Origin of the sequence: Flavobacterium taihuense (assembly GCF_019351435.1) — a bacterium.
Classification (GTDB): Bacteria; Bacteroidota; Bacteroidia; order Flavobacteriales; family Flavobacteriaceae; genus Flavobacterium; species Flavobacterium taihuense.
Genome location: NZ_JAHWYN010000001.1, coordinates 61,456 through 119,126, shown reverse-complemented (window position 1 = coordinate 119,126; position 57,671 = coordinate 61,456). Strand labels below are relative to the sequence as shown.

Annotated in this window: 55 protein-coding genes and 1 tRNA gene (2 of these 56 only partly in view); 14 read left to right on the top strand and 42 right to left on the bottom strand. The window is 32.3% G+C overall.

Annotated elements, in window-relative coordinates; translation table 11 throughout:
• From atpA to KZH69_RS00440, 13 genes are all read right to left on the bottom strand, one after another.
• Positions 1 to 545, bottom strand: the start of a protein-coding gene (atpA, locus tag KZH69_RS00500; RefSeq protein ID WP_219315498.1) for a F0F1 ATP synthase subunit alpha. It extends 1,033 nt beyond the left edge of the window; 545 of the gene's 1,578 nt are visible here — the first part of the coding sequence; the start codon lies at positions 543 to 545; its stop codon lies off the left edge, out of view.
• Positions 546 to 583: 38 nt separating this feature from the next.
• On the bottom strand, positions 584 to 1,117 hold the full coding sequence (atpH, locus tag KZH69_RS00495) for an ATP synthase F1 subunit delta (protein ID WP_219315497.1): 534 nt from the start codon (positions 1,115 to 1,117) through the stop codon (positions 584 to 586).
• A gap of 2 nt (positions 1,118 to 1,119) precedes the next feature.
• Entirely contained in the window at positions 1,120 to 1,620 is a 501-nt protein-coding gene (locus tag KZH69_RS00490; RefSeq protein WP_219315496.1) for a F0F1 ATP synthase subunit B, read from the bottom strand.
• Between the two features lie 128 nt (positions 1,621 to 1,748).
• Positions 1,749 to 1,940 (bottom strand): ATP synthase F0 subunit C, encoded by a 192-nt coding sequence (gene atpE / locus KZH69_RS00485; protein ID WP_185965906.1) that lies wholly within the window; start codon positions 1,938 to 1,940, stop codon positions 1,749 to 1,751.
• 102 nt (positions 1,941 to 2,042) lie between these two features.
• The gene (gene atpB, locus KZH69_RS00480; RefSeq protein WP_219315495.1) at positions 2,043 to 3,197 is read right to left on the bottom strand and encodes a F0F1 ATP synthase subunit A; all 1,155 of its coding nucleotides are present in this window, start codon (positions 3,195 to 3,197) and stop codon (positions 2,043 to 2,045) included.
• 526 nt (positions 3,198 to 3,723) lie between these two features.
• Positions 3,724 to 3,957, bottom strand: coding sequence for an AtpZ/AtpI family protein (locus KZH69_RS00475; protein ID WP_369410623.1), 234 nt, complete (start codon positions 3,955 to 3,957; stop codon positions 3,724 to 3,726).
• Positions 3,944 to 4,330 (bottom strand): bactofilin family protein, encoded by a 387-nt coding sequence (locus tag KZH69_RS00470; protein ID WP_219315493.1) that lies wholly within the window; start codon positions 4,328 to 4,330, stop codon positions 3,944 to 3,946. Before KZH69_RS00470 ends, KZH69_RS00475 begins: the two co-directional genes overlap by 14 nt.
• 2 nt (positions 4,331 to 4,332) lie before the next feature.
• Positions 4,333 to 6,954 (bottom strand): type IX secretion system periplasmic lipoprotein PorW/SprE, encoded by a 2,622-nt coding sequence (porW, locus tag KZH69_RS00465; protein WP_219315492.1) that lies wholly within the window; start codon positions 6,952 to 6,954, stop codon positions 4,333 to 4,335.
• An 87-nt stretch (positions 6,955 to 7,041) separates the two neighbouring features.
• Positions 7,042 to 7,737, bottom strand: coding sequence for an ABC transporter ATP-binding protein (locus tag KZH69_RS00460; protein ID WP_219315491.1), 696 nt, complete (start codon positions 7,735 to 7,737; stop codon positions 7,042 to 7,044).
• 63 nt (positions 7,738 to 7,800) lie between these two features.
• The gene (locus KZH69_RS00455) at positions 7,801 to 9,264 is read right to left on the bottom strand and encodes a DUF5687 family protein (RefSeq protein WP_219315490.1); all 1,464 of its coding nucleotides are present in this window, start codon (positions 9,262 to 9,264) and stop codon (positions 7,801 to 7,803) included.
• Between the two features lie 59 nt (positions 9,265 to 9,323).
• Positions 9,324 to 10,013, bottom strand: coding sequence for a hypothetical protein (locus KZH69_RS00450; protein WP_219315489.1), 690 nt, complete (start codon positions 10,011 to 10,013; stop codon positions 9,324 to 9,326).
• 3 nt (positions 10,014 to 10,016) lie between these two features.
• On the bottom strand, positions 10,017 to 10,688 hold the full coding sequence (locus KZH69_RS00445) for a hypothetical protein (protein WP_219315488.1): 672 nt from the start codon (positions 10,686 to 10,688) through the stop codon (positions 10,017 to 10,019).
• A gap of 12 nt (positions 10,689 to 10,700) precedes the next feature.
• Positions 10,701 to 11,036 (bottom strand): PadR family transcriptional regulator, encoded by a 336-nt coding sequence (locus KZH69_RS00440; protein ID WP_219315487.1) that lies wholly within the window; start codon positions 11,034 to 11,036, stop codon positions 10,701 to 10,703.
• 151 nt (positions 11,037 to 11,187) lie between these two features.
• Between KZH69_RS00440 and KZH69_RS00435 the strand changes: the two genes are divergently transcribed.
• Positions 11,188 to 12,240, top strand: coding sequence for a ferredoxin--NADP reductase (locus tag KZH69_RS00435; RefSeq protein ID WP_219315486.1), 1,053 nt, complete (start codon positions 11,188 to 11,190; stop codon positions 12,238 to 12,240).
• Positions 12,241 to 12,286: 46 nt separating this feature from the next.
• Here KZH69_RS00435 and KZH69_RS00430 read toward each other — a convergent pair whose 3' ends face one another.
• Both KZH69_RS00430 and KZH69_RS00425 read right to left on the bottom strand, forming a co-directional pair.
• Complete coding sequence (locus KZH69_RS00430) at positions 12,287 to 13,297, bottom strand: glycosyltransferase family 9 protein (RefSeq protein ID WP_219315485.1); 1,011 nt, start codon at positions 13,295 to 13,297, stop codon at positions 12,287 to 12,289.
• A 46-nt stretch (positions 13,298 to 13,343) separates the two neighbouring features.
• Positions 13,344 to 13,949 (bottom strand): DUF4254 domain-containing protein, encoded by a 606-nt coding sequence (locus tag KZH69_RS00425; protein ID WP_219315484.1) that lies wholly within the window; start codon positions 13,947 to 13,949, stop codon positions 13,344 to 13,346.
• A 90-nt stretch (positions 13,950 to 14,039) separates the two neighbouring features.
• On the opposite strand from KZH69_RS00425, the gene upp reads away from it, so the two are divergent.
• Positions 14,040 to 14,693: a uracil phosphoribosyltransferase gene (gene upp, locus KZH69_RS00420; protein WP_219315483.1), complete on the top strand. Its 654-nt coding sequence runs from the start codon at positions 14,040 to 14,042 to the stop codon at positions 14,691 to 14,693.
• On the opposite strand, the gene KZH69_RS00415 is transcribed toward upp, so the two are convergent.
• Complete coding sequence (locus KZH69_RS00415) at positions 14,688 to 15,617, bottom strand: DUF6427 family protein (protein ID WP_219315482.1); 930 nt, start codon at positions 15,615 to 15,617, stop codon at positions 14,688 to 14,690. The genes upp and KZH69_RS00415 overlap by 6 nt on opposite strands.
• A 144-nt stretch (positions 15,618 to 15,761) precedes the next feature.
• Here KZH69_RS00415 and KZH69_RS00410 point away from each other — a divergent pair, with 144 nt between their 5' ends.
• Positions 15,762 to 15,995: a DUF6341 family protein gene (locus KZH69_RS00410; RefSeq protein ID WP_219315481.1), complete on the top strand. Its 234-nt coding sequence runs from the start codon at positions 15,762 to 15,764 to the stop codon at positions 15,993 to 15,995.
• A gap of 65 nt (positions 15,996 to 16,060) precedes the next feature.
• On the opposite strand, the gene purD is transcribed toward KZH69_RS00410, so the two are convergent.
• Positions 16,061 to 17,335, bottom strand: a complete 1,275-nt coding sequence (purD, locus tag KZH69_RS00405; RefSeq protein WP_219315480.1) for a phosphoribosylamine--glycine ligase — start codon at positions 17,333 to 17,335, stop codon at positions 16,061 to 16,063.
• A 152-nt stretch (positions 17,336 to 17,487) separates the two neighbouring features.
• On the opposite strand from purD, the gene KZH69_RS00400 reads away from it, so the two are divergent.
• Positions 17,488 to 18,798 (top strand): phenylacetate--CoA ligase family protein, encoded by a 1,311-nt coding sequence (locus KZH69_RS00400; RefSeq protein ID WP_219315745.1) that lies wholly within the window; start codon positions 17,488 to 17,490, stop codon positions 18,796 to 18,798.
• Between the two features lie 41 nt (positions 18,799 to 18,839).
• Complete coding sequence (locus KZH69_RS00395) at positions 18,840 to 19,310, top strand: ORF6N domain-containing protein (protein ID WP_255557609.1); 471 nt, start codon at positions 18,840 to 18,842, stop codon at positions 19,308 to 19,310.
• 80 nt (positions 19,311 to 19,390) lie between these two features.
• Here KZH69_RS00395 and KZH69_RS00390 read toward each other — a convergent pair whose 3' ends face one another.
• From KZH69_RS00390 to KZH69_RS00380, 3 genes are read right to left on the bottom strand one after another with little or no spacing between them, the layout of a single operon-like run.
• Positions 19,391 to 20,161: a glycosyltransferase family 2 protein gene (locus tag KZH69_RS00390; protein WP_219315479.1), complete on the bottom strand. Its 771-nt coding sequence runs from the start codon at positions 20,159 to 20,161 to the stop codon at positions 19,391 to 19,393.
• Between the two features lies 1 nt (position 20,162).
• Positions 20,163 to 21,509 (bottom strand): exopolysaccharide biosynthesis polyprenyl glycosylphosphotransferase, encoded by a 1,347-nt coding sequence (locus KZH69_RS00385; RefSeq protein WP_219315478.1) that lies wholly within the window; start codon positions 21,507 to 21,509, stop codon positions 20,163 to 20,165.
• Positions 21,506 to 22,492 carry a UDP-glucuronic acid decarboxylase family protein gene (locus tag KZH69_RS00380; RefSeq protein WP_219315477.1) on the bottom strand — a complete coding sequence of 329 codons (987 nt, stop codon included), beginning with the start codon at positions 22,490 to 22,492 and terminating at the stop codon, positions 21,506 to 21,508. The genes KZH69_RS00385 and KZH69_RS00380 overlap by 4 nt, the downstream gene beginning before the upstream one ends.
• Positions 22,493 to 22,722: 230 nt before the next feature.
• Here KZH69_RS00380 and KZH69_RS00375 point away from each other — a divergent pair, with 230 nt between their 5' ends.
• Positions 22,723 to 23,460, top strand: coding sequence for an FkbM family methyltransferase (locus KZH69_RS00375; RefSeq protein WP_219315476.1), 738 nt, complete (start codon positions 22,723 to 22,725; stop codon positions 23,458 to 23,460).
• On the opposite strand, the gene KZH69_RS00370 is transcribed toward KZH69_RS00375, so the two are convergent.
• From KZH69_RS00370 to KZH69_RS00325, 10 genes are all read right to left on the bottom strand, one after another.
• The gene (locus KZH69_RS00370) at positions 23,453 to 24,670 is read right to left on the bottom strand and encodes a WcaI family glycosyltransferase (RefSeq protein ID WP_219315475.1); all 1,218 of its coding nucleotides are present in this window, start codon (positions 24,668 to 24,670) and stop codon (positions 23,453 to 23,455) included. The two genes, KZH69_RS00375 and KZH69_RS00370, sit on opposite strands and share 8 nt — an antisense overlap.
• 9 nt (positions 24,671 to 24,679) lie before the next feature.
• Positions 24,680 to 25,768 (bottom strand): glycosyltransferase family 4 protein, encoded by a 1,089-nt coding sequence (locus KZH69_RS00365; RefSeq protein WP_219315474.1) that lies wholly within the window; start codon positions 25,766 to 25,768, stop codon positions 24,680 to 24,682.
• Positions 25,758 to 26,987, bottom strand: coding sequence for an O-antigen ligase family protein (locus KZH69_RS00360; RefSeq protein WP_219315473.1), 1,230 nt, complete (start codon positions 26,985 to 26,987; stop codon positions 25,758 to 25,760). Before KZH69_RS00360 ends, KZH69_RS00365 begins: the two co-directional genes overlap by 11 nt.
• Positions 26,984 to 28,258, bottom strand: coding sequence for a hypothetical protein (locus KZH69_RS00355; protein WP_219315472.1), 1,275 nt, complete (start codon positions 28,256 to 28,258; stop codon positions 26,984 to 26,986). Before KZH69_RS00355 ends, KZH69_RS00360 begins: the two co-directional genes overlap by 4 nt.
• A 12-nt stretch (positions 28,259 to 28,270) precedes the next feature.
• Positions 28,271 to 28,696, bottom strand: coding sequence for a hypothetical protein (locus tag KZH69_RS00350; protein WP_219315471.1), 426 nt, complete (start codon positions 28,694 to 28,696; stop codon positions 28,271 to 28,273).
• A gap of 47 nt (positions 28,697 to 28,743) precedes the next feature.
• Positions 28,744 to 29,988, bottom strand: coding sequence for an oligosaccharide flippase family protein (locus KZH69_RS00345; RefSeq protein WP_219315470.1), 1,245 nt, complete (start codon positions 29,986 to 29,988; stop codon positions 28,744 to 28,746).
• A 169-nt stretch (positions 29,989 to 30,157) separates the two neighbouring features.
• Complete coding sequence (locus KZH69_RS00340; protein ID WP_219315469.1) at positions 30,158 to 31,150, bottom strand: hypothetical protein; 993 nt, start codon at positions 31,148 to 31,150, stop codon at positions 30,158 to 30,160.
• Between the two features lie 8 nt (positions 31,151 to 31,158).
• Positions 31,159 to 32,838, bottom strand: coding sequence for a DUF6909 family protein (locus KZH69_RS00335; protein ID WP_219315468.1), 1,680 nt, complete (start codon positions 32,836 to 32,838; stop codon positions 31,159 to 31,161).
• 35 nt (positions 32,839 to 32,873) lie between these two features.
• On the bottom strand, positions 32,874 to 34,361 hold the full coding sequence (locus KZH69_RS00330) for a GH3 auxin-responsive promoter family protein (protein ID WP_219315467.1): 1,488 nt from the start codon (positions 34,359 to 34,361) through the stop codon (positions 32,874 to 32,876).
• A 57-nt stretch (positions 34,362 to 34,418) separates the two neighbouring features.
• Positions 34,419 to 34,814, bottom strand: coding sequence for a peptidase (locus tag KZH69_RS00325; RefSeq protein ID WP_439649408.1), 396 nt, complete (start codon positions 34,812 to 34,814; stop codon positions 34,419 to 34,421).
• Positions 34,815 to 35,142: 328 nt separating this feature from the next.
• On the opposite strand from KZH69_RS00325, the gene tatA reads away from it, so the two are divergent.
• Positions 35,143 to 35,316, top strand: coding sequence for a twin-arginine translocase TatA/TatE family subunit (tatA, locus tag KZH69_RS00320; protein ID WP_111408361.1), 174 nt, complete (start codon positions 35,143 to 35,145; stop codon positions 35,314 to 35,316).
• 126 nt (positions 35,317 to 35,442) lie between these two features.
• Here tatA and KZH69_RS00315 read toward each other — a convergent pair whose 3' ends face one another.
• The 5 genes from KZH69_RS00315 to KZH69_RS00295 all read right to left on the bottom strand — a co-directional run bounded on the left by KZH69_RS00315 (position 35,443) and on the right by KZH69_RS00295 (position 41,239).
• Positions 35,443 to 36,249: an ABC transporter ATP-binding protein gene (locus KZH69_RS00315; protein ID WP_219315465.1), complete on the bottom strand. Its 807-nt coding sequence runs from the start codon at positions 36,247 to 36,249 to the stop codon at positions 35,443 to 35,445.
• 18 nt (positions 36,250 to 36,267) lie between these two features.
• Positions 36,268 to 37,155 carry a nitrate ABC transporter permease gene (gene ntrB / locus KZH69_RS00310; protein ID WP_219315464.1) on the bottom strand — a complete coding sequence of 296 codons (888 nt, stop codon included), beginning with the start codon at positions 37,153 to 37,155 and terminating at the stop codon, positions 36,268 to 36,270.
• Between the two features lie 352 nt (positions 37,156 to 37,507).
• Positions 37,508 to 38,743 carry a CmpA/NrtA family ABC transporter substrate-binding protein gene (locus KZH69_RS00305; RefSeq protein ID WP_219315463.1) on the bottom strand — a complete coding sequence of 412 codons (1,236 nt, stop codon included), beginning with the start codon at positions 38,741 to 38,743 and terminating at the stop codon, positions 37,508 to 37,510.
• A 28-nt stretch (positions 38,744 to 38,771) separates the two neighbouring features.
• Entirely contained in the window at positions 38,772 to 40,217 is a 1,446-nt protein-coding gene (locus tag KZH69_RS00300; RefSeq protein WP_219315462.1) for an alginate export family protein, read from the bottom strand.
• A gap of 317 nt (positions 40,218 to 40,534) precedes the next feature.
• Positions 40,535 to 41,239, bottom strand: a complete 705-nt coding sequence (locus KZH69_RS00295; RefSeq protein WP_219315461.1) for a Crp/Fnr family transcriptional regulator — start codon at positions 41,237 to 41,239, stop codon at positions 40,535 to 40,537.
• A 706-nt stretch (positions 41,240 to 41,945) separates the two neighbouring features.
• On the opposite strand from KZH69_RS00295, the gene KZH69_RS00290 reads away from it, so the two are divergent.
• Complete coding sequence (locus tag KZH69_RS00290) at positions 41,946 to 42,554, top strand: porin family protein (protein ID WP_219315460.1); 609 nt, start codon at positions 41,946 to 41,948, stop codon at positions 42,552 to 42,554.
• A 57-nt stretch (positions 42,555 to 42,611) separates the two neighbouring features.
• On the opposite strand, the gene KZH69_RS00285 is transcribed toward KZH69_RS00290, so the two are convergent.
• The 3 genes from KZH69_RS00285 to KZH69_RS00275 are packed head-to-tail and all read right to left on the bottom strand — an operon-like array spanning position 42,612 to position 48,562.
• Entirely contained in the window at positions 42,612 to 44,735 is a 2,124-nt protein-coding gene (locus KZH69_RS00285; RefSeq protein WP_219315459.1) for a Tex family protein, read from the bottom strand.
• Positions 44,736 to 44,795: 60 nt separating this feature from the next.
• Positions 44,796 to 46,700, bottom strand: coding sequence for a DUF3858 domain-containing protein (locus tag KZH69_RS00280; protein ID WP_219315458.1), 1,905 nt, complete (start codon positions 46,698 to 46,700; stop codon positions 44,796 to 44,798).
• A complete protein-coding gene (locus KZH69_RS00275; protein WP_219315457.1) occupies positions 46,700 to 48,562 on the bottom strand; it encodes a DUF3858 domain-containing protein in 1,863 nt (620 codons plus the stop codon). Before KZH69_RS00275 ends, KZH69_RS00280 begins: the two co-directional genes overlap by 1 nt.
• Before the next feature lie 225 nt (positions 48,563 to 48,787).
• On the opposite strand from KZH69_RS00275, the gene KZH69_RS00270 reads away from it, so the two are divergent.
• Positions 48,788 to 49,081, top strand: coding sequence for a DUF1294 domain-containing protein (locus KZH69_RS00270; RefSeq protein WP_369410622.1), 294 nt, complete (start codon positions 48,788 to 48,790; stop codon positions 49,079 to 49,081).
• A 67-nt stretch (positions 49,082 to 49,148) separates the two neighbouring features.
• On the opposite strand, the gene rpiB is transcribed toward KZH69_RS00270, so the two are convergent.
• Complete coding sequence (gene rpiB / locus KZH69_RS00265) at positions 49,149 to 49,580, bottom strand: ribose 5-phosphate isomerase B (RefSeq protein WP_219315455.1); 432 nt, start codon at positions 49,578 to 49,580, stop codon at positions 49,149 to 49,151.
• Between the two features lie 992 nt (positions 49,581 to 50,572).
• On the opposite strand from rpiB, the gene KZH69_RS00260 reads away from it, so the two are divergent.
• On the top strand, positions 50,573 to 52,030 hold the full coding sequence (locus KZH69_RS00260) for a T9SS type A sorting domain-containing protein (protein ID WP_219315454.1): 1,458 nt from the start codon (positions 50,573 to 50,575) through the stop codon (positions 52,028 to 52,030).
• Positions 52,031 to 52,112: 82 nt separating this feature from the next.
• Here KZH69_RS00260 and KZH69_RS00255 read toward each other — a convergent pair whose 3' ends face one another.
• Positions 52,113 to 52,346, bottom strand: a complete 234-nt coding sequence (locus KZH69_RS00255; RefSeq protein ID WP_219315453.1) for a putative signal transducing protein — start codon at positions 52,344 to 52,346, stop codon at positions 52,113 to 52,115.
• A gap of 107 nt (positions 52,347 to 52,453) precedes the next feature.
• Between KZH69_RS00255 and rnr the strand changes: the two genes are divergently transcribed.
• From rnr to KZH69_RS00240, 3 genes are read left to right on the top strand one after another with little or no spacing between them, the layout of a single operon-like run.
• The gene (rnr, locus tag KZH69_RS00250; protein ID WP_219315452.1) at positions 52,454 to 54,634 is read left to right on the top strand and encodes a ribonuclease R; all 2,181 of its coding nucleotides are present in this window, start codon (positions 52,454 to 52,456) and stop codon (positions 54,632 to 54,634) included.
• Between the two features lie 39 nt (positions 54,635 to 54,673).
• Positions 54,674 to 55,339 (top strand): head GIN domain-containing protein, encoded by a 666-nt coding sequence (locus KZH69_RS00245; protein WP_219315451.1) that lies wholly within the window; start codon positions 54,674 to 54,676, stop codon positions 55,337 to 55,339.
• Positions 55,340 to 55,373: 34 nt separating this feature from the next.
• Positions 55,374 to 56,051, top strand: coding sequence for a LysE family translocator (locus KZH69_RS00240; RefSeq protein ID WP_219315450.1), 678 nt, complete (start codon positions 55,374 to 55,376; stop codon positions 56,049 to 56,051).
• Between the two features lie 242 nt (positions 56,052 to 56,293).
• Here the strand turns inward: KZH69_RS00240 and KZH69_RS00235 are convergent.
• Positions 56,294 to 56,364, bottom strand: a tRNA-Cys gene (locus KZH69_RS00235).
• Positions 56,365 to 56,448: 84 nt separating this feature from the next.
• A complete protein-coding gene (gene folB, locus KZH69_RS00230; protein WP_219315449.1) occupies positions 56,449 to 56,817 on the bottom strand; it encodes a dihydroneopterin aldolase in 369 nt (122 codons plus the stop codon).
• A 240-nt stretch (positions 56,818 to 57,057) separates the two neighbouring features.
• Here folB and KZH69_RS00225 point away from each other — a divergent pair, with 240 nt between their 5' ends.
• Positions 57,058 to 57,671, top strand: partial view of a glutamine--tRNA ligase/YqeY domain fusion protein gene (locus tag KZH69_RS00225; RefSeq protein WP_219315448.1) — the start only. 1,483 nt of this gene lie beyond the right edge of the window; only the first 614 of its 2,097 coding nucleotides appear in the window; its start codon is at positions 57,058 to 57,060; the stop codon falls past the right edge of the window.

Below are 57,671 nucleotides of genomic sequence, written 5' to 3'. Positions count from 1 at the left end.
ATACAAACAGTTGATTTACCTGTTTGACGGTCACCAATAACCAACTCACGTTGACCACGTCCAACTGGGATCATAGCATCAACCGCTTTTACACCTGTTTGCAATGGTTCAGTTACTGGTTGACGGAAGATAACTCCAGGAGCTTTTCTTTCCAAAGGCATTTCGAATAATTCACCACCAATTGGTCCTTTTCCATCAATAGGAAAACCAAGAGTGTTCACTACACGTCCTACCATTCCTTCTCCTGTTTTAAGGGAAGCAATACGTTGTGTTCTTTTTGCAGTAGATCCTTCTTTGATTCCTGTTGAAGGTCCTAATAATACAACCCCAACATTATCTTGTTCAAGATTCAAAACGATAGCCTCTAATCCGTTTTCGAATTCAACTAATTCACCGTATTGAACATTTGAAAGCCCATAAATAAGAGCAATACCATCTCCAACTTGAAGCACTGTTCCTACTTCCTCTAGCGTAGCACCAGATTCAAAACCTTCTACTTGCTTTCTTAATATTGCTGATATTTCAGCAGGTTTAATTTCCGCCATCTTAATTTATAATTTAGACACTTAAATGTGTAATAAAACTAATTACTTAACTCTCTCTTTAATATTTGTAATCTGTTGGCAACAGAAGCGTTATACTGCTGATCACCTATTCTTAATATAAATCCTCCAATGATAGCAGGATCTACAATATTTTCAATCGTGATTTTTTTATCAGAAAGTGTTGCTATTTTAGCCAAAACTTTAGCTTCAAGTGCAGCATCCATAACAACGGCTGTAGTTACTTTTGCTACTTCAACATTATTCATGATATCAAATAATTTGCTATACTCCGCAGCAATGACATCTAGAATTTCAAATCTTTTGTTTTCAAATAACAAATGAAGCAAACCCTTAGTTACATTATCAACAGAAGCAAAAACTTCTAAAAGTGCTTTCTCTTTCACTTCTACTTTAATGGTTGGGTTTTGAATAAAAGTATTCAATTCCATATTACCTTTAATTGTTGAAGCAATAGATTTCATGTCATTATTCACAGCTTCAGACACTCCCTTTGAATTGGATAAATCTAAAATTGCGGTTGCATAACGAATTGCTGCTCTAGTACTTGCCATGATTAGTTCAATTTTACATCACCTAACAATTTCTCAACCAATTTAGTTTGAGCTTCTTTGTTAGATAGTTCATCTTTTAATATTTTTTCAGCAATGCTAAGAGATAATGTAGAAACATGTAATTTCAATTCAGCCATAGCTGCATTTTTTTCGCTTTCAATTGCAGCCTTAGCTTGATCGATCATTTTTTGACCTTGAGCTTGAGCTTCAGTTTTAGCATCGTCAACCATTTTATCTTTCATTTCACGAGCTTCTTTTAGCATGGTGTCACGCTCTAATCTTGCTTCTTGTAAAATACGTTGGTTGTCTGCTTGCAAGTTTTGCATTTCTTTTCTCGCGTTTTCAGCAGAAAGCAAAGCATTTTTAATTCCTTCTTCTCTATCATTTACAGCATCAAGAATAGGTTTCCAAGCGAATTTTTTCAATAAGATTATTAACCCAACAAATATTAATACCTGCCAGAAGAACAAACCTAACTCAAACTGATTTATTAACTTTTCCATTTTTTATAAATTGTAAATTGTAAATTGTATTTTAAAAAATAAAATTTAATCTGTTTAATATAATTTCAACATTTAATTAAAACAATAGCTACAACCAACCGTTGTAACTATTGCTTTTTTAGTTTTAATTAAGATGCGAATAACGCAGCAAAACCAATACCTTCAATAAGTGCAGCTGCAATAAGCATTGCAGTTTGGATTTTTCCAGAAGCTTCTGGTTGACGAGCAATAGCGTCCATTGCTGAACCACCAATTCTACCAATACCTAAACCTGCTCCAATAACGATCAATCCTGCTCCTACGATTTGTGGAATTTCCATAATATATATAATTAAAAATTAAACATTCAATTTTAATTTTAGAGTGTAGATTTTAGAATGTAAATTTTGAAAATCTACCAACTGCAATCTAAAATCTAAATTTTAGTGATGAGCTTCCTCATGATGATGTTCTTCTACAGCTGAACCGAAGTACAATGCAGATAACATCGTGAATATATACGCTTGTAAAAAGGCAACCAATATTTCAAGTATAGAAAGCGCGAATGACAATCCAAATGACAAACTACTTCCTAACCAGCTTTTAAAGATAAACATTAAACCAATAATACTCATCAATACGATGTGTCCTGCAAAAATATTTGCATACAAACGTATCATCAATGAAAATGGCTTAATAAAAACCCCTAACAACTCAATTGGTGCTAAAACAAGACGCATTACCTTTGGCACACCTGGCATCCAAAAGATATGTCCCCAATAGTTTTTATTGGCAGTAAAGTTTGTAATTAAAAAAGTAAGTATTGCTAATGAAAAAGTAATCGTAAGATTTCCGGTGACATTAATACCGAAAGGCATCAAACCAAAAATATTTAAAAACAATACAAAGAAAAATATAGTCAATAAATAACTCATGTATTTCTTATAGTGTTTCTCACCAATATTTGGTATTGCAATTTCGTCGCGTACATATAATACTATTGGTTCAAAAATACGACCAATACCAGAAGCGATTCCGTTATTTTTAGCGTATGATTTTGCTAAACTTGTAAAAACAACAAACATCAAAATCGCAGCTAATAGTATCGAGAAAACTGTTTTTGTAATTGATAAATCTAGAGGACGAACGTTTGTCGGGAAACCCGTTTTTTCATCTTCTGTGATTGTTCCAGCAGCATCCGTTTTATAAATTTTTCCGTCGTGGTGGTTTATTTTGTAGAAATTTCCGTTTGATTCAGCAACAGCTTCTCCGTGTTCGAATTTTGAAGAAGAGAAAATTTGAAAACCATTATCCCAAATAATTATAGGTAATGAAAAACCATAATGAACTCCAGTTTCATCGTCTTGTGCAAATGAGAATTCATGAGAATCTAAAACGTGGTGTTTTATAAATGCTTTTACTTTAGATTTCACATCTGTTGGTTCAGCATGTGCTTCGTGGCTTGCTTCTGCACCCTCATGTGCTACTACAGTTTGAACAATTGTAGTGTCCTTTTCAGGATTTGCCATACTAATAAAAGGAAGACATATAACGAAAGTCGCTATAATAAATCTAAGTGCTTTGTTGGAAATCACCATATCTCTTAAATATCTTATTTTTTAACGATTCTAAAATTTGGTGCAAAGGTACATTTTTTATTAATACCCAAAAGCATATAAAAGTATTTTTTTGTGAATTTGATTTACTAAGGTATTGATTATTGTTTTTCGTTCACTAAGCGTATTGTGAAAAGTGTCTCAATTGCTAAAAAGACAATAAACAATATAAAAAAGTTTATTCTTTCTGTAGGATCATTAGGTTTTGGGATTTGTAATAATGGTCTTAAAATCAGATAACAAAAAACCATCTTTATACTGGTGGCCAAAAGAAAGGACATCCCAACATTGTCAAAACTTCTTTCTTTAATTATCAATAAAACTTTGAAAATTATTGCAGACAAAATCAAAAAAAGCAAATAAAGTATTTCCAGAGAATAGTGAAATGTCTCTTGGTTGATGTTACAACTATAGAAAACCAGTTTGTGAATTACATATAAAACTAACGAAATGCCCAACAAATTTAGAAATGGGAACAACTTTTTAAGATTCATTATAGCTTTTGAATTTATTGATTTTTATTGATTTCGTTTACCTGCCGCATTACATTATAAAGTGCCAAAAACACTCCTACCATTACCATTATTTTGACATAATAAACTTTTGTACTTGGATGATTCTCGTCCAACCAATTTCCAAAATAGGCAAACAGGAAAATAATAACCCCCATTTGTATTGGGATATTAATCAAAGCCAACCATTTATTGTAGTTGTTCTTTTTAGGGTCATTATTCGTCGGCACTAGTTGTTGCTTTAGCATTCGCAGAAAACATAACGCAGGATGCATTAAAAGTGGCTCCTGGTTCTACCGAAAGTTTACCTACAATTACTTCTCCTATAATATGGGCTGTTTCTTTAATATTTAAGGTGTCTTCCACCTGAATTTTACCTTCAAATTTCCCCTCAATGTCTGCCATATTACAAATGATATCTCCCTTGACACTTCCTGCTGGTCCGATCACTATTTTTCCGTTCGAAGTAAAATTACCAATCAGCTCACCATCTAATCTAAAATCGGCTGGTGAAATGATATCTCCTTTTATGATAGTTCCTTCTACAATTCTGTTGGTTTTCCCTAGAAGATCTGTATAGGATTTTGGCTTTTTATCAAACATAATTACGGTTTTTTTAGTGAAAGAAACTCTTCAATATTTTTCTTGATTTGAACTATTTTATAATTCTCATTTGAAATGACAATACCTAGTTGTTTCATTTTGTATTTTTCATTTTCTGCAAAAAGAGCGGCAACAAATTGGGCATACGATTCTGAATGGATTCCTTGAATAGAGATGAAGCTTTCTTTTTCAGTATAAGAATCACAAGTATATTTTAATTTCTCCACATTTTCATTCGTGAAAAACAGAGCGATTTTTGATTCAATTGCCGATATACTTTTCTCGTCATTTTTATCTATTCTAAAAATTACTTTCCAATTCTTCGAATCAACTGTGCTAAAACTCATTTTTTCTAAAAGTGGAATTTGAGTTTTAAGAATTTCAATCGCATCTTTCCCTTCATTACTGTTGGCATAGTTATCAGCAACATATTCTATCGCTTTTTTATAAGCTTCCAATCCATATAGTTTACCGATGGTATATGCTTTTAGCAATTCGAATTTTGGTACAATGGCTTCACCCGTAAAATTATTAATCAAACCATCTACTTGTTGTAAAACCGAAGTGAAATATTCCTGTTGAAACAATCGATATAAATTTTCATATTCTCGTTCCGGTGTGTCATTACCAACACCTTCTTTTGGAGCGGAATTGGTAATAATTTGAGTATACCGAGAGTTCGGATATTGACTTATTATCTCGTTTTTAATCGAAACTGCTTTTGTAGGATTGGTGATTTCATATATTTTATACAAGTTGTATTTCGTAGGAAGAATTAATTTCTCCTCTGGCTGATATAATAACAATTGCTCCAATCTAGCCGACGCCAAATTGTATTCCTTGAATTTTTCTTTATAGATAACTCCCAGTTGATAATAAATTGTATTCCTCTCTTTCGTAATGCTATCAATCACAGTTTGTGATTTTGGTAATTGCTTTATGTAATAGTCTGTGGTATATTTTTCATCTACTTCCTTCGATACTATTGGTTTGTCTGTAGCCTCAACTGCAGTATTGACCCCAGGTGTGTTTTGATTTTGGCCCGCTCCTGATGAAACCCTCCAATAGCCATTTTGGGCTCTGTTTCCCCATATTTTTTTGAACTCTAATTTTCCGTAAGCAACCGTGTTGGGATTATAAAAATAAAACGTGTTGCTAGTCACCGCCGGATTATTATTTGTTGGTGGTACAAAAGCTGGCGGATTAGCCATTTGCCCATTTTGATTTGAACTTGCATCATTGGGTGAAATTGTCCCTGCATTTAATGCAATATTCTCATCCATTTTCTTTTGTTTCTCAGTAAGCAATTTTTTAAGTTCATCACTGCTTTTTAATTTTTGGATATAATTTTCATAATACACTATTTGTTCCGGCTCTTTCAAAGAAGCGACATAGATAATACTGTCATTTCGTTTTGCGATACCCTCATTAACAATAGCCTCATCTAGGTTTTTCCTAATTTTAGAAATCTGAAGATGTTCTCTGGTTTTTGGATCCAATAATTCTAAACTCTTGTCATAGCTTTTGGCTGCACTGATATAATCAGTATGCTTGAAATATAAATTTCCAATATTTCTGTAATTTGAAGCATTCAAATAAGAATCAGAAGATTTGGTGTCCAAAGAAGCATTGTAATAATCTAATGCATTTTCTTTATCATTATTATTATCATAAAAAATTCCAATGCTATGGTAAATCACATCCAAATATGGTCTATTTTCTCTGTCCTCCATAATTTTCTTGGATTTTTTGACAAATAAATCATAGTCCTCACCTTGGTAATTATTTAGTTTCGCTTTTTTGGCGTAAGCCTGAATAACAAATTTTCTTTCGGCTTTTCGATTCATATCAATAACCGTTTGATAAAAATAAATAGCACTGTCCTTTTGGCCTGCTTCTTCATACAATTGACCCAATAAAAAAGAATAACGCTCTTTATCCTCATGCCTTTTCGTATATTCATTCGCCAATTTTAGCTTAACGATTGCGCTGTCCTTTTCTTCAATATTCAAAAAGGCGCTTGCTAAAATAGCATTAGCATTGGCAAATGCTTGTTTTTTTAAATCGTTATCCTTAATGAGTTTTGAAGTGTTTTTTATGGCCAAAGCATCATTCCCCAGACGAACATTAGTTTTTTCTCGCCAAATTTTAGCATCGTAAATATTGCTGCTATTGGGATACTTATACAGAATATAATTAAAAGCATCTAAGGCTGGGATAAATCTTTGATCGTAATATCTTGCCTTCCCAAGTAATAAATAAGCCTCGTCGATTTGATAGTTTTTCTCGCGACCACCAATATTCATTGAATGTTTTTGAATGGCTTTCGTTGCTTTGGCTTCGGCAAGTTCAAAATCGGCATTTTTTGGTTTTCCATCAACTGAAGCATCGTCACTGACTTGCATTTTCTCGACTGGTAAACGCTTCCAGAAATTTTCGACTGTATTGTCATTTATTCCTTTTACCCCTTTATCTAAAGCAATTTGCCCATTGTACAGTATGTTGAGTTTGGTACTCAAGGCGTGTGAATTTCTAGCCAAAAAAGTATCCTTTTTGGTAGAACAGGCTATCAAAAAGGATAAAAACAATAATGCTGAAATGTATTTAAATGTATTGCTTTTCAAGGTGAAACGTTTAGGTCATTAAACTTTTAAAAAAGGATTTTAGTATAATGACTTGTAAAAATACGTTTCTTTTTGAAATATATAAATTTAAACTGCAAAAAACAATTCCAATTCTTGAAGAGTCTCTTTTGTAGTTGGCATGTCTTTGACCAATTCTCCTTTATTCAAGGCGACAATTCTATCACAGACTTCTACAGTATGTTGTAAATCATGACTGGAAACCAGGACCGTCACGTTTGGATTATCGGCTAATTCCTTAATGATTTTTTTTAGTCTGTTCACCGTTGTCGGATCCAAATTTGCAAAAGGCTCGTCCAAAATGATTACTTCGGGATTCCCGATTAATGTGGCAATGATTCCGACTTTCTTCTGGTTACCTTTAGATAAATCACGTAAATATTTTTTGTTTTTAAGAATTTCACCATTAAAAAATTCTTCGTGTTGAACCAACAAAGCATCAACATCTGCTTTGTTTTGTCCTCTTAAGTCACCAATAAAATAAAAGTATTCTTCGGGAGTCAAATAACCAATCAAAAAACTCTCATCGAGAAATGAAGCTGTAAAAGGTTTCCAGTCTTCACTGGCATTCACCTGAATATCGTTGTTTAAAATACTTCCGGTTGTAGGCTGAATTAAATCCAACAATAAACTAAAAAAAGTAGTTTTTCCTGCTCCGTTGTTACCCACTAGTCCAAAACTTTGCCCTTTTGGAATTTCCAATGATTCTATATTTAATACGGTAGTTCCGTTATATTCTTTTGAAAGGTTATTAACTTGTATCATGCAATTTTAGATTTTAGAATTAAGATTTTAGATTTTGTTCCAAATATAAATTAGTGTCAAAAATCATCCTTTTTGTTTGTAGGCCGCTATGGTTGCATATTTCTCTTTTTTGTAAATTTTTTCTATTATCAAAAAAACGGTGTTTCTAAACATAAACCCAAATACACCTGCAAGCGCGACAAATGCCAACCCTAATTTTGGATTCATTATATAAGATCCTAACCAATATAATAGTAATGGCAGAACTAATTTGGGTATAGAAAGCAACATCGTGTTTACGTTAAAGGCTTTTTTGTCTCCAAAAGCACCTTTTGACATCGACAAATCAATAGGGGTTTTCGTAAAAGCACCGCCTAATAACACCAAATGCGAGTTCACGCCAATATTATAAATGGCTCCTGCAACTATGGTAAGATACACTTGCCAACCAAAATACAAGTAAAAAGAAGCCAAAATCGTTGAAACAATTGTACCAATTACGATTAACCACCATTTTGAGTTCAAATAGCCTTTGTATGGTACATTTTGTGTCATCATCAATTGGTAATACGAACTATCCCAGCTTGGTACAAACTGACCAAAAGTGAATAAAAATCCACCTGAAACAAATATTCCTGCAAAAATTTGCATTACTGGCGGCTGATGTGAATTACTGTTGAAAAAGATTAATCCGTAAAACAAAAACAAAATACTCAAGCCAACTGTGGTTTTAGAACGTTTGTTCCTTTTGATTAATTTAATGTCGTTTTTCAAGAACGTACCTAAGGTTCCAAATTGATTCAACCAAGTTAGCTGTTCTGTTTTGGCTATGTCATTCTTGACGGTTAATCCAGCATCGAGATACAAATCGCCTTTTAGGAAATTATAAGTCCAATAATACAAACCTATCATTACCGAAACTGGAAGAGTAAAAACCCACTTGGTCTTGAATAATCCCTCAAAAAAAGGATACGAATAAAGCGTAATATCAAAGAGTTTGTAATATTGACAACCTGCTAAAATCAGAACTACAGTGATAAAAATTCCCAATAAATTGTCTTTGTTATTCAATAAAATATTTAGAAAATTATTGCAAAAAACCAATGAAAAAAGTGCAGTTCCCCAAAGCAAAACACTGAGCATATCATAGCCCTCATAGATTAAAACGGCACAAAAAGGAAGAAAGAAAAAAGCGTGAACAAGATTAAAAAAGGATAAAGCTGTTTTTCCCAAAGAAAAATGTACAATCGTTGGCCTTTTGAACGGCATAGTCAAAAACGGTCGAATATTCATGACCGGAATCGCTTGCAGCAAAAGTCGAACAACCAAATCCATCACAAAATAATAGATCAAGAACTTGTTTATGGCTACCAAAGGATCCAGTTTCATTTCCCTCAGAATATAAAAAGCTCCGACACCTAGTGCTAAAAAAACTAATGTGAAATAAAGGACCAGAAAACCCATTAGAATTTTCAACGCCAAATTTGAAGCGAAAGAAGCAGATCTCGTAAAGGATTTCCATTCGAGATAAATAAATTTTGCAAACATGGTTTTTAATTTGGTTTTCGTAGTTAGTTGTTTGGAGTAGGAAAATGTTACGTTTTATGCTAAGAATATTCTGCGTATATTTTTGATAAATCCTCTGCAACTCTCTTTGGAATAATCCACAACTGAATAAAAACAAGCAACACCACTAAAACAAAAGCGATTTCCCCAAGGATTAAACTCCATCCTGAAGGTACAAAGTTATCTCGAAAAGTATTAAAAAAGTTTATTATGAATGAAGGTAGAAAAAACAACATAAGACTAACTCGATTGAGCATGATATCTTCAAAAAGCCATTTCTTGCCTGCTTGCTTCGCTTTCTGCTTGAAGTTATATCGTTTTTTAAAAGTGAATGCAATAGAAATCAAAAAAAAGGAAACTACAATTGTTGAAAAAACATCTCGATTACTAAATAAATGATTTATAGTGTGAACTCCAAATACTAAAGCTACAGTCAATATAATTTTGGGCAAGCCAAAAAATTCCCTGTAATAACTCCAAATAAGTCGAGTGTATTTTTTATTCAAAAACTTTTGTCTTTCTTCCACCATATCCATAAAACCAAAAACTCCAAATTTCTTAAATTCTTTGTTCAGGATTTCATCAAAGGTGCGATTTGGGTTTAATTCCCATTCCTGTTCAATAGCGTTTGCCAAATGATCTACCAATTCGGATTGTAAATCATACCATTCTACATAATGTTGGCGTGTAAACGAATATAATTGTTCTATTTGTTGAGTATTGAGTTTCATGGATTAGGACAATTTTAATTTTTTCACAAATTGTAAATGTTGATAGGCTAACTTTAAACAAAAAATGGAATACACAAGTAAAAATGACAGTAATAAAATAAAGAATAGACTTGTCCCATAATCCCAAATACTTAATTTTATAGGAATAAACCCTAATCCATAAAAAAATAAATAAATAAAGAAAACAGTAGAGTTTTTATTGAAATAAAGGCTGAAGGAAGTTTTTATATTCGATTTGAAAATCAAAAATTTAAAAATGATTATTGATAGTGAAATAGCCAAACACATTGTTTTAAAAATCTGAACTAAAAGAGTATAATCAAATTTATTTTGTTTCCCATTAAAAAAATAAGCAAAAAAAAGTGTTGGAAAAAGTGCAATTAATAGTGCCTTTAATTGTAACTGTTTGGTAGTCCTAACCCATTTGTCTAAAACAATTTTTGGAGAAGAATTAATTAGTCCAACCCAATGGGAGGAAGTCGGTCTTAACTGTTCTTTCCAGTTTTGAAATACATCATGTAAAGCGACTTCAAAAGAATATCCTTGAACCATTATTTGTTCTTCAATTTCTGAAGCGATATGATCGGTTAATTCTAATTTAATATCTTCATATTGAATACCGTTTAAAACTAATGTTTCTTCTATTTTTGAAATTTGTTCTAATGTTAATTTCATTTTCTTAAAAATTTAAAATTCAAGTTTTGGATTCACTAAACTCTGCATATTTCGAATAAAATCTTCCAATTCTGATAGTCTGTTTACGGTTTCAGTTGTGCCTTTTTCTGTAAGTTTATAATATTTTCGCAGTCTATTGTCCACTTTTTCAATTTCGACATCCAATATGCCTTCTGCTTCGAGTTTATGCAAGGCAGGATACAAAGCTCCTTCAGTAATTACCAATTCACCCTGCGTAATTGCTTTTACTTTTTGGGTAATTTCATAGCCGTACATCTTGCCGTTTTCTTCCAGCAATTTCATAATAATGGTATTGAGACTGCCTTTATACAACTGTGAATTTTTCATTTTTCCATCGTTATGAAGTTCCTAATATTCTTCTATTCCTTTACAAATATACATAAGATTCTTATACATAATTAAATTAGGTATAAAAAATTTCAAACGGTATCATTTAAGGAAAGTAATACGTTTAGTATCTTTGCAAAAAAATATTCCTATGCCATCCTTTCTAAAATTGATTGTAAAAGAAGTAAAACGTGAAACCAAAGACGCTGTTTCTATACTTTTTAATGTACCTGAAGAACTAAAACCCAACTATACATTTATTGCTGGTCAATATATTAATTTACGCCTGACATTAGATAATACTGAGATTCGTCGCGCCTATTCTATTTGTTCGGCTCCTGGAAGCGGAGAATTGCGCATTGCGGTAAAGGCCGTAAAAGACGGAGTATTTTCACAGTTTGCTAATTCAAAACTAAAAGCGGGTGATGTTCTTGAAGTAGGAAAACCAGAAGGTAAATTTACTTTTGAACCCGAAATAGACCGTCAAAAAAATTATATTGCTTTTGTAGCCGGTAGTGGAATTACGCCGGTTTTGTCTATTATTAAATCGGTTTTGAAAAGCGAACCTAAAAGTTCATTTGTATTGGTTTATGGTAATAAATCTCCTGAACAAACCATTTTTCATCAAGAATTACACGACTTGCAACTGCAGTATGTTGGCCGTCTTTTTGTGCATTTTGTATATAGCCAGGCTAATATTGAAAATGCTTTGTTTGGAAGAATTGACAAATCCACAGTCAATTATGCATTGAATAACAAACACGCGTCATTGGAATTTGATAAATTCTATTTGTGCGGTCCCGAAGAAATGATCAATACTGTTTCTGGTGTTTTGAAAGAAAAAAACGTAAAAGAATCGGCAATAAAATTCGAACTTTTCACCGCTTCTTCACAAGAGCATACTATCAAACAATCGCTGGATGGTCATTCTAAAATCACCATTATGGTCGATGATGAAGAAACAACTTTTGAAATGTCACAAAAGCAAAGTATACTAGACGCAGCCTTAAAACAAGGAATTGATGCTCCATATTCTTGTCAAGGCGGAATCTGTAGTAGTTGTTTGGCTCGTGTTACCGAAGGAGCTGCAGAGATGAAGAAAAATTCGATCCTTACGGATAGTGAAATTGCCGAAGGTTTAATCCTGACTTGTCAAGCACATCCAACTACTGCAACTATTCGTGTAGATTATGACGATGTTTAAAATGATACAAATACTAATGAAAAACTTCTCTGAAAAGGGAAGTTTTTTATTTTAAAAACGTTTCTGTTTTTTGAACAACTGTTTCTGGCAAAATCGTTCGCATCGCATCTTCATAGCCCTCCACTTTTTTGTTGCCATAAACAGATGTTGGTAATTTTGGATACAAATTTCGATCTGAAACCAAAGCATTTTCCAAAGGTTGATTGAATGGAGAAAACCCGGCATAAGGATGTGTTGCACCCCACAGCGTAATAACTTTTACTCCCAACATTGCGGCAATATGAGCATTTCCAGAATCCATAGAAAGCATCACATCCAGATTACTGATAAGCTGCAACTCTTGCGAAAACTCAATTTTACCCGCCATATTAATGACATTCTTTTTGCCTGAACTTAGCGCATTTAAAATTTCGATTTCTTTTTTTCCGCCACCAAAAAGTAAAATAGTATTGTTTGAATCCAATGCTAAAGCATCTATCACTTGTTGCATTAAATCCAAAGGATACACTTTGGAATCGTATTGCGCAAAAGGAGCAATCCCTATTAATTTTTGTTTTAGATCACCAATTATATTCAGAATATCAGAATCCAAAATGGCTTTCGGTGGAAATACTGGATTGGATAAATTCACTTGAAAACCAAGTTGCTCAAAGACTTTGGCGTGTCTTTCGAACATCGCGGTCAATGGTTTGAAAATTTTGTTTTCAGGTCGGGTTAATGCTGTTTTTTCATCACGCCCTTTATCAACCGAAGCTGTTTTTTTTCCGCTTAAAGCAAAAAGTGTACGCACGATTTTAGAACGCAATACATTGTGCAAATCGGCAAAGGCATCTATATCTAAATCTTTCAAATCCTGAAATAATTTTATCAAACCTAGAAATCCTTTATGTCTTTCTTTTTCATCAAAAACAAAAAAAGAAAGATTGGGAATCCCTTCAAAAAAAGGTTTGAAAAAAGGTCTGGAAACTACCGTGATTTTTAATTCTGGGTACTGATTTACAAAAGTGCGTAAAACAGGAACCGTCATGGCGACATCTCCCATTGCTGAGAGTCTCATGACGGCTATATGTTTAATTTTTGTAGACAAATCTGTTGCCAAAAAATTATTTTTTATTTTGATACAAAACAGGATTCAATTCATCGTCGTTGTACATTTTCATTTGTTTGTACACTTTCATGAATTTATCGCCATTTTCGATGTCTTTTAATAAATCATCAATCGCCAAAGACAAATCAGTTCTTTGTTCCAAAAGAATGTTCAATTTGGCTTGACATTTGTCTCTGTGATCTTGAGAAGCTTCAGCACGAGTAGCTTCTTCATTCATGTGGTAAATTTTTAATGCTAGAATAGACAATCGGTCAAAAGCCCAAGCTGGACTTTCCGAATTGATCTTAGCATTATCCTTAACTGCAACGTGGCTGTATTTTTGAAGAAAATAACTATCAATATATTCTACCATATCGGTACGTTCTTGATTGGAAGCATCAATTCTTCTTTTCAAAGTCAAAGCTGCAACCGGGTCAATATTCGGATCACGAATGATATCTTCAAAGTGCCATTGTACGGTGTCGATCCAGTTTTTTAGATACAACAAATGCTCGAATTTATCTTTTGGAAAAGGGTTATTTATAGGTTGGTCAACATTATCAAATTGATGATAATCTTTTATACTTTGCTCAAATACTGAATAAGCTAATTTTGAAAACATATCTTTATGATTTTAGAAATACAAAGATACTTTTTATACTTTTATACTGTAATAAAAACTCCATAAATTAAACTTTCTAATAGCATATCCATGGAAATTCATTATTTATCAGAAAAAAACAGTGTGCTGAATCACTTTTTAAGCCAAATTCGGAATATCAATATTCAAAAGGACAGTATGCGATTTCGCAGAAATATTGAACGCATTGGAGAGATTATGGCTTATGAAATGAGTCAATCTTTGCATTACAAATCGATTGAAATCCCGACTCCGCTTGGTATCAAAAAAACCACTGAAATAGCAGATCAACTGGTTCTATGTTCGATTTTACGAGCAGGATTGACCTTGCACCAAGGATTTTTGAACTATTTTGACAATGCTGAAAATGGTTTTATTTCGGCCTACAGACACCATCCTAATAATGATGATTACTTTGATATCCGTGTAGAGTATCAAGCCATTGCCGATATTAACGGCAAAAATGTTTTATTACTGGATCCCATGCTGGCCACCGGACAATCAATAGTGGCTGTTTTTAATAAACTGATGGAAAGAGGTACTCCTGCAGCCATACATATTGCCGTGATTATTGCTGCTCCTGAGGGTATTGCCTATCTGAAACAAAACCTGCCCGATACATGCCATCTTTGGATTGCCTCATTGGATGAAAGACTCAATGAGAAAAGTTATATCATTCCTGGGCTTGGAGATGCAGGAGATCTCGCATTTGGCGATAAATTATAACTGCGAAAAGAAAGCAAAAAAACTGCAAGCCAAAAGCGCAAACAACACAATTTCTTCTTTCAGTTTCGGTTGGGAAATTTCGATATGTGCCGTCGCCATTATAGCCAAGGGTGAAAAAGTAAAGACTAGCAATTCATTGCTTTTATTGGCTGATAATACAAAAACTAAAACTCCAATAAAAAACGAAGCAATCACTTTTTTATACGAAGAAAGCAATACCAAAGGGCGGCTCGATAACGATGAAAACATTGATATTACAAAGAATAACGCAACCGTAATGTAAATCGAAAAAGCAACATTTTGATAATTATTGGTAAAATAGTCAATACTAAAGTTGATTTTGCTACTCTCCTGTAAGAAGGCAATACTGTCGATTTGCAAAATTAAGGAACATAAAACAAACAATATTGACACTGCAAAAAGAGCAATAAAAGGGATAACCCAATTTCTATAATCTCTAGAAACGTGAAAAATAACTGATATAAAAACCAATAAAATATATAAAATACTCCAAAATTGAAATAAAGCAGCTATAAAAATCCATAACGAAGCATCAAAAAGCTTTTCTTTTGATTCTTTCAGAGTTTGTAAAGAAACCAATCGTCTAATGGCTAATAACACAAAAAAATTAGAAAGAATAAGATTTGGATTCTTCAATAAATCAGGAAAAAAAACCAGAAATAAAAAACAGAAAAAAGCAGTATAAGTACTGTCTCTGCTTAATCCGTTGCGTTTTGAAATAAAACTGGAAAGGAAAATAGTGGCTAATAAAATCACTAATAATCCTGTTTTTTGAAGAATAGAAATAAGCGATTTTGTCCAAGTTACATCTTGAATTTGATATAGAAAAAAGAAAACCAGCATTAAAATAACTACTAATGAAAAATTTAATGGTGTAGATTTTTTAAAAACACTTGTTATCATAAGGATATTTTATACTTTTGTGACTGTAAATATAATACTTGTTTAAAAAGGAACGGGACTAGATTAAAAAAGATTCAGTAGAAAATTTATTTTTCGACGTTCTACATTCCAAAACATAAAATAATAAAAATAAAAAGATACATTATGACATCATTTTTTGAAGGAATACAATACTTATTTGTAAACATTTTATTCGCTCCTTTAGACTTTTTACGTTCATTAGAGCTTAAAACATGGTTTGGTGCCAATACGATCAACTGGATCTTTATGATTATTTGTTCAGTTGCTATCGTTTATTGGATTAAACAATTAAAATTACATAAAGAAAACGGAGAAGAGTTTCAAGATACAACTGCTCACTCTTTCTTGAACAAATAAATTCTGTATTTAACACAGATTATAAAAACGGTTTAAACTTGATAAGTTTAAACCGTTTTTCTTTACTAGATTAAATCGAACCCAATATCTTTTCTGAAATTCATTTTGTCAAAATGCAACTGATTTACATTCTTGTACGATTTATCTAAAGCTTCTTGAAAATTATCTCCATAAGAAGTGATGGCCATAACTCTTCCTCCATTACTTACCACATTGCCATTATCCAATTTGGTTCCCGCATGAAAAACGATAGAATCAGTAACGTTTTCTAAACCGGTAATTATTTTTCCTTTTTCAAAGTCTTCTGGATAACCTCCTGAAACAATCATCACAGTAGTCGCGCTTCTTTCATCTATTTCTAGATTAAATTCGTCCAGTTTTTCATTGGCTACTGCCAAAAACAACTCCACCAAGTCTGATTTTAATCTAGGAACTACAACTTCAGTTTCTGGATCGCCCATTCTCACATTATATTCAATAACTATAGGTTCGTTATTAACATTGATCAGTCCAATAAACACAAACCCTTTATATGGAATTCCGTCTTTTTGGAAACCTTCAATTGTTGGTTTTACAATACGGTTTTCTATTTTTTCCATCAAAACAGCGTCCACATAAGGAACTGGAGAAACTGCTCCCATTCCACCTGTGTTCAAACCGGTATCTCCTTCACCAATGCGTTTGTAATCTTTGGCCGTTGGTAAAATTTTATAGCTTTTACCATCCGTCAACACAAAACAACTCAATTCTATTCCATCCAGAAATTCTTCAATCACCACTTTTGAACTTGCTGCTCCAAATTTTTGGTGTACCAACATATTTCTTAATTCAGATTGTGCTTCGGCCAAATCCTGAATAATCAAAACACCTTTGCCTGCTGCTAATCCATCTGCTTTCAATACATAAGGCGGTTGCAACGTTTCCAGAAATTGGCATCCTTTTTCAACGGTTTCGGCAGTAAAACTATCGTAAGCCGCTGTTGGAATGTTGTGTTTCATCAAAAATTCTTTGGCAAACTCTTTACTTCCTTCCAATGTTGCTCCAATTTTTGAAGGACCTATTACCGGAATATCTTTTAATTCTTTATCGTTTAGGAAAAAATCATAAATCCCTTTTACCAAAGGATCTTCTGGTCCAACCACTACCATTTCTATATTTTCTTTGATAACCAATGTTTTTATCGCATCAAAATCGGTGGCACTGATATCAATGTTTTTTGCAATTTGAGCAGTACCCGCATTTCCAGGCGCTACAAAAAGGGTGTCACAAAGGGGACTTTGAATCATTTTCCAAGCAAAAGCATGTTCTCTTCCTCCCGATCCTAGTAATAAAATATTCATATTGTAGTTATTTTAGTTGCATTGCTGTCTTTTGACAGACGGTGCAAAAATAATTGCTTTTGAACTTAAAAAATAATTATATGTCAAAAAGTTGTAACTAAATCATCAATAGTTGTGGCTAAATATTATTTTTGATGAAATTTATCCAACCAATGTTCAAACTATTCGACCTAACACTCCTTATAAACGGTTTCCCTATGCAGGACGCCAAGGATGAGTTGCAGAAAATTATCGCTATTACAGAGGATAACTATGATCGTTTTATTGAACAAAAAAAAGCAGAAATTGTCCATTTTCACCTAAACAATAATCCATTTTACAAAGAATTGGTCGGTTCTGACTCTTTTGCAAATTGGTCCCATTTACCCATTTTAAATAAAAAAAACCTACAGAAACCTTTAAAGGAAAGACTGTCTCTGGGTTATACTGAAAAATCGGTTTATCGCAATAAAACATCGGGTTCTAGCGGTCATCCTTTTGTGTTTGCCAAAGACAAATTTTGCCACGCTATGACATGGGCATCTAATATATACCGCTTTGATTGGTATGGAATTGATTTTAATTCATCCTATCAAGCGCGATTTTATGGAATTCCAATGGATTTTGTTGGAAACAAAAAAGAACGGTTTAAGGATTTTTTGAGTCATCGGTATCGCTTTTCGATTTTCGATTTATCAGAAGAAATTTTAGAATTTTTTTTATCTGATTTTAAAACCAAAAAATTCGATTATATCAATGGTTATACTTCTTCGATTGTTTTGTTTGCTAAATTTTTGCAGAAAAAAAATATCATTTTAAAAGAAATCTGTCCAACTTTAAAAGTATGCATGGTCACCTCCGAAATGCTTTTTGAAGAAGACAAACTACTGCTGGAAAAACAATTTGGCATTCCTATTGTCAACGAATATGGTGCATCAGAATTGGATTTAATTGCTTTTCAAAACCCTAAAGGAGAATGGCAGGTCAATTCGGAAACGCTATTTGTAGAAATTTTAGACGAAAATAATCAAGTAGTTCCAAACGGAACTTCAGGACGAATTGTAATCACTTCATTATTCAACAAAGCACATCCATTTATACGATATGACATTGGGGACATTGGCATATTGGACAAAAAAAGCACTTTAAAAAAACCCATTCTCAAACAATTAATTGGGAGAACCAATGATGTAGCTATTTTACCAAGTGGTAAAAAATCACCTGGTTTAACCTTTTATTATGTGACCAAAAGCATTATTGAAGACGATGGAAATGTAAAAGAGTTTGTTATTAAACAAACCAAAATTGACCAATTTGAAGTAGACTATGTCAGTGAATTTGAATTGAATACGGAACAAATTGAAAAAATAAACAAGGCTGTTGCTTTGTATCTAGAACCGAATCTACAATTTACTTTTAGTCGAAAACAAACCTTGGAGAGAAGCAATCGTGGAAAATTGAAACAGTTCACTTCTTTTTTATAATGTAAATAAAATCGTATATTAATCGTTTAAATTGACAAACGATGAGTGAACTATCTTTGCTTTCAGAAGAAACGATTTCTAACAAAATATACTTTATTCGCAATCAAAAAGTCATGCTTGATCGTGATTTGGCTCTCCTTTATGGGATTGAAACTAGAGTTTTAAAACAAGCTGTAAAAAGAAATATTTCAAGGTTTCCAGAAGATTTTATGTTTGAATTTAATAAATCAGAATTTGAAAATTGGAGGTCACAATTTGTGATCTCCAATTCTGATAAGATGGGTTTGCGCCATTTACCTATGGCATTTATCGAACATGGTGTTTTAATGTTGTCGAGCGTATTAAATAGCGATAAAGCCATTCAAACAAATATTCAAATCATGCGCATTTTTACAAAAGTGAGACAAATGCTTTTGGATATTACCGAAATGAAAATAGATATTCTTCAGATTCAAAAAAAAACTAGAAAATCACGACAAAAATATCGAACTGGTTTTCTCCTATCTAGATGAACTGACGGAGAAAAAGGAAAACGAAGGTAAAAGAGTCAAAATTGGATATAAAAAATAACACTCAAAAATAGAGATTACATTTAAATCTTCTTTATATAACGGGGCTTTATCATCAATTGGGTAAATAAAAAGCCAATCATAATAAACAATGAATCAACATAACTAAAACCATGAAACCTTCGGTAAACTGCAAAATTGTGTTTCAATAAATCAAGCTTTGAAGCCGATAATGAATTATCCCTAATACGATAAAAAGCCAAACTTTCAGGCACTGGTTTTGCTCTTTCTATTTTTTTTAAAATCGTAAGCCATAGCACCCAATCTTGACGTTTTCTTGTCGCTGAAATTGCAATTTTTCCAAAATAATTTACCTCATAAATTCCCGTAAGATTACCAACATAATTACAAAAAAATAATTGACGGTATGAGAGATTTCTTGGCGCTTCCACTCTTTTGTTTAATCCATTTCCTTGTTCATTAATACAATCGTAGAAGGAAAATGTAAAGTGAGCCTTATGCTCTTTTAAAAATTGAAGTTGCTTTTCTAGTTTTATCGGTTTCCACAAATCATCTGCATCCAAAAAAGCAATATAGTCTCCGCTAGCTTTTGACAATGCAAATTCTCTAGCAATTCCTGCACCAGAATTTTTATCCAGTTGAAAAAGTCGTATTCTATGATCATTTTTAACAAATTGTTCAATAATCGAAACGGTTTGGTCCGTAGAACAATCGTCGACTATAATCATTTCCCATTTTTTATAGGTTTGATTTTGCACCGACTGAATCGTTTCAACAATGAATTTCTCAGAGTTAAACGATGGTGTGATTATAGATACTAAAGCTTCTTCCATATTAATAAGCTTTTTGATCTCCTTTTATGGTGTTATAAATAGTCTTGAAAATGATTTTAAGATCTAATAATAATGACCACTTTTCGATATAAAAAATATCGTATTTCACCCTGTTTATAATGTCTTTATCCGTCTCAACTTCTCCTCGAAAACCTTTAGTTTGCGCCAAACCTGTTATTCCAGGCTTTATAAAATGGCGTACCATAAATTTATCAATCCTCTCAGCGTACATATTAGTATGACTCACCATATGTGGTCTTGGGCCTACTACTGACATATCTCCTAATAAAACATTGAAAAATTGTGGCAATTCATCAATACTCCTTTTCCGGATAAATTTGCCAACTCTGGTAATTCTTGCATCGTTTTTCGAAACTTGCTCTACATGTGCTAATTCATTGATTTCCATGGAACGAAACTTAAAACAATTGAATTCTTTATTATTCAGACCATTTCTTTTTTGCACAAAAAATAATGGCCCTTTAGAATCTATTCTAATAATAAACGCCAATATAGGTGTCAACCATGATAATATACCTAATATGATTAACGTTGAAAAAACTATATCAAAAACTCGTTTAATTATTTTATGCATCGTTTCATCAAGTGAAATCGACCTCAACGAAATTATTGGGATATAATCATAATATTCAAAAACTGTATTTAAAGAAAGTAATTGTTTTTGATCTGGAATAAACTTGAGTGTTTTCAAATTATTATCGGCAAAACAAATAATGTCTTCTATTTGCTTATTAGACAAATCACACATGGAACAATACATTTCATCTATTTTCTCCTCTAAAATAAAATCGAAAATCTCTTGAAGATTTTCGATTTTATAAGGATCGAACACTTTAATCAATTTATATCCATAATCAGGATTTTCTTCAAAAAAATATTGCAATGGTTTAATACTTATTTCCTTTCCAATGAGTACTACTCTTCTAAAATTACCACCAAAAATAATTCGATACTTTCTTAAGAAAAAATAAATAAATAATTTGAAACCAAGAATTAAAAACACAGAAACGGTTGTGAATAATAGTATCGTATTCAAACTATCTCGTTCAGGATAAAAATAAGCGAGCGCCAGAGAACAAATCGCAAAAGCAATAGCCTGTTTCAAAGTACAGTTTAAAATAGCAATTACTTTGGTGTACCTATAAACCTCATAAAAACCTAAATTGGCAGCAATAATAAACCATGTACAACTGATGAAAAAAGTATAAAAATCATGAAAAACAGGTATACTCCAAAAATACGCTGAAAAAACATTGATAATAACCAAGTCTAGTAAGCGTGAAAAAGGGCGAATATACCCTGAATATCTTCCTGTTTTAGTTTTCAATAATTGATATACTTAGAAAAATCTTTATGTTCTTCTTTAGATAATTCTTCTTTGGATAATGATTTAAAATAATCATACGTGATTTTCATTCCTTCGGCACGATTCACTTTGGCCTCCCAACCTAACAATTCTTTGGCTTTAGTAGTATCTGGTTGGCGTTGCAAAGGGTCATTTATTGGCAATGGTTGATAAACCACTTTTTGATTCGTTCCTGTTAGTTTTATAATTTCCTCAGCAAAATCTTTGATAGTGATTTCATCGGGATTACCAATGTTTACTGGATAAACATAATCCGAGTGTAATAATCTAAAAATACCTTCTACTTGATCATCAACATAGCAAAAAGAGCGTGTTTGCATTCCGTCTCCAAAAATCGTTAAATCTTCTCCACGAATTGCTTGCCCAATAAATGCGGGAATAACACGTCCATCGTTGAGACGCATTCTTGGTCCATAGGTATTGAAAATTCGAACAATTCTAGTTTCTACACCATGAAAAGTATGGTATGCCATTGTGATTGATTCTTGAAAACGCTTGGCTTCATCATACACTCCTCTTGGTCCAATTGTATTTACGTTTCCGTAATACTCCTCTGTTTGTGGATGAACTAAAGGATCACCATACACCTCCGATGTAGATGCGATAAGAATTCTTGCCTTTTTAACTCTTGCCAAACCCAATAAATTATGTGTTCCTAATGAACCTACTTTTAAGGTCTGAATTGGAATTTTTAAATAATCAATAGGACTTGCTGGTGATGCAAAATGCAGTATATAATCTAGTTTTCCAGGGACATGCACAAATTTTGTGATATCATGGTGATAAAATTCAAAATGTTCTAATTTGAACAAATGCTCAATGTTTTTTAAATCACCTGTAATGAGGTTATCCATCCCAATTACATGATAACCTTCCTTAATAAAACGATCACATAAATGAGATCCTAAAAATCCTGCAGCTCCGGTGATGAGTATTCTTTTCATAAGTAAATTTTACGAATGCAAGTTATAAAAAACAAATAACAAAATCTTTTATTAAAAACAGTTTTATTATATATAAAATTATCTTTGCGATACAATACTGCTAACCATTTATATAGAATCAATTCATTAAAAAAATACAAGAATGAATTTGAATGCAGCAATTCTAAAAATATTTAAATTAATATTTTAGAGCGCTCAATACCAACTAAACTCTCAAAATTGTTACAACAATGAATAAATATTTATATAAAAATAAAAGTAGCCTTCTAAAACTAAAAAGAGCATTTAACTCTTTTTTTAAAATTGAAATTACAAAATATCCCACAGAACAATTATCGCGCAGAATAGCTTTACTTCATTACCATAAAATTGATGTAATTTTGGACGTGGGAGCGAACATTGGTCAATATGGAGCGGAAATGAGAAATATTGGTTTTGAAGGAGATATTTTTTCGTTTGAACCTATGACAAAAGCATTTCAGCTTTTAGAAAAAACAGCTTCAAAAGACCCTAAGTGGAATGTCTTACAGTTTTCCCTTGGCGAAATAGATGGCCAAACTAATATAAACATTTCGAAGAATTCTGTAAGTAGTTCCCTTTTAGATCAATTACCCCAATTAACCGAAAGTGCTCCTGAGGCAGTTTTTTTGGAAAAAGAAATGATTCAAATTAGAAAATTAGATACTATTTTTGAAACATTAAACATCAATAACAAAAAAATTTATCTAAAAATTGATACTCAAGGTTATGAAGAAATGGTCTTACAAGGTGCCGAAAATTGTTTAAAAAACATCATCGGTATTCAAATTGAAATGGCCTTTGAACCTTCCTATAAAGGATCATTAACCTATCATGAAATGAAATCTAAATTGAAAACTTTAGGATTTCAATTACACGCAATAGAGAATGGTTTTTTTGATAAAAAAACAGGAAAACAGCTAGAAGTAGACGGAATATTTTTTAGATAATTTTTTCACTAACCCGACATTCTAATTCCGTTTGAAATTTAGACAAAATATTTTCATGTGAAAAGTGTTCTATCACAAATTTTCTTGCTTTAAAACCCATTATTTGAGCTACAACAGTTTGATTTTTTAGGTAAACTATATTTTCTTTTATGGTTTCTAAATTATTCTCATCAAAATAACATCCTCCCTCAGAATTTATAAAGTTGACTTTTATTTCGGAATCTTCATGCCCTGTCACAATTGAAGGCTTTGCACTTGCCATCATTCCCAAAATTTTTGAAGGCAATACTACATCCTTAAATTCAGGTTTTTGAAACAGTACGTGAACATCGGCGTTACAAAGTACATTATTTAGTTGATCATAGGAAACTGGAGGATAATAGCAAAAATTACTGCAATCCTTCAAAGCCTCCCTGACAGACATCCTTTTTGCTCCCTCTCCAATTAAATAAAAATGAATTTCAGGAATGCATTGCATCGATTTCACAAGTTTAATATAAAATTCCCAATCTTGTTTCTCTCCTATATTTCCTGAGTAAAGGACATTAAATGTAGTACTATTGAATAATTCACTTTTTACAGCACTTTTAGGATCAATTTTTGAATAATCAATCCAATTGGGAAAATAAAGTTGACTTACTATCATTTTTTGAGCTAATTTGTGTAGCATTGATTTACTAATGGTACTAACAAAATCGGCTTTTTGTAAAATCCTTTTTTCAATTTTGAATAAAATTTTTGAATAAAATTTACTTTTTGCGTAAATCTTTACACTCAAGGCGGCATCAAATTCAAAATCTTGTATATGAACCCAAAGAATACCACCTTTAAGTACTTTTAAAATCCAACCTAAAACAATAGATATAGTAAACGGCATAACCACTATCACTGCATCGGTTTTCTTTATTTTAAAACAATTAAAAAGGGAACCAAAAAAGAAATGAATCATTTGAAAAATTCTACTAAGAAACGTTGGTTGTTGCGGTGTATACTGTTTAAATCGATACACATTCACTCCATTAATAATTTCGTTTACAAAAAGAGGACTGTCTGAATAATTTGAATAGATTTTCCACTGTGGATAATACGGAACTCCTGTAATTATGCTCACTTCATGTTTTTTAGCCAAAAACTCAGCCATTCCTGTAGTATACAAACCTATCCCACTATCTTCCGGGAAATAATTATGACTGATTATTGTAATATTCATTTATACTCTTTATGCACCAATTGTTGTTAAAAGAACTTCTTCAATAGCTGTAATAAACCTACTTTCTGTAAATGTACTCCTTCCATAAATACCATTAGAAACTGCCTTTAATTGTAATTCACTCCAATTTGAAATGATAAATTTTAATTTAATATAAAGGTCTTCCTCGCTTTTTTTTATACAAAAAACGGCATTTTCATCTCCACAAATATCGGATATTCCTGCATGGTTTGTCGTTAAAATTAGATTGTTAAATGACATTGCTTCAAGAATACTAATAGGCTGCCCTTCCATGCTAAAAAAAGTAGGTAAACAAAAAATATTTCCCCAAAGTAATAAATCTTGTTTTAACTTTCCTGAAACAACGCCAAGATACTCCACATTTTCTAATTCTTCTAAAATCAAATCTATGTTATTGCCTTGTATTTTATTTCCCGCTATTTTGATTTTAAGGATTGTCCCTTCTCTATTTAATTTTTTGATTACATTAAGTAATATATTAATGCCTTTTTCTTCTAATAAGTTACTTAAAAAGAAAAGACGAATCTCCGCATAATCCTTATTAAGTATTGTTTCCTCAGAGATCATTAATTTATCTTCAACAAAATTATAGACTTCGAAGATAGAATCATTAACAACAAATGGAGTTAGGTTATCTCTCAAAGATTCTGAAAGGACAATTCCTGAATCAAAACTAGTCATCAGTTTTTTAAAAATTTTCCTTTTTAATCCCGCTAGAGATTTGTATTCTGTTTTCAAATGATCACTATGCAAATGAACTACTGTTTTCTTATTTAAAAATTTAGATAGTATTATAAATGGTGCATATTTTATAACACCAAAAAAAGTAATCCCAATTGTTATGTAAACAATATCTGCTGCGAATATTTTATAGATCTCTAAATAAGTTTTTAAAAACGCCAATTTTTGAAAAGAAAATGTACCAATTTCACTATTTACTTTATCAGACTGTTCCGTGTTTAGCTCAGCTACCTTCCAGCCTTTGACCGCTAATCCTTCGGATACAACTTTATTAGACAAGCTAATCCCTTTTGGTGGCCCAGGAAAAGGACCTATAATGAGAATTTTACGTTTCATCTCGCAAGTTTTTAGCAAAATCAGAACTAAAAATAAACATACAAGTTATAAAGGAATAAATGATAATTCCATTTTGTCTTTCCAAAAAACTTTCAAATAAAAACACAAGACTAAAAAATAAAAAAACGACAATTCCGCTGCTATTCCTTTTTTTAATAAAAGAAAAAAGAAAGAAAAAGAAAGAAGAAAGAAATAACAAAAAACCTAAAAAACCAATTGCCAAACCCATTTGAAGATATTCATTATGGGCATTATAATTTTCTTTGGATAAAATTATAAATCCATTCTCAGCCAATTGTTTACGAAGTACTTCTTGCACATCTCCTATCCCATATCCTAAATAGTCTGATTTTTGAATTAATTCCCAGCTGTTTTTCCATAAAATTTTTCTAATTCCTGTGGACGTTTCACTGTTATTTAAAACTTTATTAGTATCTAAAACTTCTAAAAAACGGTTCTTAATTTCAGGAATAAAAAGAGAAACCGAAAATACGCCTATAAAAACCACTATTAGTTTGTATAATTGAAGCCGCTCTTTTTTTAAAATAAGTAAAAGAAAAGAAACGATAAAAAAAGAAATAATTGGCCCTTTTCTTGAAAGAATAAAGAGTCCGGAAATCAACAGTAAAAACAAAATCACATTAATAATTCTATTCTCAAAGCCTTTGATTAATAACAACAGTAATGCAATCGAAAAATAAACAGATATATAAATAGGATGCTCATTTATGCCATAGAATTCAAAAGTGATATACGAATAGCAATAACTTAAATCATGTTCGTTCGAAAAATAACCTAACTTAAACAAATAAATAAATATCAAAACAGAATACAAACATGAAGCCAGAATAAATGTCTTAATAAATATTTGGTTAAATTTTTCTTTAGTGTCGCTTGACAAAAAAGAAAATGCTATCGGAATTAATAGTAAAGGAACATATCTTCCTAAAATAGTAAAACCCCGATGTAAATCATTAGAATAAAAAAGACTTAAAGCACAGCAAATTGTGAAAAAATTGTAAATCAAAATTGATTTCCAATCACACTTTAATCGATTTTTAAATTTAATTTTCGAAAACAATGCCAAAAGAACAAAAGCAAAAACAGTATATGGTTTTAGCTTAAAAGGCAGCAAAACGAATAATCCGCAAAAAAAAGCAACAAGATTTGCAGCCTTATCCATAAATACATTTAACTCTCTGTCCTTTTCAATTTTCATTGCTGGATATTATTTACATTGCTCTTTGGTAAAGTGTTCTTTATTTTTTTCAGTATAAAATAAATACTATAAACAGCCATAGAATAATAGATAAAACGATTTGTAGATCTAAGATTATATTCAAAACTATGTACTATATATAAAACTAATAATATAAAATGCAAGATTGCCCATAAATACTTCTTGCTAAGTATTTGCAACTTTATAAAATGATCAATAAAGGAAAAATAATATCCTATCAAAAGATAGTAGATACAACTAAAAATAGGATATTTAGCCATTTCACCAATTGCAGTAAAGGGTGCCGTTTCATTAATTCTTAATCTCGAAGCAATAACATACCAATCCGTCAATCTCCCAGGCAGTGGACTAAGTACTGTAACTAAATTAGAAATAGATGCATTTTTATAAAGTTTAAAAGTTTCTGCAGTTGCATAAAACCCAAAAACAAAAGTGTAATAAATGTTCATAATTACATACTTAAAAATAATCTCAGGCTTATTGAAAGTAACCTTCAAGTATGGAATCAATCCATGTCCCGCGGATTCTAATCTCAGGGCAATGTTATAACCAAAAAATACAACCACAAATGGTATATAAATAAAGTAAAAAAGTTTAACTTTCTTTGATTCTAAAAAAAATGCGTAACTAAAACCAAAAACAATTAAATAAATAGTTGCAGCTCTACTCCCAATCCCAATCCCTATAATCATTGCAACTAAGAAAGCTAAAATTGCGATAGCTTTTTTATTCCTATAGATAACCCCTGATAGAAGACAACAAATAATCAATAAATTTTGATAAATAATCTTGTAAATAGAACTCTCCTTTGGAATATATTTTATTCGATAAAAAAGTAATGAACCATAATCAATCCAGACAAGAATGATACAGACTATAGTTAATGTAAGAACTATTTTTGAAATTTTATCACTATTGAAAACAAGGCTTTTGCTATTAAAAATCTTAATTTTTTGTCTTGATAAATTTAAATATGATTTATTGAAAACACCATATAAAATAACACCCAAAAGAAAAAGGGCAACTAATTTTATGAAAATATAAAAGGTTTCGACAAATCTCTTTTTACTTAAAAAATCAAGTTCAAAAAAGTTAAATTTATCATGATTAGGATAGTAATTATGGTATAAAAATGTAAAGACTATTACACCTCCAAAAAAAAACATAAATGCATCAACAACTGATAACAACACAATTTTTCTTTTCCAATAAAATAAAAGCAGTATTAAAAAAAAAATTGTTACATACATTTATAATACTTTTTAATTACTTGCTTTTTCTAAAGTTTCTAAAGGTATGTTAGTATTATAAAAATTAGCGGTATGGCCAACTATATACATATAAATTTTTCCGGTTTCACTATCCAATAATGCTACTTGAGCACTTGAATCAGGTCCTTTAAACACGCTAATTGAATATGTTGGTATATCATATGCGGGAATGCTTTCTGCATTTGTAGCCTCATACCAACCTGCAGCATTTTTGCCTATAAATACTTTTCCTGTAAGCTTGTTTACTGTTACTGCGGTATACTCATCAGCATTTGTTTGAAATATTTCTGTTTGATATCTTTCAATACTTACTACACTTACTGAATCTTCTATCTCAGCAGAATCCGGATTTTTTGTTTCATTATTACAAGAAAATAAAAAAACAGACCCTAATGCAAAATAAAAATATTTTTTCATTTTTTTTAAATTTTAATACTTCTGCAAATATAATAGCATTTCATTCATTATAACAACGTTTTCTTTTTTAAGGAAAAATACAAAATCAATAGTACCATTATTACATCTACACAAATTCGCAAAATCAATAAATTCATAAACTTGATTTCATTTGAAATGTAAAGAACTAAAACACCAAATACATAGCACAAACAAGAGATCACAAGAGCATAATTATACTGTTTTATAGCACCAAAAGCAACCAGAGAACAACAGCCTATTATTATTGAGCAACTAATTACAGGTATTAAAATTACCAAAAATTCTAGCAAAAAAGCATATTTTGACATCTGTATACCTCCAAAAAAAACCATAAACTGCTCCGAAAAAAAATATATAAAACTAGAAAATAATAAGCCGCAACAAACTGTAAATAATACCAAACGCTGTACAAATAATTTATTTTTAGATCTTACAACTACAGGAAATACAGCTTGTTGAATCACTTCGAAGGGAAATACAAATGCAAAAATTATCTTTGAGGCTATATCAAAACCTGCAACCAAATTTTTAGAACAAAAATAGCCTATCAAAAAAATAGTGCCAAAATTTAGAAACAGAGTCGAAAATCTACCTAAAAAAAAGAGGTATCCTTCTTTTAAATACTGTATAATAGTTTTGTATGAAACTGCAATAAATTTAAAATCAGATTCTTTTTTCATGAAAAAAAAACCCAATACTCCCCAAACAATGTTTGTTAAAACTAATAATGAAATGTATAAAAGTATTTGTTCTGGTCTTTTTATAAATAGAATTGTAAGAACTACCAAAAGTCCTTTTGATACAAGAGTAACAATAGCAATAGGCTTCATTTTCTCTATACCCTGAAAATACCAAAATGGAAATAAAACTTCTCCAATTCCCATTAAGAGCATAAAATACATGAAGTCAATATAATTTGATATTCCATCTACAAAAGAAAACAAGCTTAATATTAAAAAACTAAGAAAAAATAAGCTCGCTTTTATCGTAATTATCGTCGAAATAATCTTGTCTAGTTTCGATTTATCTTGCTTATTTTCAACAATATATTTTGCCGCATACATATCAAAACCAAAATTAATAAGAATTAAAAAATATTGAATAAATGAATCTACCCACGTAATTATTCCATAATTTTCTTCCCCAAAAGTTCTAACCAAGTAACTCAGTAAAATGTATTTTGAAAATATATTGATAAACTTGATTATCCCAATATAAAAAAGATTGAAAGTAATTTTGTTTTTTAATAAAGAGTCTATTTTTTGAAACATTCCTATTTTATTTGACTTGTTTTTAAGTTTCTATACAATGATTTACGAAATTTAAAAAATATAGAAACCTCTGCAGTCCATTCACTAGCACACTGGGATTAATAATAAAAATACGGTGCTAAGTAAAATTAAGCAAATACTCTTTGTCTTTAAAAAATTACTTATACAATCAAATTTTAGGGTTCAAGCTAGACAAGGCCTTTTGATTGTTATAAAATTTTATAAAAAAAGTAATCATAGAAAATCCCAGAATAAAAAACAGTGGAAAAATAAACCTAAACTTATTATTTAATGTTCCGTCTTTTTGTACGTTTAGCACAACTGAATTTTCTTTAATAATTTTATCCGAATTAAGTAATTCAAATTTTAGATTTCCAATCTCTTTACCTAAAGTTTCTTTAGTCTTAATAATATCATTTAATTGAGTATTTTCATTGTAATAAACCAATTTATCACTTTTTTTAAGATTTGACGATGTGCTAGAAAATTCATTTAATATTCCGTCAATTTGTGCAATGATTATTGTATTTTCTTTTATTTTTTGTTTAATATTTTCGATTCGTATTTTTTGAACTTCTTTATAATAACTACTAACATTCAAGTATTTTAATACTGCCTGAACGTATGAATTACTGTTTTCTTTTGTATTTGTAGAAATTGTAATATTATGAAACAAGTAATTCTTACTTGTTGTAGTTTCTTTAACAACTGTCTTTAAATCCCCGTATTCAGCCATTAGTTTTAATAACTGTAAATTTTGTTCATTGTTATCAATAAATTTATAAATATCAACTATAGGTTCCAATTCAATTTTTTTTATTTCTAATGAATTCATTATTCCTATTGATTTCAAATAAACGGTGTCATTCTCCTTAACTTTTGAATTCAACAAATCAATTTTTGAATACAAATAATCGACACTATCAAAATTTGGTCTTACTATTATTTCACTTTCGTATTGTTTTTGCGTTTTGTCTAAAAAAAATCCAAATCCAAATCCACCTACAACTAAAATTAAAACGATAATCCAATTGCGGACAAAAAACTGAATTCCTCTAAAAATAGATCTGTTAATCCCATCAAAAAAAACATTTATTTTTTTTGAAATTTGAAGCAAATCAATTTCCTGCTCATCATTATTTTGGGGTACTTTTGTACTCATTTTTTAATTTATTTTATATTAAAAATTTGTTCCAATATTTTAATCGTAATCAGATAGGTCGGTTTTACACCAGTGGTTCCCAGACCTCCCGAAGCCAATGTACTTCCGGTTTCCAATGGGTTATCTGAAGCATAATAAGCATAACGTACTTTAACGTCGTGAGGAACACTTTTTCTGATTTTTGAGGCTGATTGAATGGCTTTTTGGTAATAAGACCCTTCCATTTCCAGACCTATAACGCCCCAAGTCGATTCATGAAAGAACTTTAATAAATCCCTGTTTTGCAATGATGTTCCCAGAACCGTAACCATTGGTCCGGCAAAAACAGCGATATCATTACCCTCAAACATCTCTGCGGTTAACTCATTTTTAAAGAAATAATTATCTGCCGTTCCTTCATTAATGTGTGCATTCGGAATCATAATGTCGCCTTTTCCTCCTTCCAGAATTCCTGCTTTTCCCATAATCGAAACCGATTTTACGTTAAGCAAAGTGTCTTTCTTATAGGGTTTCAATAACTCGTCTATAGTTTCATAGGCTTGTTCTCCAAAAGCATAATCCATTACAATAAGAACTGGTTTTTTCTCACCTAATTCTGCTTTTGGAAATGATGTTTTTGCCCAATCTATTTGAGCCGTATCAAAAATTTGAACATCAATATTGGTTCCGGACGTATCCGGCAAGAAAATCATTCCTTGTTTCAATGCTACAGCTTCAACTTGATTACGAACTTCATTGGCGCCAGACTTACTCAATTCTTCGTAAATAAAGAAATCGGACTTGTCCTTGAACTTTGTTTTCAAAATTGGTGTGGCAAAAATGGAATTCATCACCGAGTGCATATTGGCACTAATCACATGAATTGGTCTATCCAACAACTGATTTGCTTTCAAAACTTCCTTGATGTTGGTTGCCCAAACTTCTCCGTGAATATGATGTCCCAAACGCTCACGCAGGATAGGACTAAATGTAATGGTTCTTTTATTACTGTCAACAACTTCTTCTATCGCCAGTTTTCCCAGCCAATAAATTACATGCAAAAAACGATCCGGTGCAGCTTCACTTCCAAAAGAATCATAAATATCCAAAACTTCTTCGAAAGTTCTGCCCAGAATATTGGCGGCATGAGAAATAGCTTTTTCTTTTTCGACCAAGGTCAATTTCTTGCTTTGGGATACTGCAATTTCCAGTTTTGTCCAATCACGGGAAACTTCACCGGCATCATCCAGTAAAATTCTATTTTTAATTTTATGGGATTCGATGAAAATAAACGTCAAATGGGTCAGAATATCATAAATGTCTGATCGCCCTCTGGTGATTTCAACATTCATTTGTTCTTCGTCTATACGATAGCAATTCCGGCGTCTTTTTGGTGGAACTATTGCTTTAAAATGCGATTTAGAATATCCTTCATCCGAAGTTAAATTAATAAAACGACACTCCTCGATTCCAATCGGTAGACGTTCTATAACATATAAAAGTCCATTTAACTCAACTTTTTCTTCCGCAATATTTCCATAAATCTCAGGTCTTAGGGCCAATAAAGCTTCTCTTAAAGTGTCCCCAGAAATCCCCATCGGTTTGTAAAATCCTCTATTGAAAAGATGGCGCATTGTAATGTACATTTTTTCAATAGCCGCCGATGATTCTTGTGCTCTGGATCTCGATATATTTTTTGTTTCTTTCATGCTTTTATTCTTTAATACCTTCAAATGTATTGTTTTTATTTTTGGTTTAAATCACTTACAATACTCCTGTCGTTAGAAAGTCTTGGGATTTTATTCTGTCCACCCAATTTGCCAATGGATTTCATGTAATCCTGAAAACCATTTTTGGCCACTTTGGTAATGACCAGGTTTTTCAAAACATGACCCACAATCAAATCGTCATAATAAATGTTTTGCTTTCGCATGGCATTGTCTAGCGCTTCCGCAAAAATGTCGCTGTCGTCTGGTTCGTTTTCAAATTCGATGAACCATTCATGATATGGCAATCCGTCAATTGGGGTAATTTGTGGTGCTACAGTAAATTCATTCACTCGCACTGTTGTTCCTATCATGGCTTCCTGCAACGCACATTCTACTTCTTTCCCAATGACATGTTCTCCAAAAGCCGAGATATAGTGTTTAATTCTTCCCGAAACAATAACTCGATACGGTTTCAAGGATGTAAACTGAACGGTGTCCCCAATATTATAACCCCAAAGTCCGGCATTAGTCGAAATAATCAAAACATAATTTACACCCAACTCGACTTCACCAATGGTATATCGTTTTGGACTTTCAGTAAAAAAGTCTTCACTTTTTATAAATTCATAAAAAATTCCGGCATTCAGCAACAGCAACATTCCTTTTTCTTTTTGGGAATCCTGGTAGGCAAAGAAACCTTCAGAAGCTGGAAACAATTCTATGCTATCAACTTTTCTGCCTATAAGGTTTTCAAATTTGGCTCTGTATGGTTCGTAATTAACGCCTCCGTAAATAAACAAATTGAAATTCTTGAAAATATCCCCAACAGGTTTTCCTCCTCTTTGCTGTAATTTTTCAAAATACATTTGCACCCATGACGGAATTCCCGAAATCACAGTCATATCTTCCTTGATGGTTTCATTGACAATTGCATTTACTTTGGTTTCCCAATCTTCAATACAATTCGTTTCCCAAGAAGGTAGTCGGTTTTTTTGCAAATACTTGGGAACAAAATGTGCCACAATTCCAGACAGTCTGCCCAGTTTTATTCCATACTTTTCTTCCAGAATAGGACTTCCTTGCAAGAAAATCATTTTACCGTTTACAAAATCGGCATTTTTGGTTTCGTGTATATAAAGCAAAATCGCATTTCGGGCTGCTTCAATATGATAGGGCATTGATTCCTTGGTCAACGGAATGTATTTGGCGCCTGATGTAGTTCCCGAAGTTTTTGCAAAATAAAGCGGTTTTCCTTTCCAAAGTATATTTTCTTCCCCTTTTACTACTCTGTCCACATAGGGTTTCAAAGCTTCGTAATCGCGAACTGGAACTTGTTTTACAAAATCCTCATAACTTTTTATCTGTTCAAAATGATGGTCTTTCCCAAATTGAGTTTGCTTTGCGTCCTTCATTAAATTTAGGAAAACAGCTTTTTGGGTTTCAACAGGGGAATTGGCCCAAGCTTGTGTCTTTTTATATATTTTTTGTGCAAATATTTTTGCTGCAAGCGATTTTAGTGACATTCTTTTGGGCTTTGTTTAAAATTGTAATGTTCTTTTATAATTCCGAAGCTCTCCGGATTATTTTTTACTATTTAGGCTCTTCCCTTTTGAGGAAGATCGCTGAGTATACTCTTCTTTACTCACTCTTTCTCTCAACTCCTTTTCTTTTTCAGAAGCTGATAAATCTATTGGTTCTGCAGCTTCATCAGCACTAGAGAGTATAGAATCTTTATTGAATTTGGCGTATTCTAAATCACCGTTCAGTACTTTTTGAATCGATTTTATATAGGCTTCATTTTTCTTCAAAGCTATCGATAGGGAATCTGATTTTAATGCCAAAACAGTTGCATCTCGCTTTAATTGAGAAGAAGAATAACCGGGTATGAATTCTCGTAAAGGAGTAAAAGCAATCAAAACGGTTGTTATGGAAATTAAGAAAATAGCACCCAATGAAAGCGAAACAAAGACGCTCATAATGTTCAGTTTAAAAGAAAAAATTTCCTCAAAAGTATCCTCGTTCAAAATTATTAATCGGTTTTTGATTAATAATCTGTCAAAAAACTTCTTCTTTTTTAATCGATTCCTGGACATGATATTTGTTTAAGTCACAAATATAATAATTTAAAGCGTTGCCAACACTAGCCTCTTCTTAGTAGTTGAATTCCTAACCTCATAATTTTATAAAATATTTAACGCTGTCAAAAGCAAATAAATCAATCAAAATGAATGCGTATTAAGTTATTCTATATACATTTGCACATTAGATTTATTACAAATTTGCTACGGCATTAAATATTCAATCATGGGAAGATTAGGTTTACCAGAAATCCTTGTTATATTGGCAGTTGTTTTATTACTTTTTGGAGGTAAAAAAATTCCAGAATTAATGAAAGGTTTAGGAAGCGGTGTTAAAGAATTTAAAAACGCAGCCAAAGACGATCAGCCAGCTGACAAAAAAGAAGAAGAAACGAAATAAGAATTTTGATAAAAATTCCTAAATCTTAAATTCCAAATTCCAATATTTATATAAGGAGTTTGGAATTTTCTATTATAAAAAAAGCCTTTCAAGATTTGAAAGGCTTTTTTTTGGCAACAAAATCAACTAATTTTTATAAGTAACCCCCATATCCTCAATCGAAAAATGATCGGTCAATAGGTGCAATAAATGATCTCTTAGCTCAATATATTCAGGAGTTTTTACGATTTCAATCTTATTTCTCGGCCTTGGCAAATTTACCGTAACAATCTCGCGAATAGTTGATGCTGGGCCATTGTGCAAAACCACAATTCGGTCGGACAAAAACAACGCTTCTTCGATATCGTGCGTAATCATCACTATTGTTTTTTCCCTGTTGTTCAGATTCCACAATTTTAAAACTTCAAGTTGCATTGAGCCTTTCGTTAAGGCATCCAATGCGCCAAAAGGTTCATCCATCAACAATACTCCAGGGTTAATGGCAAATGCTCTTGCTATGGCCACTCTTTGTTTCATTCCGCCAGAAAGTTGTCCCGGTAATTTATCTTTGTGTTGGAACAAATTCACCATCTTGAGGTTTTTAATCACGATTTCGTGTTTCTCGGCTTTGGAACAATCCATAACCGAATCAACCGCCTGAAAAATATTATTTTCCACCGTCAGCCAAGGCAGTAGCGAATAATTTTGGAAAACGATTCCGCGATCCGGTCCTGGTCCTTTGATGTTTTTATTGTCTAATACTACCGATCCTCCTGTTGGGGTTAGCATTCCTCCTATCGCATTCATAATCGTTGATTTTCCACAGCCTGAATGCCCAATGATGGATATGATTTCCCCTTTTTTGATAGAAAGGTTAATGTCTCTTACTGCAATGTATCTTCCTTTTGGAGTTGGAAAAGAAATTTCCAAATTTTTTATTTCTAAATAGCTCATAGTCGTTCTTTTTAATTGTTATGCTTTATAAGACACTTTGTTTTCAATCATTGTAAAAAATCCGTCAAAAATAATTCCCACAAATCCGATGATGATGATGGCCGAAATCACTTTTTCGAGGCTCAATGCATTCCAGCTGTCCCATACAAAAAATCCAATTCCTGCGCCACCTGACAGCATTTCACCGGCAACAATAACCAACCAAGCAACGCTGATACTCAATCGTAATCCTGTGATAATGTGCGGCAAGGTGTATGGAAAAACAACTTTGGTCAAATACCTCCATTTTGAAAAGCCAAAAGCCTTTGCTACATTTTTATGGTCTTGTGGAATAGTCCCAACCCCAAAAGCAGTATTGATCAAAGTAGACCATAAAGAAGTGATAAACACGATGAATATAGTTGCCATTCCCGTGTCTTTGAAAACAACCAAACCGATAGGAAACCAAGCCAAAGGTGAAACCGGTTTTAAGAACTGAACGATTGGATAAAACACTTTTTTGAAAAAAGAACTCGCTCCAATCAGGATTCCGAAAGGAATTGCAAATAAGGAACCCAATGAAAACCCTAATAAAACGGTTTTGATGGAAACAAACAATTGCAGTCCGATTCCTTTGTCGTTGGGTCCATAATCATAAAATGGGTCACTCAACATTTCGTATAAAACGGTTAAGGTTGCTGTTGGACCGGGAAGAGCATCCTTTGTATAATAACTCAATAAGCTCCAAAATCCACAAAAAATAGTCAATCCAATACAAGCAAATACAATTGATTTTGCTTTTTCTAAAATATAGATTGACGCATTTTTAAGGCTTTCTTTCTTAATTACTTTACCAAAAGTGTTGAGAAGTGAATAGCTTTCTACTATTTCTTCTGTTTCGATTGTTGCTGTAGTTGAATTTGACATAATTATAGATTTTAATTTGATATTTGTGTTTAGTATTGGTGTTTACTGCCTCTATTATTGGTACAACCTACCAATAGTGCTGGTATTTACTACCTCTATTATTGGTAAAAACCACCAACAGTACTGGTGTTTATTACCTCTTTTATTGGTACTAAGTACCAATATTATTAGTTTTTATTACCCCTTTTATTGGTATTAAGAACCAATGCTATTAGTATTTATTACCTCTTTTATTGGTATTAAGTGCCAATAGCATTGGTGTTTACCACCTTTTTTCTATAGATTTTAATCCGATGCGATCCTCAGAATAGAGCAAGGAGGCATAGGGCTCGAAATAACCCCGCCAAATATTTTAATGCTTTACCACTTTTAAATATGCTGATGGATTCGATGGGTTGAACACCGTTTTGTCCATCGTGAGCGAGAAGGGTTTCATATCATCCGTTGGGATTTTGATCTTCATGCTTTTGGCCACTTCTTCGTATAAATCCTGCATGATTAGTTTATCTGCAATCACTTTGTAATTGGGTTCTTCTTTCAAATATCCGAATCGGACAAATTGTGCCATAGCCCAGATTGCATAAGATTTACGAGGATAGTTTACGGTTCCTCCTTTGTAAAACAACATATAATCTTTGTCATATACTTCAGTTCCTTGGTTGCAACCTAAGTTATAATCTCCCATCAATCTTCCTTCGATAACATCGGCAGGGGCGTTTACATAAGGCGCTTTCCCAATGATGGCGGCGGCTTTCTTGCGATTGGCAGGATTATCCAGCCAGATGCAGGCTTCCAGAATGGCTTTCATTACTTTCTTTAAATCTTCGCGACGTTTTTCGCTAAATTCTTTATTCACAACCAATGCTTTTTCTGGGTGGTCTTTCCAAATATCTTGAGAAGCAATTTGAGTAAATCCAATTCCTTGCTTTACGGCAACACCGCCCCAAGGCTCTCCTACACAGTATCCGTCCATGTTACCCACTTTCATGTTTGCCACCATTTGCGGAGGCGGAATCGTGATGATTTTAACTGCTTTTTGATTTAATCCTGCCAATGACATCCAGTTTCTCAACCATAAATCGTGGGTTCCTCCTGGGAAAGTCATGGCGAAAGTCACTTCTTTTTCGGCTTTCAATTTGGCGGCCACAATAGGAGTCACTTTATTCATTTGTTTGAAACCCACTTTTCCGCAAAAGTCATTCGATAAGGTAATTGCTTGTCCGTTTACGTTAAGCATCATGGCGATTTTCATCTCAGAACCAGCCTTTCCTCCTACTCCAGTGTACACTGAAAAAGGCATAGTATATAAACAGTGTGCTCCGTCCAATTCGCCTGTTAAGATTTTGTCACGGACATTGGCCCAAGATGTTTCTTTGGTTACCACAACCTCAACTCCGTATTTTTTAAACAAACCCAATTCTTTGGCCATTACAATTGGCGAACAATCAGTCAAGGGAATGAAGCCTAGTTTGATAGGTTCGCTAACTGGCGGTTTTGGATTTGTTTTGAAAGAAGAGAACAAAACCACGCACACTACCAACATCAAGGTGGTAAAAAGTGTGCCTCTATTTTTTTTAGTTTGTATCATTTTTTTAATTTTTAAATCGTTAATTCAATTACTTTTTATTCAAAAAGTTGGGTTTAATATTCACCATCACATACGCCCATTGCGGAGTAAGATTGGCATTAGTCACATTTTTAACTTGTGCGGATGCCATTGAATTTGTTGCTTGCATTACAGAATAACCTGCTTCAATATTGATCATTTTAGTCATGTTATAAGACATTTTCAAATCCAATTCTGTTCCTAAATAGCTCGTTTGTTTTCCTCCTGCTCCGTTAGATAAAGAGTTTGCCGATTCAAAACAGTGAATGTCTGCAAAAAGAGTTAGATTGTCTTTCAAGTTGTATTTGGCTTTCAAAAAGTAGTTTAACAATCCTTGTGCTCCAAAACCGCTTGAAGCGTAGAAGTAATCCATAGTTCCCCAAAATTTATGAGGCGTTCCATAAAGCGGATCAAATTGATTGTTCTCTGAAGTGGCCGTCACGGCTTTTGTTCCGTCATTTCCTGATAAATAATCAACCCCAGGGCCTACAAATAATTTTCTGCCCACTTGCAAAGTCGTTGTAATCGAAGCCAAATTACTGCTCAAACTGCGACCGTTTTTGTCATGTCCAAATTGGTGATACACGCTACCTTCCAGTTTCAATTTTCGGGTTGGATTTACATTATAGTAGAAACCAGTAGTGTTGCGCGTCCAAATTCCTTGTTCGTTTACTTTGGTTGTAACAGCAGGAGTTCCCGCTATTACATTGGTGTATTTATTAAAATTATCGCTTAGGAATAAAAAGGAAATATCTCCAAAGAAAAATTTCTTAGCCAAATACGCATATTCCAATGATTTATAATTGGTCCCCAAACCGTTGGTTCCTGCTGGATATCCTGCTGTTGCTGCCGGAACACCGTTGTAAATTGTTCCCGCCAATAATTCTTTGTTTTGGTTAAAAGCGGCTCCAAAATCGGCTGTCCATCCTTTGTTAAAGTATTTCAAAACAATCGCGTCATGGTAACGCGCTTGTTGTAACCAATCCAGTCCTCCTATTACCTTTTGGTCATCATACGAAATCTCCTGACGCCCTATTTTTAAAGATAAATTTTGAATACTGCTTACGGTGTCATTCAACATAATTTCACCCCAGGCTTCGTGCAATTGAATTCCATTATTTTCGGCAGTCGTTGTTCTGTTAATGGTTGAAGCATCTTGTCCCCAAACGCGAACATCCTGAATAGCAACAAAAAATTTGAATCGGTATCCTGTAAACCCAACATTCAATCTTGTTCTTTGTGAAGTAAAAACAGCTGTCTCGGCATCTTTAGATTGTAAAGTACTGTAACCATCTCTAAATTCTGCTCTTGGTCTGAATTGGCCAGTTGCGGTTAATTGTGCATTTGCAGCGTTATAACCAAACAATGTTATGACCAAACCTAATAGTATCGATTTTGAATTTTTGCCTTCTTTTAGTGCTTTTATTTTTTGTATTGTGGTTGTAATCTTTTGCATGATAAATTGGTTTTGATTAGTATGAAGCAAATATACATACGTATTAGTACTTACGTATTTACTTTTTACAGTCTAAAACCTCTTTTTTACACGGCAAAAATTATTCAGAAAACAATTTATTTACTGCGTTAACGCAAATAAATATTGTTAAGCCTTATAATTATTGACACCAATAAGCACTTAGTTTTTATCTAAAATACGTACTTAGCTTAACTTCAAAAATTAATTTTCCTCCAATACTCGTAAAACGACATTTATTTCCACAAAAAAAGCCCCCAAAAGGGCTTAATAAATTCAAAGTTTGAATCTAAAACTACTTATACATACTTATGTTCCATAATTTCGGATTTCATTTTATTGATTTGTTGCAATCCTATTTTCTTCCCAACCGTTTTTATCAAAGCCTCTCTCTTCAAACTCGAAATCACGCGGGTTACTTGCTCTTCGGTGGTTCCGGCAAAATCGGCTATTTCTTTTCGGGACAAATCAAGATTAATCAAATCATTGGTTTGGCCAAATTTTCTATGGATGTATAATAAGGTATCGATCACACGCTCTCTCACATTCATGTGGGCAATCTTCCTGATGTTGTTCTCACTCTTGTTCAATTCCTCGGCATAAAAAAGCATCATATCATAAGTGAATTCAGGAACGTTTTTAAGAATGTCCACCATCACTTCGTTGTTGAAATTACACAAAACTGTATCCTCCAAGGCATAAGCTCCTATCAAATACCGATTACTCGTACCAAAACCCCTGAAACCAACAGTATCGCCATTCGTGGTAAACCGAACAATTTGTTCCCTGCCGTTAATACCCGTTTTCACCGTTTTCACCTTTCCTTTTTGCACAAAATAAAGCCCCTGAATAGGTGCCCCCTCAATAATAAACTGTTGCGATTTCTTGCAGCTAAAACTGTGCTTTTTCTCTATATAACTTTGCATGTTGGGCAAATGAATATGCTTTTTGATAAAACAGTTTTCATTACTACAACTGTTGCAAATGGCTTGATTCTCTTTCATCTGTAGCTAATATTGTTTGCGTTTTTAAGTGTTTTAGACCATCCAAAACCAATTCTTTCATTCATTTGCTATATCTGTTAGTCAAAGTTCGCGTGGGCGTGACCCCGCTGAGTAAAGCGGCCAACTTTAGAGACCGCTTATTCGCCCGCTTTACACATCGCGGTCGGGCTATCCGGGCTACTTCGGTAGCTTCCTTCTATCCCTCACGCAAGTGGTGATCGAGACATTTAGTTCAATGAACAAATCTTGGTTAAATAACAAAATCAGTAAAAATAATACTGTAACTGTCTTCTTTTAAAGTAAATATATGAGTTTTTCGTAATAAATAATATTAGACATATCCCGAAAACCCAAGCAATCTGCGCAAAAAAAGATCTTTTTTTTGTGCATTATTTATAAATGAACCCTAAAAAATAGCGCCATCTATCTTTTCATCTACTTAGACAGATTATTTTTTAGATATTCGCAATTATTTGTAATTAAGTAAAAATACGTAGTTTTTAGTTGTTTATAGCTTTTTACTTATGTTTGTTGTGCGTTATAAATTTGAAACCGTACTGATCATGAGTTTTAAGAAAACCTAAAATTATCTAAATCAAATCAATTACTTAGACTAAATATAAATGTTTTAGTTTTTTTCTTCTTTTTAAAATTTGTAAGCCTTTTACAAAGTATATTCGCATCGTTTAACTAAAAAACCTAAAAAATGAAAAAAATTTTACTACCATTAATTGCATTAATTTCGTTTGCGTATGCTAACGCCCAATCTAAAGAAAAAGGAACTTTTGAAATTACCCCAAAAATTGGATATTCTATTTTTAACGAAAACAATGAAAATAATAATACTCATTCTATTTCAGCAGTATCATTTGGCGCAACTGCTGATTACTATTTTAATAATAGATGGAGTTTGCGTTCTGGATTGTCTTTTGACAAAATGGGAGGTACATATGATGCTGGAGAAGGTACATTGGAAGATAAATTAAACTATTTAAGCATTCCATTAAATGCCAATTGGCACTTCGGAAGCACCAGAAAATGGAATTTAAATTTTGGATTTAGTCCCTCTTTTTTACTGAATGCTGAAGTAAGTGATACTGCAGGACATAGTATGGAAATACCCAGTAGTATCATCGAATCTTTTCAATTGGGATTTACTTATGGAATAGGTTATAAAATAGAAGTTAATGAAAAATTTGGCATTTTGCTAGACTGGCAAGGTTTTGCAGGTTTAACCAATATTAATAAAGCTAATAGCTCAGATATCAAAAATTCGGGTAGCAGTTTTAATGTAGGTGGAGTTATTCAACTTTAAAAGATAGAAGAAATACAAAATACGGGGCTCATTTAATTTGAGCCCCGTATTTTATATCTAAATCACCATCGTCAACTGAATACGTTTCCTATCTTCATCAACCTCCACAACTTTTACGGTAACGTGTTGGTGCAATTTCACCACTTCATTCACATCGCTCACAAAACCCGCTTTCAGTTGCGAAATATGAACCAATCCACTTTCTTTCACTCCTATATCAACAAAACAGCCAAAATTGGTAATGTTGTTCACAATTCCAGGAAGAATCATTCCGGTTCTAACATCTTTTATCGATTTCACATTCGGGTCAAATTCAAAAACAGTAGCCGCTTTTCTAGGGTCCAATCCCGGTTTTTCAAGCTCTTTAATAATATCTTTTAGGGTCAAAACCCCAATATCTGGAGTAATATAGTTCTCAGGTTTAATTAAAGCCGTTTTCTCTTTATTGGCAATCAAATCATTTACTGTCAATTTCAAATCTTTGGCCATCTTTTCAACAATAGCATACGCTTCGGGATGCACCGCCGAATTGTCCAAAGGGTTCTTCGCATTCGAAATTCGGATAAACGCCACTCCTTGCTGATACGCTTTGTCACCTAAGCGAGGTACTTTTTTAAGTTGTTTTCTGTCCGTAAAAGGACCGTTTTCGGAACGATACGCCACAATATTTTCGGCCAGCTTCTCTCCTATTCCACTCACATAACCCAACAAATGTTTACTCGCCGTGTTGATGTTTATCCCCACCGAGTTCACGCAGCGAATCACGGTATTGTCCAGTTCTTCTTTAAGTTTGTTTTGATCTACATCGTGTTGATATTGTCCGACTCCAATTGCTTTTGGGTCAATTTTTACCAATTCGGCCAACGGATCCGACAATCTTCTCCCAATAGAAACCGATCCTCGAACCGTAACATCATAGTTAGGAAACTCTTCTCTCGCAATCTTCGAAGCCGAATAGACCGAAGCCCCAGCCTCCGAAACGATGAATACCTGAACTGCCTTGTCAAAAGCAATTTTCTTGATGAAGAATTCGGTTTCGCGTGAAGCCGTTCCGTTTCCAATCGAAATCGCGTCTATTTGATACGCATTGACCATCGAACGTATTTTTTTTATAGCCATTGCTTCCTCCTTTTGCGGAGCGTGCGGATAAATGGTTTCGTTGTACAACAAATCCCCTTTCTCGTCCAAACAAACCACTTTACATCCCGAACGAAATCCTGGGTCAATTGCCAAAATTCGTTTTTCTCCCAATGGTGGCGCCAATAACAACTGCCCTAAATTATTGGCAAATACCTGAATCGAATTGGCATCCGCTTTTGCCTTGGCTTCCTGCAACGTTTCGTTCGAAATCGCAGGATTCAATAAACGTTTGTAACTGTCTTCAATCGCCAATTGAACATGAGGCGTCGTACTGTTATCTCCTTTTATGATTAATTCGTCAATAATGTCGTAGGCATCATCCAACTCAACATCAACTTTGAACTTGATAAAACCTTCCTTTTCGGCACGCATTATCGCCAATAAACGATGTGATGGCGCTTTGGTTAACGGTTCTGCCCATTCAAAATACTGATTGAATTTTTGCGCTCCTTCTTCCTCTTTTTTGGACTTAACCACCTTGGTAGTGATTATCGCTTTACGCTCAAACAATCTACGAAGTTGTTTTCTAACGTAGATATTCTCATTAATCCATTCTGCTATAATATCTCTAGCTCCCTGCAGGGCCGCTTCCTCATTAATTACATTTTCATTCAGATATTGGGTCGCCAAGAAATCAACATCATCTTTACTTTGTGCCATAATTATCTTAGCCAAAGGCTCCAATCCATTCTCTCTAGCTACATCGGCTTTAGTTCGTTTTTTCTTTTTATAAGGTAAATAGAAATCTTCCAACTCCTGTAAATCAAAACTTTGTTGAATTTTTTTCTCCAATTCTGGTGTCAAAGCATTTTGCTCCTGAATGGATTTTAAAATCGCTTCTTTACGCTTTACAATGACTTCGTACTCTTTTTGAAATTTTGCAATTTGCTCAATAAAAACTTCATCTAAGTTTCCTGTTTTGTCTTTTCGATAACGGGATATAAACGGAATCGTGCAGTCTTCCTGCAATAATTGAACCGTGTTTTGAATGTTGATTGCTGCTGTCGCAACGTGTTTTGAAATGAATTGTAAATTGGTCATATTAATATTTATGTAAAAAGTACTTTTTTTAATTTGGAATGTTTAAAACATCAAACTCCTTTATTTCTTTTGCCTTAGCACCACCGATGCTTTTGTAAAATCCGAAGAAGCGTTAACTACATTTCTATATTCTTGGTAGACTTCTTTTGGATAATTTATGGAATTGTAAATCTCGAAAACCTCAACAATTAATTGGTTTCCTTCTACTCTGGCGGTAGACTTGAAAGAGCAATTCATAGTTTCGTCCCCGCTCATTTTTTTGTCAATTTCTAAATCCTTGAAGCTTTCGACCTCATAACCATTAGGAATATTGAAAATTATTTTGTGCTTGTATGTTTTGGCATAACTTAAATCCACATCCCATTTTCTATCAGTTTCCTGATATAAATTAAATTGCTTCCCAACCAATTTTCCGAGGTTTACCAAAACAAGATTACCCGCATTTTCGGTTAGAGATTCCTTTGCTTCAGCCTTAACTTTTACAATATAGGGCGTATTGCTATAATTGTATTTGAAATCTTGATTTTCGAAGATATACTCGGAAATTTTTATATCAAATTCATCGCCAAAGATTCTTTTCTTGATAAAATCAACAAGATCTTTTTCCTCTTCATTTCCTTTGATATATGTAACCCAATTTCTATACAACTGCCCATCATACCCAGTGTTTGAATATAACTTTTCTATGGTTGCCACTGCAAAATCATCTGATAATGAAACAGTGCTTTGTGATTCATTTACTGTAAATTCTGCAGGTGCAATTGGAAAAGTTAATTGATAATTCTCTTTAAGGGCAGGATAATATGTTCTGCCTACTGAACCCTGAAGTTCATAGGATGGATAACCATAACATAAATACTTATCATATGGGGACAGGAATTTTTTAGTTTCAGGAATGTAATACATAAATTCGTGAGAAAGAGGTACTACAAATTTTTCGGTGTTAACCTCTCCATTAAAACGCGACATACCAACGACCACTTTATAGGGAATTTTTAATTCTTTGAGTGTAAATCCATATAAGTCGAAAATATCACCACCTGTTAATTTTTGCTTGCCGTTATTTAAATTCGTGATTTTTTGAGCTGTTTCTCCTTTACCAACAAAGTCAAAATTAGTTTTTATGTACTCATCGATTTTAATTAATTTCTCTTCGGTTGATTCGGTACCAATATTTAATTTTTCAATGAATTCTCTCGCTTGGGTTTTCTTAAAATATTGAAAAGATGGTTTAGAAAGATATTGCGGCAAAAAATAATTCCAATTATAAATGTCCATTCCCGGAGTCGAAACCATATAAATTAACTTCACTAAATTCTTTAAGTTTAGTGCATTAGGTTCTTCTTTATAAGGCGGAATATTAGTAGCTGTTGATATGCTTTTGTTATTTAAAGCACTTTGTTCAAACTCTGATGAAGCAAAAGTTTCAAATTTTACACCTTCTTGCGTGTGTGTGAATTCAGCAAACAACACTGGTATTTCTTTTTGGAAAACTTCAACTCCGTATGACATTGGGTTTTCTTTTATGATAAAATAATATTCTAAAATATCTCCTGCTTCGACACCTTCAAAAACTATAGATTTTACTTTGTCTTCTGTTGTTTCGATAATTTTATCTTGTGGCAATATTTTTATTTCTCCATTAGGTTTTATTACCCTAGCATGAAAATCCCTAACATCTCGAATGTATCCGTTGTCTTGGGCTTTGATCTTATTGTATTTATTAATTTCTTCTGCTTTGTTAATTTTTATGGCAAAATGATTCATTCCAAAAGTTGCATATGAATAGCCTCCAACTCGTGTATGAATCCAGCGTTTGTCCAACAAAACAACTGCTGGCTGGTTTTTGTATTCTTCAGGGATTTCTTTGAAGGTTGGTTTTTCGTCCCAAGTATAACTTTTTATTTCTTGGGAATATGTTTGAAACGACATTAATAAAACGATAAAAAGGGTAATTTTTTTCATTATTTAGAAAGAATAATAGATTGGTTGTATTGTTTGGTTAAAGCTTTAATGAAAGAATTCCAAAGCACAAAATCTTTGGTTTCCAACAGTAATTTTTTGGATTCTATTTTTTGGGTAACTGTAATAATGTTTTTGAGCGCTTTGTATTGAATATCGAAACTTCCCAAATCATTTTCAAATTTTGCATTTACAGGCATAAATTCTACTTTATAATCTAACGGCAATTCATACTCATATTGAATTTCATAAGAATTTGCAAAGTCTTTTTCGATAGAAAGCTTTCTCTTTTCGATATCAATTAAATTTTCTTTTAAAGGAAAAAGTAATATTGGTTTTAATAATAATTTACCGTTAACATCTTTAACACCATTCTCCAATTTTAATTTGAAACTTGCTTTTGAAGGAAGATCTTGATAATCATTTTCCTGTAACTCTTGAATATTCAATTCTATTTTTTCGTTATTTTCCGTAATTGTATTTTTCCAAATTTCACTTTCTTTTTGATTGTACGCTGAAAGTTTATTCAATAAAAGGCTTTTGTTTAATCCCGAAATCTCAGTATTTGCTTCACCAACAATGTTATTGTTTTCTAACTTCAATTTCATCAAAATTGCTATTTTATTCTTACTGGTTTCGACTTGGGGAACCATTTCCAATTTAAATTGATTTTCGGACAGGCCTATCAAAGCTTCTTTACCTTGAATCATAGCGGAGGGAAATCCAAATGGACAAAACTTATCCGTTGCGTCCAGGAAATAGCTTTTCCCATCAATGACAACGTGGGTGATCATGTGATTATCAACTAATGGTGTTGGAACTTCTGCATACTTATAGGGTTTGATTCTTGTCCCAATCCAAGTAAGATGTGAATCTAATTTTGCATATTGCAGCATTTGGTTTAAAATATTCGCCATATCCTTGCAGTCGCCATATAATTTTTCGAAAACATTTGAAGCATCTCTAGGAACGAAACCGCTCATTCCATCTTCAAATGCAACATAATGAACATTTTGCTGTACCCACTGATAAATTCCTTTCGCTTTCTCATAGTCATTTTTTTTATCTTTTATTAAATCTAATGTTTTGTTATTAAGTGCTGTTTGATTCGTTTTATTTATATCCTTTGTAAGTGAAGAATACCATTGATATAGTTTTTCTGGTGTCCCTAGTAATTCTTCTTTTTTTCCATCTTTCTCATAACTTTTAATGTAATAAATAATATGAGGAATAAAATATAATGAACTGGGCATATCTTCTTCTCTTTCAAACTCAGGAATATCCTTTGCTTCCCAGGTGTAGATATCCTGATTTCCTTCGGTTACTTTTGTAAAAACAATTTTGTCTTGATAATTACCAAAAAGTTTATATCCAATTTCTGTAGATGACTGACATCTAATTTGAAGTTTTGTGTTTTCTGTTTTTATTGGATTTTGAAACGTAAATGAGGATAAAAATCGCGGTTCAGTAAGTTTACTTTTATACGAAAATTCAATTACAGAATTATCTTCCACTTTAGGAAGCATAAAATATTTGTACTTATTATCGCTCTTATATATATTTTCGTACTGTGCCTCATAAATCCCTATTGATGAAGAACTTAATTCTATTTTTTTATTGGTTTTCGTGATAAATGTAGATCCTTTAATGTTTGATATCTCACTAAAGCTATCATAAGGAATTCTTATGGTGTATTCATAGGTGTTTTTGCTTTTTGCTATTGATCTGCTTTCGTTTACAAAAGTTTCAATTTCTAAGTTTTTATTGGAATTGATAACAACAGATTCGTTACTGTAATTTATTTTAGATTTTTCTTGGGAAAATAATTGAAAGGAAAATAAAAATAACGCAATACACTTTTTCATTCGTTTTAATTTTGGGTAAAAATAAAAACATATTCTTACTTTATTAGATAAATTTAAAACTGTTTTCATAGAAAATTTGTCAACACATTTTAATCTTTTTTTAATATTGATTGCTCGTCTATCAACATATTTTGAAATAAATTGTAGTCTGCTCAATTTTTTTACTGTGATTTTATTGCCAGCTCTTTTTTAAGTATTGAATAACAAACTTCGACTATCTTTGTCATGAATTATAACCCAATGAATCTAATTTTATATTTATTTTTTCCTGTTAATTTAATCGCTTTTGTATTAATAGGCTACGACAAACAATTAGCTATTAAAAACAAAAATAGAATTTCCGAAAAAGTACTTTTGACCTGGGTAGTCATTGGTGGAACAATTGGATCATCGCTTGCGATGTCAATTTTTCGGCACAAAACAGCAAAAAAAAGCTATTTATTGAAATTTTTCGGAATTGTTTCTCTTCAGGTTATAACTATTATCACATTGTTTTATTTTGATTTAATATCATTATAAAACAAAAAAAGCCCAGTTTAAAACTGAGCCTTTAAATATTTTGGTGCGAAGCACCTCGCGATTTTATTTATTGACAAGCGATTTTATTCACTCTATTTTGGTGTCTTCCTCCTTCAAATTCAGTAGCCAAGAAAGTTTCAACAATTTCTACAGCTTGTGGAATAGAAGTAAATCGTGCCGGAATACTAACAATATTAGCATCATTATGCAATCTCGTTAAAACTGCAATTTCCTTAGTCCAACATAAGCCTGCACGGATTTTGGCATGTTTATTAACAGTCATCGCAATTCCATTTCCGCTTCCGCAAATAACAATTCCAAAATCAGCTCTACCTTCACTTACATCTTCAGCAACTGGATGCGCAAAATCAGGATAATCAACACTTTCTTCAGTATCTGTACCGTAATTGGTTACTTCATATCCCTTTGCTTCAAGCATTGCAACAATTGCTTTTTTATAATCTGGTCCGGCGTGGTCATTTCCTATCGAAATTTTCATTTTTTTTGTATTAGATTTTGAAATGCAAATTTAGCCAAAGTATTTTAGATATAAGCCAAAAAATAGTTATTCAATTCTAATAATAGATTAAGAATTTGAAGAAAAATCAATTTTATATAAATGTAACACAACTCCTTGATTATAAGAAATTTTGAAGTTTATTAACATTTTCATAAATACACAATAGTCTGCTAATCAATACATAGAATGTAATTTTAATGTTAATATTTTGTATTGTTAATAGTAAAAGCTAACTACTTGATATTCAGTTAACCTTAAGTTAACACAAAATGTTTATAACTTTAGATAGAATTTTAGAAGTTTTTTGAGTTTGTAAACAAAAATTAAGTAATCCAAAACCCACTTTAAAAATCCTAATTTAGTTTGATGAATTTTTAGAAAAGTTATCAATACTTAAAATTGGTTTTTCAACAAAAAAATTAAAATCACTTATTTACAATTTGTATATTTTTTAGATTGTTAACAGTTGTTAATTAATTTAAAAAAAACCTTAAAAACTAAATATTTAAGTCTCAATAACGATGTTAATAACTCAATATAAAAACCTAAAACTTCATTTCAATGCATTTTTTTAGAAATTTATAGCAACTATTAACAAGCTATAATAACCATCAAAAAATTAATTTAATTTAAATTTTCTTTTTGTTGTATTTAATATATGTTGACAACTTTGAAATTTGAAAACAAAAAAAGTTGAGTAATTAGTGAATAGCTTTTAGTGATTAGCTAATTGTTTAGTTATAAATAATTTTTAGACAAAGGAAAAAAGCTAATTACTCTTTACTAGTTACTAAGTGCTGAATTCTTTTAAACGATAGAAAGTTTTGAATTTAAATTGTCGAGTATTTCTTGAACTTGTTCAAAATCGTTGGTTTACTTTTGGTTGGGTATATATTTTTGGTTGATTGTTTTAAATATATAAAATTCTCACTTTTAAAATATATATTTACCAAAAATTATGAAAAAAAATTATGAAAAAAACATTACTTTTTATTTTATTTCCTTTACTAAGTATAGGACAAGCTCAAATAGGAACTGATATCGATGGAAAAGACTATAAAGATTATAGTGGTTCTAGTGTAAGTTTATCTTCAGATGGCAGTGTGCTAGCGATCGGTGCTCCTAACAAGGTTAGTTATACCCATTCTATAAGTAAAGTGCGAGTATATAAAAAAATATCTGGCGTTTGGACTCAACTAGGAGCTGATATCGATGGTGATGCAGATGGTGATGAAAGTGGTTCTAGTGTAAGTTTATCTTCAGATGGCAGTGTGGTAGCGATAGGTGTTTTTCGTAATATAAACTATTCACATTATGTCCGAATATATAAAAACGTATCTGGCGTTTGGACCCAACTCGGGGCTAATATTGTTGGAGAAACCAATGATGATCAAAGTGGTTCTAGTGTTAGTTTATCCTCAGATGGTAGTATTGTAGCGATTGGTGCTCCTTTTAATAGTGGAAATGGTACCAGTTCAGGTCAAGTGCGAGTATATAAAAATGTATCTGGCGTTTGGACTCAACTAGGAGCTGATATCGATGGAGAAGCCGCTTATGATGAAAGTGGTTATAGTGTAAGTTTATCCTCAGATGGAAGTGTTGTAGCGATTGGTGCTGAATTAAATGCTGAAAATGGATTCAATTCAGGTCAGGTGCGAGTATATAAAAATGTATCTGGTGTTTGGACACAAATAGGAGCTGATATTAACGGAGAGGCTGCTGGTGATCATAGTGGTCATGGTGTTGCTTTATCCTCAGATGGTAGTGTGGTAGCGATTGGTGCTTTTTTTAATGATGAAAATGGAATCGATTCAGGTCAAGTTAGAGTATATAAAAATGTGTCTGGTGTTTGGACACAAATAGGAGCTGATATCGATGGAGAAGCTGCTTATGATGAAAGTGGTTCTAGTGTAAGTATATCCTCAGATGGTAGTGTGGTAGCGATTGGTGGTCCTGAAAATGATGGAAATGGTCTCTCTTCAGGTCAAGTGCGAGTATATAAAAACGTATCTGGCGTTTGGACTAAATTAGGAGCTGATATTAACGGTGAAGCCATTGGTGATCGAAGTGGTTATAGTGTTGCTTTATCCTCAGATGGAAGTATGGTAGCTATTGGCGCTCCTTATAATGATGAAAATGGCCTCTCTTCAGGTCAAGTTAGAGTTTATGATTTATCGGTTGTTTTAAGTTCAGATAGTTTTGTAATGGCTAATTTTGCAGTGTATCCTAATCCGGCTTCTGAGGTTGTAAAAATAAATTTGCAAGAAGATTTAATGTTAGAAAAAGTAAATATTTATAATACTTTAGGACAGCTTGTAAAAACAGAAAAGAATAATACTATTTCTGTGAGTTACTTGTCTAAAGGATCTTATTTTTTTGAAGTTATTACTGATAAAGGAAAAGCTACTAAAACTATCTTAGTACAATAAATTTTTAAAAAATTAGTATAAAGAAAAGACTACCAAACGGTGGTCTTTTTGTTATTTATTAGGTTATAACTTTTTAAAATTTTTAAACGATGGAAAGTTTAGAATTCAAATTATCCAGTATTTCTTGTACTTGTTCAAAATCGTTTGGGTGTACTTTGAGCTGAATTCCGCCATAAGCATAACTGGCCAATGGGTCAATGGAAACAATGTGTTCGTTTTCGAAAAAATATTGAATTTCTTCCTGATCCAGAATATGTCTAAGTACCACGATTTCATGCGGATAGTTAAAAATAGCAATCGTTTTAAAGTCTTTCATTTTTAATTTTTTATAAATGTAGTAAAGTTATTATTAGTTTAAAACTCTAGGCAGAGTAAGGAATAGTGAATACTATTTTGTAATTTTAGACTTTTAAGAAAAGATACATGAGTAAAAGATTAAGAAAGCCGATAAAGAAAGAGAAAGATTTCTCAGATAAAATTATAAAAATATTATCGCAAAGTGCCAATAAAGCCTTTAATTATAAGCAAATAGGAGCCAAGTTAGAATTGGACGATACCCAAAGCCGTAATCAAATTATAAAAGATTTAAAGATTTTGGCTGCTTCAAAGAAAATTATAGAATCCGAACCTGGAAAATATTTAATAAAAGCTGCTAGCAAAGAGTATTACGAAGGAACAATTGATATGACCGGTCGTAAAACAGCCTATTTTATTTGTCCAGAATTTGAAGAAGACGTTTTTATTCCAAGTAATAATTTGAATCATGCTCTGGATAAAGATACCGTAAAAGTGTATGTTTATAACAAAAGAAGTGGACGAAGAGCTGAAGGTGAAGTGATTGAAGTTATCGAAAGATATAAAACCGACTTTGTTGGGGTTATTGATATTCAAAAGAATTTCTCTTTTGTTTCGACTGCAAATCCTAAAATGTACACCGATATTTTTATTCCAAAAGATAAAATAGGGGAGGCAGAGCAAGGAGATGTAGTTTTGGTTCATATCGAAGATTGGCCTTCAAGAGCGGATAGCCCTTTTGGAAAAGTGGTAAAAGTACTTGGAAAACCAGGGGAACACGATACTGAAATTCATGCTATTCTTGCCGAATATGGCTTGCCTGCTGAATTTCCTATCGAAGTAGAAACTTTTGCCCAAAAGATTGATACTTCGATTGAAGCTAGTGAAATAGCCAAACGCCGTGATATGCGTGATACTTTGACATTCACGATTGACCCAAAAGATGCCAAGGATTTTGATGATGCATTGTCTTTCAAAAAGTTAGAAAATGGAAATTACGAAATTGGTGTTCATATTGCAGATGTTTCGTATTATCTAGAAGAAGGAACTATACTTGATGATGAAGCTTTTCAAAGAGCAACATCGGTTTATTTGGTGGATAGGGTAGTACCAATGTTGCCGGAAGTGCTTTCTAATTTTGCTTGTTCGTTGCGTCCTCAGGAAGAAAAATATACGTTTTCGGCTATTTTTGAAATTACCGAAAAATGTCAGGTTGTGAATCAATGGTTTGGTAGAACTGTAATTTTCTCTGATCAGCGTTTTGCTTACGAAGAAGCGCAATACATCATAGAGACGAAAGACAATACCATTCCAGCAGAAATTTCCATTACAGGAAGTTCTTATGTAGTTTCAGATGAAATCGTGTCAGCAACGCTAAAAATGGATCAGCTGGCCAAAATATTTAGAAGAAACAGAATGAATGAAGGTGCTATTTCGTTTGATAAAGTAGAAGTAAAATTCAATTTGGATGCAGAAGGAGAACCAGAAGGCGTTTATTTTAAAATTTCAAAAGATGCTAATCATTTGATTGAAGAATTTATGCTTTTGGCAAATAGAAAAGTAGCGGAATTCATTGGTAAACAAAAGAAAACGTTTATTTATAGAATTCATGATGAACCCAATGAAGACAAATTAATAGCGATGCAGAATCTTATTGCAAAGTTTGGTTATAAAATTGATTTTAGAAACAAAGGAGATATTTCCAAGTCATTGAACGCTTTGATGGAAGAAGTGAATGGTAAAAAAGAACAAAATTTAATTGATACTCTTGCCATTCGATCCATGAGTAAAGCCAAATATTCAACGGATAACATTGGTCATTACGGGTTGGCATTTGATTATTATTCTCATTTTACTTCTCCAATTCGTCGCTATCCGGATGTTATGGTACATCGTTTATTGCAGTATTATTTGGATGGAGGTAAATCAGTAGATGAAGATACGTATGAAGCCAAGTGTTTACATTCCTCAACCATGGAAGGTTTAGCGACTAATGCCGAAAGAGATTCTATAAAATACATGCAGGTAAAATACATGCAAAATCATAATGATCAGGAATTCCTGGGTGTTATTTCCGGAGTTACAGAATGGGGAATTTATGTTGAAATTATAGAAAATAAATGTGAAGGTATGGTAAGAACCCGTGACATCAAAGAGGATTATTATACTTTTGATGAAAAACAATATGCTTTGATAGGTGCTAATTCCAATCGATTATTACAGCTGGGTGATGAGATTTATGTTAAAGTAAAAAATGCTGATTTGGTTAAAAAACAATTGGATTTCAATTTTATTAGAAGGAACGAATAAGATTTTAAAATAGACATATTAACAATTAAATTTTAAAACATGAAAAGGATAATTTTAATAGGTTTTGTATTTTTTGTACAATTTACTTTTGCACAAACTACGATAGAACTTAAGGATTTTGATGATGTAAAAGTGTTTGATAAACTGAATGTTACATTAGTCGCTTCTATTGAAAATAAAGCAGTAATTACCGGAACAAGCCAAAGTAAAGTAGAAATTGTTAATAAAAGCGGACTTTTGAAAATAAGAATGCCATTAACCAAAATAATGTCTGGTGATGAAGCTAAAGTGACATTATATTTCAAAAAAATTGAAAGTATTGATGCTAATGAAGGAAGTAGTATAACTTGTGCTGATATTTTTAAGCAAACTTCTATTACTTTAGGAGCACAGGAAGGAGCAAAGATTACTGCAGTATTAGATGTCGAAAAAGCAACTATTAAAGCGTATTCTGGAGGAATTATTAAAATTATAGGGAAAGCAGTCACTCAATCGGTTTTGATTAATTCGGGAGGTGTTTTAGAGGCTGGAGATTTAGAAACTTTTCAAACAACTGTTAGTTTATCAGCAGGAGGTAGCGCTGATGTAAGAGCCAGTTCACTTGTGGATGCAAAAATAAAAGCCGGGGGTACTATTTTTATTTATGGTACGCCAAAAGAAATAAAACAAGAAACTTTTATGGGAGGAACAATAGTTCAGAAATAGTAAATTTGTAACCAATTTTTAAAGTCATTTTTTAATGATAAACGATATTTTAACTGGTATTCCTTGGGGAGTTCTATTGAGTTTTATGATTGGCCCTGTTTTTTTTATTTTACTTGAAACAAGTATAATTAAAGGATTTAGAGCTGCTTTAGTTTTTGATTTAGGTGTTGTTTTAGGAGATGTTTTTTTTATAACAATTGCTTATTTAGGTAGTTATAGATTGATTCAAAGTTTAAATGATAATTCTTCCCTGTTTATTTTTGGAGGTTTTATTATGATGGCTTATGGCTTTATATCTTTTTTAGGAACAAAAAAAGAAAAGAAAGTGAACACGAAAACAATTGATAATGAGATTATAAAAAAAAATTACCTTGGACTTTTTTTCAAAGGTTTTTTTCTGAATATTATTAACATTGGTGTACTTGGTTTTTGGTTAGCCGTTATTATTTCAGTTGGACCAAAATTAGAAATGGAAACCTCGAGAGTGCTTACATTTTTCATCTCAGTAATTATTACTTATTTAAGTATTGATTGCATCAAAATAGCTTTAGCAAAGCAATTGAAACACAAAATGACACCAAAAAATATCTACAAAATCAAAAGAGGAATTAGTGTTGTTCTAATGATTTTTGGACTGGTTTTAATCTTTCAAGGCTGGTTTCCAGAGGAAAAACAAATGGTAAAAAATGCTTTCGAAAAAATAGACAAGTAAATTTTCTATAAGATTAAAAAAAAGGAACTATTATTTAGTTCCTTTTTTTTGTTTCTTTTTTTTGGTGAATTATATAGATTTGAAGATTGTATTTACTTCATTTTTAGAAAAAATGATATAAAAAAAAACTCTAAATTGCTTTAGAGGTTTTAAGCATCGTCTGGATTCGAACTATATCTTTATCTAATTTTTTCTAAAAATTAAACATAAAAAAAACCTCTAAATTGCTTTAGAGGTTTTAGAGGCATCGTCCGGATTCGAACCGGAGTAGGAGCTTTTGCAGAGCCCAGCCTAGCCGCTCGGCCACGACGCCATTGTTGAACGGATGGCAAAAGTAACTTAAAAATTTAAAGTTTAAAAGTTTAAAGTTAACTTTTTTCCATTTTTATGGCAATTGTTACAAATTATAAAAACGTTCTTCTTCCATTTCTATGGTAACCGCTTCTACATCACCACCTATAGGAGGATTTATTTTTGAAACACCCACTTTTATTTTTGAAACGGTTTCCAGTTCAGCTAAGGCTCTATCTATAATTCTTTTGGCTACATGCTCCAATAAATTGGAACGAATAGCCATTTCCTCTACTACAATGGTATTTAAATGTACATAATCTACCGTATCTTTCAAGTTATCGGACTCAGAAGAATGCTTCAAATTGGTTTTTATTTCCAAGTCGACACTATAATCGGAGCCTATTTTTCCTTCTTCTATCAAACATCCATGATATGAATATGTACGGATGTTTTTTAATCTTATTGTTCCCATTTTTATATTTTTCAGTAATTAATTCATGTTTAGAATCGCAATGATTTTAAACTTTAATTTTTGTTGTAATGTTCCTTTTCATAGATTTTTACATCTTGAATAACCGTCTTTTTTATTCAAAACAAACAAAATATTTATACAAATGTATTAAAAATAGCCAGCCTTTTTTTCTTTAAAGTCTATTATCTTATTGTCTATTATCTGTCATCTATTTTTTATCTTTGCTAAAATTATTTAAAAATGGCATCAGAAGAGAAATCACTTCATTTTATTGAACAAATTATAGAAGACAGTTTAACAAACGGTTTTCCACAAGATAGATTGCGCTTTCGTTTTCCACCAGAACCTAACGGATATTTACATATTGGCCACGCCAAATCTATCTGTCTTAATTTTGGTTTAGGTTTAAAATACAATGCGCCAGTAAATTTGCGTTTTGATGATACCAATCCGGCCAAAGAAGAGCAGGAATATGTTGATGCTATTAAAGAAGATTTAAAATGGTTGGGTTTCAACTGGTCTGAAGAATTGTATTCATCTGACTATTTCCAGCAATTATACGAATGGGCTGTTGCTATGATTAAGAATGGTAAAGCGTATGTTGACAGTCAGTCTTCTGAAGATATGGCGATTCAAAAAGGGACTCCAACGCAACCAGGTGTTGATGGACCTTATAGAAATCGTTCTATTGAAGAAAATTTAACGCTTTTTGAAGGAATGAAAAAAGGTGATTTTCCGGAAGGCAGTCATGTTTTGAGAGCTAAAATAGATATGGCTTCGACTAATATGTTGATGCGTGATCCTTTGATGTACAGAATATTACATCGCCATCATCATCGTACAGGAAATGATTG

What these genes read in the sequence shown, in the direction of transcription:
- atpH (WP_219315497.1), bottom strand. Translation starts at nt 1,117, where the DNA reads ATGGCAAGTACTAGAGCAGCAATTCGTTATGCAACCGCAATTTTAGAT.
- KZH69_RS00490 (WP_219315496.1), bottom strand. Translation starts at nt 1,620, where the DNA reads ATGGAAAAGTTAATAAATCAGTTTGAGTTAGGTTTGTTCTTCTGGCAG.
- atpE (WP_185965906.1), bottom strand. Translation starts at nt 1,940, where the DNA reads ATGGAAATTCCACAAATCGTAGGAGCAGGATTGATCGTTATTGGAGCA.
- atpB (WP_219315495.1), bottom strand. Translation starts at nt 3,197, where the DNA reads ATGGTGATTTCCAACAAAGCACTTAGATTTATTATAGCGACTTTCGTT.
- KZH69_RS00470 (WP_219315493.1), bottom strand. Translation starts at nt 4,330, where the DNA reads ATGTTTGATAAAAAGCCAAAATCCTATACAGATCTTCTAGGGAAAACC.
- KZH69_RS00460 (WP_219315491.1), bottom strand. Translation starts at nt 7,737, where the DNA reads ATGATACAAGTTAATAACCTTTCAAAAGAATATAACGGAACTACCGTA.
- KZH69_RS00455 (WP_219315490.1), bottom strand. Translation starts at nt 9,264, where the DNA reads ATGTTTGCAAAATTTATTTATCTCGAATGGAAATCCTTTACGAGATCT.
- KZH69_RS00450 (WP_219315489.1), bottom strand. Translation starts at nt 10,013, where the DNA reads ATGAAACTCAATACTCAACAAATAGAACAATTATATTCGTTTACACGC.
- KZH69_RS00445 (WP_219315488.1), bottom strand. Translation starts at nt 10,688, where the DNA reads ATGAAATTAACATTAGAACAAATTTCAAAAATAGAAGAAACATTAGTT.
- KZH69_RS00440 (WP_219315487.1), bottom strand. Translation starts at nt 11,036, where the DNA reads ATGAAAAATTCACAGTTGTATAAAGGCAGTCTCAATACCATTATTATG.
- KZH69_RS00435 (WP_219315486.1), top strand. Translation starts at nt 11,188, where the DNA reads ATGCCATCCTTTCTAAAATTGATTGTAAAAGAAGTAAAACGTGAAACC.
- KZH69_RS00430 (WP_219315485.1), bottom strand. Translation starts at nt 13,297, where the DNA reads ATGAGACTCTCAGCAATGGGAGATGTCGCCATGACGGTTCCTGTTTTA.
- KZH69_RS00425 (WP_219315484.1), bottom strand. Translation starts at nt 13,949, where the DNA reads ATGTTTTCAAAATTAGCTTATTCAGTATTTGAGCAAAGTATAAAAGAT.
- upp (WP_219315483.1), top strand. Translation starts at nt 14,040, where the DNA reads ATGGAAATTCATTATTTATCAGAAAAAAACAGTGTGCTGAATCACTTT.
- KZH69_RS00415 (WP_219315482.1), bottom strand. Translation starts at nt 15,617, where the DNA reads ATGATAACAAGTGTTTTTAAAAAATCTACACCATTAAATTTTTCATTA.
- KZH69_RS00410 (WP_219315481.1), top strand. Translation starts at nt 15,762, where the DNA reads ATGACATCATTTTTTGAAGGAATACAATACTTATTTGTAAACATTTTA.
- purD (WP_219315480.1), bottom strand. Translation starts at nt 17,335, where the DNA reads ATGAATATTTTATTACTAGGATCGGGAGGAAGAGAACATGCTTTTGCT.
- KZH69_RS00400 (WP_219315745.1), top strand. Translation starts at nt 17,488, where the DNA reads ATGTTCAAACTATTCGACCTAACACTCCTTATAAACGGTTTCCCTATG.
- KZH69_RS00395 (WP_255557609.1), top strand. Translation starts at nt 18,840, where the DNA reads ATGAGTGAACTATCTTTGCTTTCAGAAGAAACGATTTCTAACAAAATA.
- KZH69_RS00390 (WP_219315479.1), bottom strand. Translation starts at nt 20,161, where the DNA reads ATGGAAGAAGCTTTAGTATCTATAATCACACCATCGTTTAACTCTGAG.
- KZH69_RS00380 (WP_219315477.1), bottom strand. Translation starts at nt 22,492, where the DNA reads ATGAAAAGAATACTCATCACCGGAGCTGCAGGATTTTTAGGATCTCAT.
- KZH69_RS00375 (WP_219315476.1), top strand. Translation starts at nt 22,723, where the DNA reads ATGAATAAATATTTATATAAAAATAAAAGTAGCCTTCTAAAACTAAAA.
- KZH69_RS00370 (WP_219315475.1), bottom strand. Translation starts at nt 24,670, where the DNA reads ATGAATATTACAATAATCAGTCATAATTATTTCCCGGAAGATAGTGGG.
- KZH69_RS00365 (WP_219315474.1), bottom strand. Translation starts at nt 25,768, where the DNA reads ATGAAACGTAAAATTCTCATTATAGGTCCTTTTCCTGGGCCACCAAAA.
- KZH69_RS00360 (WP_219315473.1), bottom strand. Translation starts at nt 26,987, where the DNA reads ATGAAAATTGAAAAGGACAGAGAGTTAAATGTATTTATGGATAAGGCT.
- KZH69_RS00355 (WP_219315472.1), bottom strand. Translation starts at nt 28,258, where the DNA reads ATGTATGTAACAATTTTTTTTTTAATACTGCTTTTATTTTATTGGAAA.
- KZH69_RS00350 (WP_219315471.1), bottom strand. Translation starts at nt 28,696, where the DNA reads ATGAAAAAATATTTTTATTTTGCATTAGGGTCTGTTTTTTTATTTTCT.
- KZH69_RS00345 (WP_219315470.1), bottom strand. Translation starts at nt 29,988, where the DNA reads ATGTTTCAAAAAATAGACTCTTTATTAAAAAACAAAATTACTTTCAAT.
- KZH69_RS00340 (WP_219315469.1), bottom strand. Translation starts at nt 31,150, where the DNA reads ATGAGTACAAAAGTACCCCAAAATAATGATGAGCAGGAAATTGATTTG.
- KZH69_RS00335 (WP_219315468.1), bottom strand. Translation starts at nt 32,838, where the DNA reads ATGAAAGAAACAAAAAATATATCGAGATCCAGAGCACAAGAATCATCG.
- KZH69_RS00330 (WP_219315467.1), bottom strand. Translation starts at nt 34,361, where the DNA reads ATGTCACTAAAATCGCTTGCAGCAAAAATATTTGCACAAAAAATATAT.
- KZH69_RS00325 (WP_439649408.1), bottom strand. Translation starts at nt 34,814, where the DNA reads ATGAGCGTCTTTGTTTCGCTTTCATTGGGTGCTATTTTCTTAATTTCC.
- tatA (WP_111408361.1), top strand. Translation starts at nt 35,143, where the DNA reads ATGGGAAGATTAGGTTTACCAGAAATCCTTGTTATATTGGCAGTTGTT.
- KZH69_RS00315 (WP_219315465.1), bottom strand. Translation starts at nt 36,249, where the DNA reads ATGAGCTATTTAGAAATAAAAAATTTGGAAATTTCTTTTCCAACTCCA.
- ntrB (WP_219315464.1), bottom strand. Translation starts at nt 37,155, where the DNA reads ATGTCAAATTCAACTACAGCAACAATCGAAACAGAAGAAATAGTAGAA.
- KZH69_RS00305 (WP_219315463.1), bottom strand. Translation starts at nt 38,743, where the DNA reads ATGATACAAACTAAAAAAAATAGAGGCACACTTTTTACCACCTTGATG.
- KZH69_RS00300 (WP_219315462.1), bottom strand. Translation starts at nt 40,217, where the DNA reads ATGCAAAAGATTACAACCACAATACAAAAAATAAAAGCACTAAAAGAA.
- KZH69_RS00295 (WP_219315461.1), bottom strand. Translation starts at nt 41,239, where the DNA reads ATGAAAGAGAATCAAGCCATTTGCAACAGTTGTAGTAATGAAAACTGT.
- KZH69_RS00290 (WP_219315460.1), top strand. Translation starts at nt 41,946, where the DNA reads ATGAAAAAAATTTTACTACCATTAATTGCATTAATTTCGTTTGCGTAT.
- KZH69_RS00285 (WP_219315459.1), bottom strand. Translation starts at nt 44,735, where the DNA reads ATGACCAATTTACAATTCATTTCAAAACACGTTGCGACAGCAGCAATC.
- KZH69_RS00280 (WP_219315458.1), bottom strand. Translation starts at nt 46,700, where the DNA reads ATGAAAAAAATTACCCTTTTTATCGTTTTATTAATGTCGTTTCAAACA.
- KZH69_RS00275 (WP_219315457.1), bottom strand. Translation starts at nt 48,562, where the DNA reads ATGAAAAAGTGTATTGCGTTATTTTTATTTTCCTTTCAATTATTTTCC.
- KZH69_RS00270 (WP_369410622.1), top strand. Translation starts at nt 48,788, where the DNA reads ATGAATTATAACCCAATGAATCTAATTTTATATTTATTTTTTCCTGTT.
- rpiB (WP_219315455.1), bottom strand. Translation starts at nt 49,580, where the DNA reads ATGAAAATTTCGATAGGAAATGACCACGCCGGACCAGATTATAAAAAA.
- KZH69_RS00260 (WP_219315454.1), top strand. Translation starts at nt 50,573, where the DNA reads ATGAAAAAAACATTACTTTTTATTTTATTTCCTTTACTAAGTATAGGA.
- KZH69_RS00255 (WP_219315453.1), bottom strand. Translation starts at nt 52,346, where the DNA reads ATGAAAGACTTTAAAACGATTGCTATTTTTAACTATCCGCATGAAATC.
- rnr (WP_219315452.1), top strand. Translation starts at nt 52,454, where the DNA reads ATGAGTAAAAGATTAAGAAAGCCGATAAAGAAAGAGAAAGATTTCTCA.
- KZH69_RS00245 (WP_219315451.1), top strand. Translation starts at nt 54,674, where the DNA reads ATGAAAAGGATAATTTTAATAGGTTTTGTATTTTTTGTACAATTTACT.
- KZH69_RS00240 (WP_219315450.1), top strand. Translation starts at nt 55,374, where the DNA reads ATGATAAACGATATTTTAACTGGTATTCCTTGGGGAGTTCTATTGAGT.
- folB (WP_219315449.1), bottom strand. Translation starts at nt 56,817, where the DNA reads ATGGGAACAATAAGATTAAAAAACATCCGTACATATTCATATCATGGA.